Origin of the sequence: Streptomyces sp. NPDC088915, assembly GCF_044749825.1 — a bacterium.
Lineage (GTDB): Bacteria > Actinomycetota > Actinomycetes > Streptomycetales > Streptomycetaceae > Streptomyces.
Map to the genome: position 1 here is coordinate 113,983 of NZ_JBIVIR010000017.1, position 56,017 is coordinate 169,999.

The window sequence follows — 56,017 nt, forward strand, 5'->3', positions numbered from 1 at the left end:
ACCCCGACCTCACCCCGGCCCGGATCAAGACCCTGCTCATCGACACCGCGCGCAGCCGGCCGGAGGGCGGCCGCAGCGACGCCAAGGGATACGGGACGGTCGACCCGGCCGCGGCCATCGAGGCGGGCGCCCGGCTGAAGGGCGGCGACCCGAAGGACACCGCCGCCGGCTACCGGGGGCGCTACTTCGGCCCCGGCCCCACCGCCCCCGCCGAGGAGCCCCGCTCCTTCGGCCTGCTCGCCCCGCTCCTCGGCGGCCTCGGCGCCCTGCTGCTCCTCACCGCCGTCGTGCTCCGGCGCGCCCACCGCCCCGGCTGACACCCGGCGGACCGGGCGCACCGGCCCGGCGGCTAGGCTCGGGGCGTGGCGCTCAAGAACATCCCGGACCCCGGTTTCTCCGAAGACGACGGCACCGCCGACCCGCGGCTCGCCGCGGCCCTCGCGGCGTGGGCGGAGGACAGAACCGCCCACGGCCCCGTCCTCGAAGCGCTGCGGGAGGCCCGGCTGCTCGTCCCCGTGGTCGCCGTCCTCGGCGAGGTCGAGACCGACGAGAACGGCCTGCGCCGCGAGAAGACCAGCGACATGGCCGTCCCCACCCTCACGGCCGGCGACCGGCGGGCCCTGCCCGCCTTCACCTCGACCGCCTCGCTCGCCCTCTGGGACCCGCAGGCCCGGCCCGTGGCCGTCCCGCTGCACCAGGCGCTCCAGGCCCTCGCGCACGAGAAGGCGGACACGCTCGTCCTCGACCTCGCGGGCCCCGTGCCGTACCAGGTCACCGGCCCTGCCCTGCTCGCCCTCGCCGAGGGCCGCGCCGACGTCGACCCGCTCGCCGACCCCGCCGTACGGGAGGCGGTCCGGGCCGCCGTCGCCGCCGAGCCCGCCGTGCTCCGCGCCCACCTGGGCCCCGGCGCTGCCGACGGCACCCTCGCCCTGGTCCTCGCCGGGGACGCCTCCCCCGCGGAGACCGCCCAGCGCGTGGCGCGGGCCCTGGCCGCCGACGAGACACTGAGGGCCCGCCTGGTGCGGGGCCTCGACCTGGCACTCCTGCCGGCCTCGGCCACGCCTCCGGGCGAGCCCTTCTACGTACGGAACGTGTAGACGTACGGAACGTGTAGACGTACGGAACGTGCAGACGTACGAGTTCCTAGCCGTACACCGGCCCCGTGTACTTCTCGCCCGGCCCCTGGCCCGGCTCGTCCGGGATCAGGGAGGCCTCGCGGAAGGCGAGCTGGAGGGACTTCAGGCCGTCCCGCAGGGGCGCGGCGTGGAAGGAGGAGACCTCCGTCGCGCCGGCGTCGAGGAGACCCGCGAGCGCGTGCACCAGCTTGCGGGCCTCGTCGAGGTCCTTGTGCTTGTCGCCCTCCTCGGTGAGCCCGAGCTTCACCGCGGCGGCGCTCATCAGGTTGACGGCGACGGTCACGATCACCTCGACCGCCGGAACCTCGGCGATGTCGCGGGTCATGGCTTCGAAGTCGGGGGTGTCGGAGGAGTCGGGGGACTCGTTCTGGGGCGTCTCGCTCATGCCCCACACGATATGCCGGTCCCCGGTTAGCGGAGACCGCCGGGTCCTGCTAACCTTGTGTAACGACCGGCTGGACACGTGTGTGCCCGGCCCACAAGTGGAGGCTCCGTACTCCCACCCGACCACCCTCACGGGCGGCGGGTCACCGGTCAGGTGGCGCCCATCGTTCCGTACGGACGATGGAGCCGCCCGATGTGCGCCCCGCGGTTGACCGCGGCGGTGTTCCGGTATTTTCCTGGAGCCCCGCCTGTGTCCCGTCCGGGGCATTTTTCATGTACCGGCTCGGTTGGTCTCATAAACAGACGTTGCACGTCCGTCCGCCAGGCGGTCGTGTGGTGCTACCGAGGAGGATCCATCAGCGCCGAGCCCCGCATCAACGACAGGATTCGCGTTCCCGAGGTGCGACTTGTCGGACCCAGCGGCGAGCAGGTCGGGATTGTTCCGCTTGCCAAGGCCCTGGAGCTCGCACAGGAGTACGACCTCGACCTGGTCGAGGTGGCGGCGAACGCCCGTCCTCCCGTGTGCAAGCTCATGGACTACGGGAAGTTCAAGTACGAGTCGGCCATGAAGGCCCGTGAGGCGCGCAAGAACCAGGCGCACACGGTCATCAAGGAGATGAAGCTCCGGCCGAAGATCGACCCGCACGACTACGACACCAAGAAGGGTCACGTCGTCCGGTTCCTCAAGCAGGGCGACAAGGTCAAGATCACGATCATGTTCCGTGGTCGTGAGCAGTCCCGCCCCGAGCTCGGCTTCCGGCTGCTGCAGCGGCTGGCGTCGGACGTCGAGGAGCTTGGCTTCATCGAGTCCAACCCGAAGCAGGACGGCCGGAACATGATCATGGTTCTCGGCCCGCACAAGAAGAAGACCGAGGCCATGGCCGAGGCGCGTGAGGCCCAGGCCGCACGCAAGGCCGAGCGCCAGGGCGTCACCGCCGAGGAGACGTCCGAGGCCCCGGCGCCCGAGGCCGAGGCCCCGGCCACCGAGGCTCCGGCCGAGACCCCCGAGGCGTGATCCGAGGGGCTGCCATCCAGGCAGCCCCGGGTTCCGCCCGGACCCACCGAACGAAGAACTGACGCTCCCGGATGTCCGGTGCCCGCACCGGGGGGAGCGCCACTGACGAGGAGATACGGCGCGATGCCGAAGAACAAGACGCACTCCGGTGCCAAGAAGCGCTTCAAGGTCACCGGCTCCGGCAAGATCCTGCGCGAGCGCGCCGGCAAGCGCCACCTGCTCGAGCACAAGTCGTCCAAGCTGACGCGTCGCCTCACCGGCAACGCGGAGATGGCCCCGGGCGACGCGGCCAAGATCAAGAAGATGCTGGGCATCTGATCTGATCACCCGCCCTCGGCGACGAGGGCCACCGGCCAGGTCCGGGACCCATTCGTTTTTCGGGTCGTGTGAGTCCAACCACGACCCCGCTACAAGGAGTCAACAAGTGGCACGCGTCAAGCGGGCAGTCAACGCCCACAAGAAGCGCCGGGCGATCCTCGAGCAGGCCTCCGGCTACCGCGGTCAGCGTTCGCGCCTGTACCGCAAGGCCAAGGAGCAGGTCACCCACTCGCTGGTCTACAACTACAACGACCGCAAGAAGCGCAAGGGCGACTTCCGTCAGCTGTGGATCCAGCGCATCAACGCCGCTGCCCGCCTGAACGGCATGACGTACAACCGCCTCATCCAGGGTCTGAAGGCCGCCAACATCGAGGTGGACCGCAAGATCCTCGCCGAGCTGGCCGTCAACGACGCCAACGCGTTCGCCGCCCTCGTCGAGGTCGCGCAGAAGGCCCTCCCGGCCGACGTCAACGCCCCGAAGGCCGCCGCCTGATCTTCCAGGCCGCAGCACCTCCGCCCGGACCCGCAGACGCTCACGCGCCTGCGGGTCCGGGTGCGTCGGCCCCCCGAACCACCCGGCCCGCGCCGCACCCGCACCCGTGGCGCACCCGCGCCCGCACCCCGTGCCGTACCGGAGCGCGACCGCACCCGGCTTCCGCAGCCTCCCGGCCCCGAAGAGAGAACCGCCGCACGCCATGGTCACCCCCGAGCTGATCTCCCCGCGTTCCCCGCGCGTCGTCGCCGCCCGACGGCTCGCCAAGCGCAACTTCCGTGGCAAGGACCGCCTCTTCATCGCCGAGGGCCCCCAGGCCGTCCGGGAAGCCGTCGAGCACCGGGGACCCGGCGGGGAGCCCACCCTCGTCGAGCTGTTCACCACCGTCGAGGCCGCCGAGCGGTACGCCGCCATCATCGAGGCGGCCCACGCCGCCGGGGCCCGCGTCCACCACGCCTCCGACGCCGTCCTCGCCGAGGTCTCCCAGACCGTCACCCCCCAGGGGCTCGTCGGCGTCTGCCGGTTCCTCGACTCGCCGTTCGAGGAGATCGTCGCGGCCCGCCCCAAGCTGGTCGCCGTCCTCGCCCACGTCCGCGACCCCGGGAACGCCGGCACCGTGCTGCGCTGCGCCGACGCGGCCGGCGCCGACGCCGTCGTCCTCACCGACGCCTCCGTCGACCTCTACAACCCCAAGTCCGTGCGCGCCTCGGTCGGTTCGCTCTTCCACCTGCCGGTGGCCGTCGGCGTCCCCGTCGAGCAGGCCGTCGCCGGGCTCAAGGCCGCGGGCGTACGGATCCTCGCCGCCGACGGGGCCGGGCGCGACGACCTCGACGACGAGCTGGACGCCGGCACCATGGGCGGACCCACCGCCTGGATCTTCGGCAACGAGGCCTGGGGGCTGCCCGAGGAGACCCGGGCCCTCGCCGACGCCGTCGTCCGCGTCCCGATCCACGGCAAGGCCGAGAGCCTCAACCTCGCCACCGCCGCCGCGGTCTGCCTGTACGCCTCCGCGCGCGCCCAGCGCCCCCGCACCTCCGCCTGAGAGAGCCCGGAAGGACCCCGGAAGGACCCCGGAAGGACCCCGGAAGGGACCATTCCGCCCCTCCCGCCCAGTAGAGTGACGCACTCGGGGGCCCACTGCGCTACACGGAGGGGTGGGGGACGGGGATGACGGTCGGCACGGACAGTCCCGCGGAGGCACGGAGCGACGGCCCGCACGCCCCGGAACGGGCCGAGCCCGCCGGCCGTACCGACGCCGACTTCGCCGGGATGCGGCCCGACGACCTGCCCGACGGGCTGGTCGTCGCCGACGAGACCGGCCGCGTCGTCTGCTTCAACGCCGCCGCCGCCCGCATCACCGCCGTCCCCGCCGACCGGGCCCTCGGCCTCCCCCTCGACCGGGCGCTGCCCCTGGAGGACCTCAAGGGCCGCCGCTGGTGGCCCCTGACCGACCCGTACGGCGGACTCGCCACCCGCAGCGGACAGCCCGAGCGCAACCTGCTCCTCCCCGGCGGCCGCGAGGTCCTCGTCTCCGCCCGCTACGTCCGCGAGCACCCCACGGGCCCCGTCCGCCGGGTCGTCGTCTCCCTGCGCGGCACCGAGGCGCGCCGCCGCACCGAGCGCAGCCACGCCGAGCTCATCGCCACCGTCGCCCACGAGCTCCGCTCCCCGCTCACCTCCGTCAAGGGCTTCACCGCCACCCTCCTCCACAAGTGGGAGCGGTTCACCGACGAGCAGAAGCGGCTGATGCTGGAGACCGTCGACGCCGACGCCGGCCGCATCAAGCGGCTCATCGCCGAACTCCTCGACATCTCCCGGATCGACTCCGGCCGCCTGGAGGTCCGCCGCCAGCCCGTCGACATCGCGGCGGCCGTCGGCCGGCACGTCCACGCCCACACCACCGGCGGCCAGTCCCCGGACCGCTTCTTCGTCCGGATCAGGCCGCAGCTGCCCGCGCTCTGGGCCGACCCCGACAAGATCGACCAGATCCTCGGGAACCTCCTCGAAAATGCGGTGCGCCACGGCGAGGGAACCGTCACCATCGAGGTGGCACCCACCACGGCGGGCGACGACGGAGAAGAGGGGACGGAGGTCACCGTGAGCGACGAGGGCCCCGGCATCCCCGAGGAGTCCATGAGCCGCGTCTTCACCCGCTTCTGGCGGGGCAGCAAGCGCGGCGGCACCGGTCTCGGCCTCTACATCGTCAAGGGCGTCGTCGAGGCCCACGGCGGAACCATCACCGTCGGACGGGGCCCCCGCGGCGGGGCCGAGTTCCGATTTATCCTGCCCGTCGGCACCCCGGCCCACCTCCTCTGACGCCTCGCCCCGCGAGACCACGGACGATCAGGAGCCGCCCGGCCCGCCCACGGGCTCATTCGCGTCCCCCCACCCCGTTAGACTCGACCTTTGGCACGTTTGCGCCCTTGACGTCGAGCGGGGCCGCCCAGCCAAGCCAACGGAAGCACGGGAAGAGATGTCCGCACCCAATAAGTCGTACGACCCGGTTGAGGTCGAGGCACTGAAACCGGAAGAGATCGAGCGCATGCGGGACGAGGCGCTCGCCGCCTTCGCCGCCGCGGGCGACCTCGACGCGCTCGCACACGCGAAGACCGCGCACACCGGTGGCACCTCGCCGCTGGCGCTCGCCAACCGGGAGATCGGCGCCCTGCCCCCGCAGGCCAAGGCCGCCGCCGGAAAGCTCGTGGGCCAGGCCCGCGGCGCCGTCTCCAAGGCGCTCGCCGCCCGCCAGAGCGAGCTGGAGGCCGAGCGCGACGCCCGCGTCCTCGTGGAGGAGGCCGTCGACGTCACCCTGCCGTACGACCGCGTCCCGGCCGGCGCCCGCCACCCGCTGACCACCCTGATGGAGCGCGTCTCCGACGTCTTCGTCTCCATGGGGTACGAGATCGCGGAGGGCCCCGAGGTCGAGGCGGAGTGGTTCAACTTCGACGCCCTCAACTTCGTCCCGGACCACCCGGCGCGCCAGATGCAGGACACCTTCTTCGTCGAGGGAACGTCCGTCGAGGGAACAGTCACCACGGGCGACGAGTCCGGTGTCGTGCTGCGCACCCACACCTCCCCGGTGCAGGCCCGCACGCTCATCGACCGGGAGCCCCCGGTCTACGTCGTGTGCCCCGGCCGCGTCTACCGCACCGACGAGCTCGACGCCACGCACACCCCGGTCTTCCACCAGATCGAGCTGCTCGCCGTCGACGAGGGCCTCACCATGGCCGACCTCAAGGGCACCCTCGACCACATGGTCCAGGCGCTCTTCGGGCCGGACATGAAGACCCGGCTGCGCCCGAACTTCTTCCCGTTCACCGAGCCGTCCGCCGAGATGGACATGCTCTGCTACGTCTGCCGCGGCGAGTCCGTCGGCAACCCGGACCGCCCCTGCCGCACCTGCGGCAGCGAGGGCTGGATCGAGCTCGGCGGCTGCGGCATGGTCAACCCGAAGGTGCTCGTCGCCTGCGGCGTGGACCCCGAGAAGTACAGCGGATTCGCCTTCGGGTTCGGCATCGAGCGGATGCTGATGTTCCGCCACAACGTCGAAGACATGCGAGACATGGTCGAGGGTGACGTCCGGTTCACCCGGCCGTTCGGGATGGAGATCTGATGCGGGTCCCGCTTTCTTGGCTGCGGGAGTACGTCGACCTGCCGGCGACGGAGACCGGCCGAGACGTCCAGGCCAAACTCGTTTCGGCAGGCCTGGAGGTCGAGACCGTCGAGCGGCTCGGCGCCGGCCTGTCCGGGCCGCTGGTGGTCGGCAGGGTCCTCACCATCGAGGAGCTGACGGAGTTCAAGAAGCCCATCCGCTTCTGCACCGTCGACGTCGGGCAGGCCAACGGCACCGGCGAGCCCCAGGAGATCATCTGCGGCGCCCGGAACTTCGCCGAGGGCGACAAGGTCGTCGTGGCCCTGCCCGGCGCCGTGCTCCCCGGCGACTTCCGGATCGCCGAGCGCAAGACGTACGGCCGCGTCTCCCGGGGCATGATCTGCTCCGGCGACGAGCTCGGCATGGGCGACGACGGAACGCACGGCATCATCGTGCTGCCGCCGGAGCACGAGGTCGGCACCGACGCCACGGTCCTCCTGGAGCTGTTCGACGAGGTCCTCGACATCGCCGTCACCCCGGACCGCGGCTACTGCCTCTCGATGCGCGGCGTCGCCCGCGAGACGGCCACCGCCTACGGCCTGCCGCTGCGCGACCCGGCGCTGCTCGACGTGCCCGCGCCGAACTCGTACGGCTACCCGGTCCAGATCACCGACCCGATCGGCTGCGACCGCTTCACCGCGCGCACCGTCGTCGGCCTGGCGCCCGAGGCCCGCTCCCCGATCTGGCTGCAGCGCCGCCTCCAGAAGGCCGGCATGCGCCCGATCTCGCTGGCCGTGGACGTCACCAACTACGTGATGCTGGAGCTCGGCCAGCCGCTGCACGCCTACGACCGCACCCGGCTCGACGGCCCCATCGGGGTCCGCCGCGCCGAGGCCGGCGAGAAGATCACCACCCTCGACGGCACCGTGCGCGTCCTGGACGCCGCGGACCTGGTCATCACCGACAACCGCGGCCCGATCGGCATCGCGGGCGTCATGGGCGGCGCCAACACGGAGATCGCCGACCCGGCCACCGACCCGGAGACCGGCGTCGTCACCGGCACCTCCGAGGTCGTCATCGAGGCCGCGCACTTCGACCCGATCTCGATCGCCCGCACGGCCCGCCGCCACAAGCTGGCCTCCGAGGCGTCCAAGCGCTTCGAGCGCGGCGTCGACCCGCAGGCCGCCGCCGCTGCCGCGCAGCGCACCGTCGACCTGCTCGTGCTGCTCGCGGGCGGCACGGCCGAGGCCGGCGTCACCGAGGTCGTCGCCCCGTCCGCGCCCCGGACGATCGTCGTCCCGGCGGACCACCCGGACAAGGTCGCGGGCGTCGCCTACGGCCGCGAGACCGTCGTCCGCCGCCTCCAGGAGGTCGGCTGCGACGTCTACGGGCAGGACGAGCTGGTCGTCACCGTCCCCTCGTGGCGGCCCGACCTCAACGAGCCGAACGACCTCGCCGAAGAGGTCATCCGCCTGGAGGGCTACGAGAACCTGCCCTCCACGCTGCCCAGGCCCCCGGCCGGCCGCGGGCTCACCGAGCGCCAGCGCGTCCACCGCCGCGTGGGCCGCGCCCTGGCCGGCGCCGGCTACGTCGAGGCGCTGAACTACCCGTTCATCGGCGAGCAGGCCCTCGACCAGCTCGGCCTGGACGCGGACGACGCCTCCCGCCGGGTGGTGAAGCTGGTCAACCCGCTCTCCGACGAGGAGCCCGCGCTCCGTACGACGCTGCTCCCGGGCCTGCTCGGGGCGCTGCGCCGCAACGACAGCCGCGGCGGCCACGACCTGGCGCTCTTCGAGACCGGCCTGGTCTTCCGGGCCGGCGAGCGGCCCGGCGTCGCCGTCCGCCTCGGCGTCGACCGGCGTCCCACGGACGAGGAGATCGCCCAGGTCAACGCGGCCCTGCCCGCGCAGCCCCGGCACGCCGCCGTCGTCCTCGCCGGGGCGCGCGAGCAGGCCGGCTGGTGGGGCAAGGGCCGTCCGTCCGACTGGGCGGACGCAATCGAGGCCGCCCGCACGGTCGCCCGCGAGGCCGGCGCCGAACTGATCGTGCGCCAGGGCCAGTACGGCCCGTGGCACCCGGGCCGCTGCGCCGAGCTGCTCGTCGTCGTCGACGGCGAGGAGCGCACGGCGGGCCACGCGGGCGAGCTGCACCCGCGCGTGGTGAAGTCCTTCGGCCTGCCGGCCCGGACCAGCGCCATGGAGCTCGACCTCGACCTGGTCGAGGCGGCGTCCGAGGGCCCCCTCAAGGCCCCCCGGATCTCCTCCTTCCCGGTCGCCACCCAGGACGTCGCCCTGGTCGTCGCCACCGGCGTCCCGGCCGCCGGGGTCGAGGCCGCCCTGCGCGAGGGCGCGGGTGAACTCCTGGAGTCCATCCGGCTGTTCGACGTCTACACCGGCGACCAGCTCGGCGAGGGCACCAAGTCCCTCGCCTACGCCCTGAAGTTCCGCGCCCCGGACCGCACCCTGACGGTCGACGAGGCCACGGCGGCCCGCGACGCGGCCGTCGCCCTGGCCTCCGAGCGCACCGGCGCCGTCCTGCGCGGCGCCTGACCTCGCGGCGGTACCCAGGAGGGCCGTCCCGGAGAAGATCTCCGGGGCGGCCCTCCGTCGTTTCCGGGGGGCCACGGCGCGTACACCCTTACGGGAATGGCGCGTCCGTGCCGATGGCGCGCCCCTGGCGCGAGGCGGCGCGCCGGGGGCGCTCACTCCTTCGGGTGAGATCGTCCGGGGGTGTTCCGCGAGGGCGGGCGCGGTCGGGAGAATCGACGCGGCCGCAGGGGCGGACCTGCGTGCCGCGGTGCCTTCGGGCGCCGTCGGGGCTCGGGAAGGGCCGTGCATGATCCGTACGAGGTCGCTGGACTCCGATGGCTCCCGGCTCCGCCGGCTGGCCCCGTTCGCTCTTCCCGCCGCCTGGGGCGCGACGGCCGTGGCGTGGAGGTTCGCCTGTCCGCCGGCCAGGGAGCCGGGGCTACCGATGCGGATCGCCGCCGGCGTCGTCTTCCTCTCCGTCGGCATCGGTCTCGTCCTCGGCGTCCGGCGCGGGCTCATACGCGAGCTGGCCCGGGCGCGGGCCGTCGCGGCCGCCACCCAGCAGGTGCTGCTGCGGCCGCCGCCGGGCCGCCTCGAAGGGCTGGCCCTGGCCGCCGGGCAGCTCTCCGCCTCCCGGGGCGCCTCCGTCGGCGGGGACCTGTACGAGGCGGTGGCCACCCCCTACGGGGTGCGGATCGTCCTCGGGGACGTCCGGGGCCACGGGCTCGCCGCGCTCGGCGCCGTGGTCGCGGTGCTCGGCAGCTTCCGCGAGGCCGCCCACGACGAGCCCGAACTCGCCGGAGTACTGCGGCGGTTGGAGCGGGCCCTGGAGCGGCACCTGCGGGAGCGGGCCCGGGACGAGCACCCGGCGCGGGCCGGGACGGACCCCGAACACCCGGCGGCGGAGGAGTTCGTGACCCTGCTGCTCCTGGAGATCGGGCCCGACGGGCGGCTCGCCGTGTTCAACTGCGGTCACCCCGCCCCGTACCGCCTCGGCCGGAAGCCGGAGCGGCTCCCCGTGGGAGATCCGCTGCCCCCGCTCGGGGTGCTGCCGCTGCCCGCCGGCCTCGCGCCGTACACGGCGGCCCGGCTGCTGCCCGGCGAGACCCTCGTCCTGCACACCGACGGCGCGGAGGAGGCCCGGGACCACCGGGGCCGGTTCTTCGCGCTCGACGCCGCCCTGGCCGGGCCGCCCGGCGAGGCGCCCGCGGCGCTGGTCCGCCGGGTCCACGCGGAGCTGCTGCACCACACCGGCGGCCGGCTCGCCGACGACGTCGCGCTCCTCGTCGTGCGGAACGACCGCGCCAGGGTCCCGGCGCAGCCCGCCGAACCCGGGCTGCGCCGGCCCCGGCCCGCCCCCTCCTCCCACTGCTGAGAGGAGGGGGCGGGTACCGGCGCCGCCCGCCCCGCCACGGAGTGTCGGGCAGATCGGCGGGGCGGGCGGCGCGGACCGGGCGGCCGCACTGTACGAGGGGGAGCCGGCGGCCCGGTCGTCGCCTTGCGGCGAGAAGCACAGTCAACCGGGCCCGGGCCGGGCGCGGCAGAGCGCGCGGACCGGAAGAACGGGTGCTCCGTTCACACCCCGTGCGAAACCCCGGTCCGGAACCCCCGCATGAAGCTCCGGTGCGGAATCCCTGCGGGGGTCTCCGCGCCCCTCCGCGCGTACACCCCGTGCACCTGATTCCCCTCGTACGGGCCACTCCCCGCCACTTCGCCCCGTACGAAATCGGCCACCGCTACGCTGAGTTCACCGAGCGACCGGAGCGGCCATGCAGCCCAACACCTTGCTCGACGCCCTGCTCGACGAAGCGGGCGTCTCGCACGCCGGCCTCGCCACCCGGGTGAACCGGGCCGGCCGGGCCAGGGGACTCACCCTGCGGTACGAACACACCGCCGTGGCGCGCTGGTTGAAGGGCCAGCGGCCGCGCGGCCAGGTGCCGGACCTGATCTGCGAGGTGCTGGCCGCCCGGCTGGACCGGCAGGTGACCCTGGACGACATCGGCCTCGGGGTCCCGGGCGGCCCGGCCCAGGCGCCCGGTTCGCCGCTCTCCGGCTTCGTGGACCGGGCGGCCGCCCTCTGGCGCTCCGACGAGCAGCAGCGGCCGTACGTCGTCTCCGCGCCGGCCCTGACCGGCACCCCCGCGGTGATGCCCGTGTGGGAGTGGGAGAACCCGCCGGAGGACGTGGACGTCTCCCGTACCGGCCGGACCGCGGTCTCGGCCGCCGACATCGCCGTCCTGGTCGCCGCCCGGTCCCACTACGAGCAGATGTACCGCAAGGCCGGGGGCGTCGCGACCCGGGCCCGGATCGTCGGCTTCCTGACCGCCGAGACGGCGCCGCTGCTCCGGGGCACGTACGGCGACGTCCTCGGGCGGGAGCTGCACCGCGCCGCCGGCGGTCTGGTGGCGGTGGCCGGGATCTGCGCCTACGACGCCGACGCGCACGGCCTGGCCCAGCGCTACTTCCACCAGGCGCTGCGGCTCGCGAAGGCCAGCGGGGACCGGGGGCTCGGCGCGTACGTGGTCGCCCTCCTCGTCAACCAGTCGCTGTTCACGGGGGAGCACCGGCAGGCGGTGGCGTTCGCGGAGGCGGCGCTGCGGTCGGCGGGGCGGCGGATCACCCCGGCGCTCGCCGCCGACCTGACGGCGATGCAGGCGAAGGCGTACGCGCACCTGGGCGACCGGGCGACCGCGCTCGCCTGCATCCGGCGGGCCGAGGAGGCGGCGGAGCGGATCAGCCCGGGCGAGGAGCCGGCCGAGACGGGCTACGTGCAGCCGGGGCTCGTCAACGTGCAGATCGCGGAGGCCCTCCTCGGCCTGGGCGACCTCCCGGCGGCCCACGAGCACGCCGTGGCGGCGGTCGGGGCGCCCTCGCACGACCGGGGGCGGGTGCACCGCCTCGCCATGCTGTGCCGGGTCCAGCTGCGGCAGGGGGAGGCCGACGGGGCGGCGCGCACGGCGGTGGAGATGACCGAGCGGGCGCGCGGGATGGAGTCGCGGAGGCTGCGGGACCGGCTGCGGGAGGTGCGGGAGCACCTCCTCGCGAGCGACGCGGCGGACGCGCGGGAGGCGGCGGCCCTCATCGACGGGGCCCTGCGCGTTCCCCTCTGACCCTCTGACCCTCTGGCCCCCTGATCCCCTGATCCCCTGATCCCTTGACCTCTCTGGCCTGCTCCGGTCGTTTCCGGCCGTCTCCGACCTTCTCCGCTCTCCTGTGATCCCCTTCGGTCTCCGGCTGCTGCGATATTGCCACCAAACAAGCTCCGATCAGTCGGAAGGTGGCAAGAACGTGCAGTGGACGAAGTTGAGCGAACGCTCTGTCTATGAGAACCGTTGGTTCCGAGTGAACCTCGCGGACGTCGAACTCCCGGACGGCCGCCACCTGGACCACTATCTGATCCGGCTCCGTCCGGTCGCCGTCGCGACCGCCGTCAACGAGGCCGACGAAGTCCTGATGCTCTGGCGCCACCGCTTCATCACCGACAGCTGGGGCTGGGAACTGGCCGCCGGCGTGGTCGAGGACGGCGAGGACGTCGAGTCCGCCGCCGCCCGCGAGATGGAGGAGGAGACCGGCTGGCGGCCGGGACCGCTGCGCCACCTCCTCACCGTCGAGCCCTCCAACGGCCTCACCGACGCCCGCCACCACCTCTACTGGGCGGACCGGGCCACGTACACCGGACCGCCCGAGGACGCCTTCGAGTCCTCGCGGCGGGCCTGGGTCCCGCTGAAACAGGTCCCCGACATGATCGCCCGGGGCGAGGTCCCGGCCGCGAACACGGCCGCCGGGCTGCTGATGCTCCACCACCTGCGCCTCGGCTGAGCCGGGAAAGGCCGGACGGCCCGTACCTGTGCGGGAGTACGGGCCGTCCGGGTGGTGCGGAGAGTGGTCTGTGAAGGGGCCCCAGGAGCGAGGACCCCAGGAGCGAGGACCCCAGAAGCAAGGGCCTCAGGAGTACGGGTAGAAGCCCGAGCCCGTCTTCCGGCCGAGCCGGCCCGCGTCCACCATGCGCTGGAGCAGCGGGGGAGCGGCGTACAGCGGCTCCTTGAACTCCGAGTACATCGAGTCGGCGATCGAGGCGATCGTGTCCAGGCCGATCAGGTCGGACAGCTTCAGCGGGCCCATCGGGTGGGCGCAGCCGAACTCCATGCCGTTGTCGATGTCCTCGCGGCTCGCGATGCCCGACTCGAACATCCGGATCGCGGAGAGCAGGTACGGCACGAGCAGCGCGTTCACCACGAAGCCGGAGCGGTCCTGGGCGCGGATCGCGTGCTTGCCCAGCGCCTTCTCGGCGAAGGCCTGGGCCCGGCTGATCGTGCCCTCGGAGGTGGTGAGGGCCGGGATCAGCTCGACGAGCTTCTGCACCGGGGCCGGGTTGAAGAAGTGGATGCCGATGACCTGGTCGGGACGGGAGGTCGCCACGGCCAGCTTCACCAGCGGGATGGAGGAGGTGTTCGAGGCCAGGATGGCGTCCGGGCGGGTGATCACCTGGTCGAGGACCTGGAAGATCTCGGTCTTGACCTGCTCGTTCTCCACCACGGCCTCGATCACGAGGTCGCGGTCGGCGAACTCGCCCAGGTCGGTGGTGAAGCTGAGGCGCGCGAGCGTCGCGTCCCGCTCCTCCTCCCTGATCTTGCCGCGCTCGGCGGCCTTCGCCAGCGAGTTGTAGAGCCGGGTGCGACCGATCTCCAGCGCCTCGCCGGTGGTCTCGGCGACCCTCACGTCGAGGCCGCTCCGGGCACACACCTCCGCGATGCCCGCGCCCATCTGGCCGCAGCCCACCACTCCGACGCGCTCAATGTCGGCCATGGAGTCCGTCACCTCGTGCCTTTCGCTCTCTGCCGGCGGCGGGCCCGTGTGATTCCGGTGCGTCCGCCTCGATCCCCCGACGTTACCGCTCATTAACCGATGATCGATCGCCCGGGGCGTGGGCATGCTCTCCCGGTGAGTGTGACGTATCCGACAGAGGAGGGGTACAAGTGCGGCCTATCGGGAGAAGAGGGTTCGTGCTCGGCACCACGGGAGCGGCGCTCGCCGTGACGGGAACGACAGGGACGGCGGCGGCGGATGAGACGGCTCGCGGGATCACGGAAGCGGGCGCGGCGCCCGAGGTGAGGAGCCAGGCGCGGGGGAGGCCGTACCGCCGCCGGGAGTTCCGGGGCGTGTGGCTGGCGACGGTGAGCAACATCGACTGGCCCTCCAAGCCCGGCCTGACCGCCGGGCAGCAGCGCGCCGAGCTCCTCGTCCACCTCGACACGGCGGCCGAGCGGCGCCTCAACGCCGTGGTCCTCCAGGTCCGGCCGACCGCCGACGCCCTGTGGCCCTCGCCGTACGAGCCGTGGGCGGCGTGCCTCACCGGCACCCAGGGCCGCGACCCCGGCTGGGACCCGCTGGGCACGGCCGTCGCCGAGGCCCACGCGCGGGACCTCCAGCTGCACGCCTGGTTCAACCCGTACCGGGTGGCGAACCACACCGATCCGGCCCGGCTCGTCGCCTCCCACCCGGCGCGGCGGCACCCGGAGTGGGTCCTGCCCTACGGCGGGAAGCTGTACTACGACCCCGGCCTCCCCGAGGTCCGGCGCTTCGTCCAGGACGCGATGCTGGACGCGGTGCGCCGCTATGACGTCGACGCCGTGCACTGGGACGACTACTTCTACCCGTACCCGGTCGCCGGGCAGGTCTTCGGCGACGACGGGACGTACGCGCGCCACGGCGGCGACTTCCCCGACCGGGCGTCCTGGCGGCGGCACAACACCGACCTGCTGGTCTCCGAGATGTCCGCCCGGATCAAGGAGGCCAAGCCGGACGTGGCCTTCGGCGTGAGCCCCTTCGGGGTCTGGCGGAACGCCGCCACCGACCCGGAGGGCTCGGACACCGCCGCCGGCGTCCAGACGTACGACGACCTGTACGCCGACACCCGCAAGTGGGTGCGGGAGGGCTGGCTCGACCACATCGTGCCCCAGCTGTACTGGCACATCGGCCTGGCCGCCGCCGACTACGCCGAGCTGCTGCCCTGGTGGGACGAGACGGTACGGGGCACCGGCGTCGGCCTCTACGTCGGCGAGGCGCTCCACAAGGCGGGCGACCCCGCCCAGCCCGCCGCCTGGCAGGACCCGGGGGAACTCTCGCGCCACCTGGACCTCGCCAAGGGGTACGCCGGGGTCGGCGGCCACTGCTTCTTCTCGGCGAAGGAGGTCGCGCGGGACCGGATCGGGGCGATGGCCAGGGTGGTGGCCGATCACTACCCGACCAGGGTCCGCCCGCCGGGGTGACGGCCCTTCAGCCGGTCCCCGCCTCCGGGTGGTGACGCACGACGGTGTCGGGGCCGGGCGACATCAGGGCCTCGTGTCCGTCGTCGAACCTTACGCGGTACGGGGGAGTGCCGTTCTCCCCCAGTACCTGAAGGACCTCGGCCGTACGGTCGTGATGGCCGACGGTCCGTCCGTGCACCAGCAGTGTGTCGCCCACGCTCGCCTGCATCGGGGTGACCTCCTCGCGACCGGACGCGTGCCGGTCCTCCGCTCTTCGGGGCCTCTGCTTGTCATTGTGACCCTTTTCGTCCGGTTCCGTCGCGCCGGACTCCCTGGTCGCCCCGCCGCCCCGTCACCCCTCGCCCCGTCACCCGGTCACGACTTCGACCGCTGGGTGACCGCGATGCAGACCAGGACCGCGACCGCCGCCACGGGGGCGGTCGGCGACAGGTCCTCGCCGAGCAGGGAGACCGACCAGACGAGGGTGAGGAGCGGCTGGGCGAGCTGGAGCTGGCTGGCCTTCGGGATGCCGATCGCCGCCATGCCCCGGTACCAGACGTACAGGCCGAAGAAGGTCGAACCGGCGGCGACCCACACCAGACCGGCGATGCCGTGGGCGTTCAGGTGGACCGGTTCCAGGGACAGGGCGACGGCCGAGGCGACCAGCATCAGCGGCAGGCAGAGGACCAGGGCCCAGCCGATCACCTGCCAGCCCGGCATCAGGGCGGCGAGCCGGCCGCCCTCGGTGTAGCCGGCCGCGCACACCAGCAGCGCCCCGAAGAGGTACAGGTCGCCGGTGGAGAGCGCCCCGCCGCTCTCCGCGAGCGTGAAGCCGAGCACCACCACGGCGCCGGAGACGGCCGCGATCCAGAAGGTGCGGGAGGGGCGCCGGCCCGTCCGCAGGGCGGCGAAGGTCGCCGTGGTGAGCGGCAGGAGGCCCACCACCACGGCGGCGTGGGAGGTGGTGGAGGTCTGCAGGGCCAGGCTGGTCAGGAGCGGGAAGCCGACGACGACCCCGCCGGCGACCACCGCGAGCCCCGCCCAGTGGCGCCGCTCCGGCAGCGGCACCCGGCCGGCGAGCAGGAAGACGCCGGCGAGGAGGGCGGCGAGCGTGGACCGCACGGCCACGAGGGACCAGGGGCCGAAGCTCTCCAGGCCCCAGACGGTCGACGGGAAGGTGAGCGAGAACGCGACGACGCCGAGCCCGGCGAGCAGGGTGCCCCGGGCCCGGGGGTCGGACACGGGGGTACGGGAGGCAGCCGCGGGGGTACGGGAGCCGGTCGCGGGTGCCGAAGCGCCGGACGGCCCGGTGGCGGGGGAGGCGGCTCCGGAGGCCGAGGGGTCGGACGGCCCGGTGGCGGGGGAGGCGGCTCCGGAGGCCGAGGGGCCGGACGACCCGGTGGCGCGGGAAGCACCTCCGGTCCCGGTGGCCGAAGCGCCCGACGGCCCGGCCGTGCGGGGCTCCGGGGCGGTGACCGCTATCGCGGTGGAGGCAGTAGCGCTATCGTGTGCTCTCATGCATGAGCGTAGCAGTGTCGCGGAACTGGTGAAATCCCTGAAGAGTGAGCTCGACCGCTACTCTCCCGGTGGAAAGCTGCCGTCGAGTCGCGCACTCGTCGAGCGCTACCGCGTCTCCCCGGTCACCGTCACCCGCGCCCTCGCCCAGCTCGCCGCCGAAGGACTCGTCGTCACCCGGCCCGGCGCCGGCGCCTTCCGCGCGGAACCCCGCGCCTCCGCCCCGGCCACCGGGGACACCTCCTGGCAGGAGGTCGCCCTCAGCGCCGACACCGCCACCGAGCTCGTGCCCCGGGCCGTCGACGCCTCCGGCGTCCTCGTCACCCTCTCCGCGCCGCCGCCCGGCGTGATCGAGTTCAACGGCGGCTACCTCCACCCGGCCCTCCAGCCCGAGCGGGCCCTCGCCGCCGCCCTCGCCCGGGCCGGCCGCCGCCCCGGCGCCTGGGGCAGGCCGCCCGTCGACGGCCTGCCCGAGCTGCGCGAGTGGTTCGCCCGCGAGATCGGCGGCACCGTCACCGCCGCCGAGGTCCTCATCACCGCCGGGGGCCAGTCCGCGATCACCACCGCCCTGCGCGCCCTCGCCCCGCCCGGCACCCCCGTCCTCGTCGAGTCGCCGACCTACCCGGGCATGCTCGCCGTCGCCCGCGCCTCCGGACTCCGCCCGGTCCCCGTGCCCACCGACGCCGGGGGAGTCCGCCCCGAGCTCCTCGAAGCCGCCTTCCGCGCCACCGGGGCCCGCGTCCTCGTCTGCCAGCCGCTCTTCCAGAACCCGACGGGCGCCGTCCTCGGACCGGAGCGGCGCCGGGAGGTCGTCCGGATCGCCCGCGCCGCCGGGGCCTTCGTCGTCGAGGACGACTTCGCCCGCCGCCTCGTCCACGAGGACGCCCCGCCGCTCCCCGAACCCCTCGTCGCCGAGGACCCGGACGGCGTCGTCGTCCACGTCCGCTCCCTCACCAAGCCCGCCTCGGCCAGCCTCCGCGTCGGCGCCCTCGCCGCCCGGGGACCCGTCCTGGAACGGCTGCGCGCCATCCAGGTCGTCGACAGCTTCTTCGTCCCCCGGCCCCTCCAGGAGGCCGCGCTCGAACTCGTCGGCTCCCCGGCCTGGCCCCGGCACCTCCGCGCCGTCTCGCAGGAGCTCAAGGCCCGCCGGGACGCCATGGCCGGCGCCCTCGCCCACCACCTCCCCGAACTCGCCCTGCCCCACGTCCCCTCCGGCGGCTACCACCTCTGGCCGCGCCTCCCCGACGCCCTGCCCGAGGCCTCCCTCCACGCCACCGCCCTGCGCACCGGGGTCGCCGTGGCCCCCGGCCGCCCCTACTTCTGCGCCGAACCGCCCGCCGGTCACATCCGGCTGAGTTTCGCGGGTGTCGCGGGCCTCGCGGAGATCGCGGAGGGGGTGCGCCGCCTGCGGACGGCGATGGACGAGCTCACCGGCTGACCACCCGGGCCGGGCGGCGCGAGCGCTCCGCCCGGTTCCGGCCCCGCAAGGTCCCCGGTCACATGCGCCCGACAAGCCCCCGCGCTCCCGGAAGCCTCCGCCCTCAAGGACAGCCCCCTTCCGGAGGGCCCCCGTCATGCACGGGGCGTACGAGATCTCGTCCGGCCCCGCCCGGATCGACGCCGCCCGCGTCCACCACCGGATCCCCACCGACACCCACCGGACCCACGGCCGACCTCGGGAGAAGCGGGACCGGGCCGTCGCGGGCCCGCTCGGCCCCGGCACCCACCACCACGAGACCGGCGGGACGAACGCCCACGCGCGCGTCGTCACCGACTACGCCACCTCCGCCCGGCTCCGCGACGTCCACGGCGACCGCCCCGCCCGGGGCGCGCCGGCCTCGGCACCGCGCCCGTCACCGCCGTCCGGGACCTCCTGGAGCCGTACGGGCCGGGCCGCGTCGCACTCGCCACCGCCGGCCCGTACGGCGTGTACGAGGAGGTGGGTTTCGCGCCACTGCGAAATCCGGACAAGTGGATGGCTCTCGGGCGGCGGTGCACCCGGCCCCCTCCGTCCCCCGAAGCGACCCCTTGACCAGCGGCGCCACCGGCCTCACGATCGCGGCCATGGGTCTTCGAGTGACGTTCGTCACGGCGGCACGCAGCTCCTCCCTGCTCGCCGAACGCTTCGACGACGACCGGCCGATGGACGAGGCCGGCTGGTACGAGGTGCAGCAGGCCGCGCCCGTGCTCATCCCGCTCGGCGCGGCCGAACTGCGCTACTGCTCCCCGACCCCGCGCAGCCGCGCCACCGGCACCGCCCTCGGCTACGCGCCCCTCGTCCAGCCCGCCCTGCGCGACTGCGACATGGGCCGCTGGCGCGGCCTGACCCTCGCCGAGGTCGCCGCCCTCGAACCGGCCGCCGTCGACGCCTGGCTCACCGACGCCCGCACGGCCCCGCACGGCGGCGAACCGCTCCTCGCCTTCATCACCCGGATAGGGAACTGGCTCGACACCCGGCCCGCCGAGGACTGCGACATCGTTGCCGTCGCCGAGCCCTCCGTCGTACGGGCCGCCCTCGTGTACGCCCTGAAGGCGCCGCCCGCCACGTACTGGAACGTCGACGTCCGCCCCCTCTCCACCGTCACCCTCACCGGCCGCCCCGGCCTCTGGCACCTCCAGCTCGACGCGGCCCTGCGCTGACCGGTCCGCGCCGACGGGACCGGGGCCGGGACCGGGGCGGAGCCGTACGGCGGAGAAGGGCGGCCCGGCCCCGCGACCGGCTAGCCTGAACCCACGATGAACCGTTTGAGCACGTCATGGGGCGCCTTCACGCTGACCCGCCACCCCGAGGACCCGCGCGACCCGCTGCGCGCCTGGGACGCGTCCGACGAGTACCTCCTGGGGCACCTGGCCGACACCGGCACCGACCTCTCCGGCACCGTCGTCGTCCTCGGCGACCGCTGGGGAGCCCTCGTCACCGCGCTCCGGGCGACGGGACCCGGCGAACTGGTCCAGATCACCGACTCGTACCTCGGCGGAGAGGCGACCCGGACCAACCTCGCGCGCGCCGGCGCCGGCCCGGACGCCGTCCGGCTGCTCACCACCCAGGACCCGCCGCCCGAGCGGATCGACGTGCTCCTCGTCCGCGTCCCCAAGAGCCTCGCGCTCCTGGAGGACCAGCTCCACCGTCTCGCCCCCGCCGTCCACGAGGGCACCGTCGTCGTCGGCACCGGCATGGTCAAGGAGATCCACACCTCCACGCTGAAGCTCTTCGAGCGGATCCTCGGCCCCACCCGCACCTCCCTCGCGGTGAAGAAGGCCCGGCTGATCCACACCACCCCCGGCCCCGCCGCCCCGGGCCCGAACCCCTGGCCGTACCGCTACGACCTGCCCGCCGACACCCCCGCGCCCGGCCTCCCCGGGCGGACCGTCACCAACCACGCCGGCGTCTTCTGCGCCGACCGCCTCGACATCGGCACCCGCTTCCTCCTCGCCCACCTGCCCCGCGGCCTCGGCCGGGCCCGCGTCGCGGACCTCGGCTGCGGCAACGGCGTGGTGGGCCTCGCGGTCGCCCTCGCCGAGCCCGAGGCCGAACTGGTCTTCACCGACGAGTCGTACCAGGCCGTCGCCTCGGCCCGGGAGAACTTCCGCGCCCACGCGGGCGACGGGCGCGCGGCCGAGTTCCTCGTCGGCGACGGGCTCGCGGACCTGGCCCCCGGCTCGGTGGACCTGGTCCTCAACAACCCGCCGTTCCACAGCCACCAGGCCACCACCGACCGCACCGCCCGCCGCATGTTCGCCGACGCCCGGCGCGCCCTGCGCCCCGGCGGCGAACTGTGGGTCGTCGGCAACCGGCACCTCGGCCACCACGTCACCCTCCGCCGAATCTTCGGCAACGCCGAACTGGTCGCGAGCGACCCGAAGTTCGTGATCCTGCGCGCGGTCCGCCGCTAGGATCCACGGCGGAGGACGGGCGGCATGCGGATCGGTGACGCGGCGGGGACCACGCCCAGGGCCCTGCGCCTGTCCGAGCAGCGGGGTCTCCTCCCGCCGCCCGTCCGCACCCCGTCCGGCCGGCGGGAGCACGGCCCGGACGACGTGGCACGCGTGCGCGTGGTGCGCGAACTCCTCGCCCTCGGCCTGACGATCGAGGACGTCCGCGCCTGCGTGGACCGCCGCCCGGAGGAGCGGACCGCCCCGCCCGGGAACGCCGGGACGCGAGAAGGCCGGCCCGGCACCGAGGGTGCCGAACCGGCCTTCCGTGGCTGACAGGACGCCGATCACACGGACCGTAAGAACAGGCTGCACGAACCGGACCGCACGAACCGGACCGTACGAACGGGCCCTACGAACCGGGCCGTCGCCCGGTGTCCGCGCGTCAGTCCGTGCCGGACTCCATCGCGGCCCGGTCGAGCAGCTCGTCCTCGTCCGAGGACTCGCCGCGCGAGGCGATGGCCTCGGCCCCGCCCTCCGGCATGCTGCCGATCAGCCCGGTCGCGGCGGCCTGGGCCGCGCCGATGGCCGGGCCGGCGGTGCCGATCAGGCCGAGGCCCGCGTACTGCTCCAGCTTGGCGCGGGAGTCGGCGATGTCGAGGTTCCGCATGGTGAGCTGGCCGATCCGGTCCGCCGGGCCGAAGGCGGAGTCCTCGGTGCGCTCCATGGACAGCTTGTCCGGGTGGTAGCTGAACGCCGGGCCCGTGGTGTCGAGGATCGAGTAGTCCTCGCCGCGCCGCAGCCGCAGGGTCACCTCGCCGGTGACGGCCGCGCCGACCCAGCGCTGGAGCGACTCGCGGACCATGAGGGCCTGCGGGTCCAGCCACCGGCCCTCGTACATGAGCCGGCCGAGGCGCCGGCCCTCGTTGTGGTACTGGGCGAGGGTGTCCTCGTTGTGGATCGCGTTGACCAGGCGCTCGTACGCCGCGTGCAGCAGGGCCATGCCGGGGGCCTCGTAGATGCCCCGGCTCTTGGCCTCGATGATCCGGTTCTCGATCTGGTCCGACATGCCCATGCCGTGGCGGCCGCCGATGGCGTTGGCCTCCATGACGAGGTCGACGGCGGAGGAGAACTCCTTGCCGTTGACGGTGACCGGACGGCCCTGGTCGAAGCCGATCGTCACGTCCTCGGCGGCGATCTCGACCGACGGGTCCCAGAACCGGACGCCCATGATGGGCTCCACGGTCTCGACGCCCGTGTCCAGGTGCTCCAGGGTCTTGGCCTCGTGGGTGGCGCCCCAGATGTTGGCGTCGGTGGAGTACGCCTTCTCCGTGCTGTCCCGGTAGGGGAGGTCGTGGGCGAGGAGCCACTCCGACATCTCCTTGCGGCCGCCCAGCTCGGTCACGAAGTCCGTGTCCAGCCAGGGCTTGTAGATCCGCAGGTGGGGGTTGGCGAGCAGGCCGTAGCGGTAGAACCGCTCGATGTCGTTGCCCTTGAAGGTCGATCCGTCGCCCCAGATCTGGACGTCGTCCTCCAGCATCGCCCGGACCAGCAGGGTGCCGGTGACGGCACGGCCCAGGGGCGTGGTGTTGAAGTAGGCGCGGCCGCCCGAGCGGATGTGGAACGCGCCGCAGGTGAGCGCGGCGAGGCCCTCCTCGACCAGCGCCGCCCGGCAGTCGACCAGGCGCGCGATCTCGGCACCGTAGGTCTTCGCGCGGCCGGGCACCGAGGCGATGTCGGGCTCGTCGTACTGGCCGATGTCGGCGGTGTAGGTGCAGGGGATGGCGCCCTTGTCGCGCATCCATGCGACGGCGACGGAGGTGTCGAGGCCGCCGGAGAAGGCGATGCCGACGCGCTCGCCGGCGGGCAGGGAGGTGAGGACCTTGGACATGGGAAGAGTATGCATCATCTCGCATGGTCATGCAAAGAGGGCGGGGTGGAGTCCCTGACGGGGGTCGCGAGGGGAGGCCGGTGGAACTCGTGGTGGAACCCCGGCGGGGCCGCCCCCGGGAAGCTCGTTGCATAAAACTGCGGCTACACGTATAGTCATGCCATCCATGAGGAGGGTTTCGATGACGGTACGAGTAGCAGTGGCGGGTGCGAGCGGATACGCGGGCGGAGAGCTCCTGCGTCTGCTCCTGGCGCACCCCCACGTCGAGATCGGGGCCCTGACCGGCCACTCCAACGCCGGTCAGCGACTCGGGGCCCTCCAGCCCCACCTGCTCCCGCTCGCCGACCGCGTCCTCGTGCCCACCGCCGCCGAGGAGCTCGCCGGGCACGACGTCGTCTTCCTCGCGCTGCCGCACGGCCAGTCCGCCGCCGTCGCCGAGCAGCTCGGCCCGGACGTCCTCGTCGTCGACATGGGCGCCGACTTCCGGCTGCAGGACCCCGCCGACTGGGAGACGTACTACGGCTCCCCGCACGCCGGGACCTGGCCCTACGGCCTCCCCGAACTGCCGGGCGCCCGCGCCGCACTGGAAGGGTCCAAGCGCGTCGCGGTGCCCGGCTGCTACCCCACCGCCGTCTCGCTCGCGCTCTTCCCGGCGTACGCGGACGGCCTCGCCGAGCCCGAGGCCGTGATCGTCGCCGCCTCCGGGACCTCCGGCGCGGGCAAGGCGGCCAAGCCGCACCTGCTCGGCAGCGAGGTCATGGGCAGCATGTCCCCGTACGGCGTCGGCGGCGGCCACCGCCACACCCCCGAGATGATCCAGAACCTCAGCGGACCGGCGGGGGAGCGGGTCACCGTCTCCTTCACCCCCACCCTGGCCCCGATGCCCCGCGGCATCCTCGCCACCTGCACGGCCGCCGCGAAGCCGGGCGTCACCGCCGAGGCCGTACGGACCGCGTACGAGAAGGCCTTCGCGGACGAGCCGTTCGTCCACCTGCTCCCCGAGGGGCAGTGGCCGGCGACCGCGTCCGTCTACGGCTCCAACGCCGTCCAGGTCCAGGTCGCGTACGACCCCGGCGCCCGCCGGATCATCGCGATCAGCGCCATCGACAACCTCACCAAGGGCACCGCCGGCGGCGCGGTGCAGAGCATGAACATCGCCCTCGGGCTCCCTGAGGACACCGGACTTTCCACGATTGGAGTCGCTCCGTGAGCGACGCACGCGCAGCCACCGGTCTGCAGACGACGACGAAGCCCGCACCTCTGCGCTGCGCGGGCGGAGAAGCGAACGGAGAAGCACAGTGAGCGTCACCGCAGCGAAGGGATTCACGGCGGCGGGCATCGCCGCCGGGATCAAGCAGAACGGCAACCCGGACCTGGCCCTCGTGGTCAACACCGGGCCCCGCCGCGCCGCCGCGGGAGTCTTCACCTCCAACCGCGTCAAGGCCGCCCCCGTCGTCTGGTCCCAGCAGGTCCTCGCCGACGGCGAGTTGACCGCCGTCGTCCTCAACTCCGGCGGCGCCAACGCCTGCACCGGTCCCCAGGGCTTCCAGGACACCCACGCCACCGCCGAGAAGGTCGCGGAGGTCCTCTCCGGACACGGCGAGGAGGTCGGCGCCGGTGAGGTCGCCGTCGCCTCCACCGGCCTCATCGGCGTCCTGCTCCCCATGGACAAGCTCCTCCCCGGCGTCGAGAAGGCCGCGGCCGAACTCTCCGAGCACGGCGGCGAGAAGGCCGCCATCGCCATCAAGACCACCGACACCGTCCACAAGACCGCCGTCGTCACCAAGGACGGCTGGACGGTCGGCGGCATGGCCAAGGGCGCCGGCATGCTCGCCCCCGGCCTCGCCACCATGCTCGTCGTCCTCACCACCGACGCCGACGTGGACGCCGAGGGCCTCGACGACGCTCTCCGGGGCGCCACCCGCGTCACCTTCGACCGGGTCGACTCCGACGGCTGCATGTCCACCAACGACACCGTCCTGCTCCTCGCCTCCGGAGCCTCCGGGACCACCCCCGACCGGGCCGAGTTCGCCGGAGCCGTACGGGCCGTCTGCGACGACCTCGCCCGCCAGCTCATCGGCGACGCCGAGGGCGCCAGCAAGGACATCCGCATCGAGGTGGTCAACGCCGCGACCGAGGACGACGCCGTCGAGGTGGGCCGCTCCATCGCCCGCAACAACCTCCTCAAGTGCGCCCTCCACGGCGAGGACCCCAACTGGGGCCGGGTGCTCTCCGCCATCGGCACCACGTCCGCCGCCTTCGAGCCCGACGAACTCAACGTGGCCATCAACGGCGTCTGGGTCTGCCGGAACGGCTCCGTCGGCGAGGACCGCGACCTCGTCGACATGCGCTACCGGGAGGTCACGATCACCGCCGACCTCGCCGCCGGCTCCGAGTCCGCCGTCATCTGGGCCAACGACCTCACCGCGGACTACGTCCACGAGAACAGCGCGTACTCGTCGTGACCGGCGCCACGCGGAAGCACACCGCGCTCCCCAAGGCCCAGATCCTCATCGAGGCCCTGCCCTGGCTCACCCGCCACCACGGCAAGACCGTCGTCGTCAAGTTCGGCGGCAACGCCATGATCGACGAGGAGCTCAAGGCCGCCTTCGCGCAGGACGTCGTCTTCCTGCGCCACGCGGGCCTGCGGCCGGTCGTGGTGCACGGCGGCGGCCCCCAGATCAACGCCGCCCTCGACCGGCACGGCCTGGTCAGCGAGTTCAAGGCCGGCCTCCGGGTCACCACCCCCGAGGCGATGGACGTCGTACGGATGGTGCTCGCCGGACAGGTCCAGCGCGAGCTGGTCGGGCTGCTCAACCAGCACGGCCCGTTCGCCGTCGGCATGACCGGCGAGGACGCCCGCACGATCACCGCCACCCAGCACCGGCCGGTCATCGAGGGCGAGCAGGTCGACATCGGCCGGGTCGGCGAGATCACCGCCATCGAGACCGGCGCCATCGAAGCCCTCCTGGAGGACGGCCGGATCCCGGTCATCTCCTCCATCGCACGCTCCCAGGACGACGGACATGTCTACAACGTCAATGCTGATACGGCGGCTGCGGCACTCGCTGCGGCGCTGGGTGCCGAGACCCTGATGGTCCTGACCGACGTCGAGGGCCTCTACGAGGACTGGCCCCACAGCGACGAGGTCATCAGCCGGCTCACCGCGAGCCAGCTGGAGAAGCTGCTGCCCGAGCTCTCCAGCGGCATGGTCCCCAAGATGGAGGGCTGCCTGCACGCCGTGCGGAACGGGGTCACCACGGCCCGCGTGATCGACGGCCGCGTGCAGCACGCCATCCTCCTGGAGATCTTCACCGACGAGGGCGTCGGCACGATGGTCGTCCCGGACGACCGGAACGGACGGGAACACTGATGACGGGGGAACCGATGACCGGCACCGGCACCGGCAACACGGAGCTGACCCGGCGGTGGCAGGGCTCGCTCATGAACAACTACGGCACGCCCCGGCTGCCCCTCGTCCGCGGCGAGGGCGTCCGCGTCCGGGACGCCGACGGCAAGGAGTACCTGGACTTCGTCGGCGGCATCGCCGTCAACGCCCTCGGCCACGCCCACCCGGCGGTCGTCGAGGCCGTCACCCGGCAGATCGGCACCCTCGGCCACGTCTCCAACCTCTTCGTCGCCGAACCGCCCGTCGCCCTCGCCGAGCGGCTCCTCGGCCTCTTCGGCCGGCCCGGCAAGGTCTTCTTCTGCAACTCGGGCGCCGAGGCCGTCGAGGGCGCCTTCAAGCTCGGCCGGCTCACCGGCCGCCCCCACATGGTCGCCACGCACGGCGGCTTCCACGGCCGGACCATGGGCTCCCTCGCCCTCACCGGCCAGCCCGCCAAGCAGACCCCCTTCCTGCCGCTGCCCGGTGACGTCACCCACGTGCCGTACGGCGACGCCGAGGCGCTGCGGGCCGCGGTCACCGAGGACACCGCCCTGGTGATCATCGAGCCGATCCAGGGCGAGAACGGCGTCGTCGTCCCGCCCCCCGGCTACCTCAAGGCGGCCCGGGAGATCACCCGCGCCACCGGCACCCTGCTCGTCCTCGACGAGGTCCAGACCGGCATCGGCCGCTGCGGCCACTGGTTCGCGGCCCAGGCGGAGGGCGTCGAGGCGGACGTCGTGACCCTCGCCAAGGGCCTCGGCGGCGGCCTCCCGATCGGCGCGACCGTCGCCTTCGGCCCGGCCGCGGACCTCTTCGGCCCCGGCCACCACGGCACCACCTTCGGCGGCAACCCGGTCGCCTGCGCCGCCGGACTCGCGGTCCTGGACACCCTCGCCGCCGACGCGGCCCTCGACCACGTGAAGGCGGTCGGGGAGCGGCTGCGGCAGGGAATCGAGGCCCTGGGCCACCCGCTGGTCTCCCACGTCCGCGGCGCGGGCCTCCTGCTGGGTATCGTGCTCACGGAGTCCCTCGCGCCCCAGGTGCAGCAGGCGGCTCAGGACGCCGGCCTCCTGGTGAACGCGCCCGCCCCCGATGTCGTACGGATCATGCCTTCGCTGCTCCTCACCGACGCCGAGGCGGACGCCTTCGTCCGGGCGCTGCCCGGGGTCCTCGACGTGGTGAACGGGCAAGGACGAAGCGGAGAATGAGACGACGATGACCGACGCGCAGGAGAACGAGCACGGAGGGCCGTCCGTTCCGCAGACCCGCACCGCACGCCACCGCAGGATCGTCGACATCCTCAACCGGCAGCCGGTGCGCTCGCAGAGCCAGCTCGCCAAGCTCCTCGCGGACGACGGCCTGAGCGTCACGCAGGCGACGCTCTCCCGCGACCTCGACGAGCTGGGCGCGGTGAAGATCCGCAACACCGGCGGGGAGCTGATCTACGCGGTCCCCAGCGAGGGCGGCTTCCGCACCCCGCAGGCCCCGCTCGGCGAGTCCGCCAAGGAGGAGCGCATGCGGCGCCTCTCCGGCGAACTGCTGATCTCCGCCGAGGCCTCCGCGAACCTGGTGGTCCTGCGGACCCCGCCGGGCGCCGCCCAGTTCCTCGCGTCGGCCATCGACCAGGCCGAACTGCACGCCATCCTCGGCACGATCGCGGGTGACGACACCCTCCTGCTGATCAGCCGCGACCCGGTGGGCGGCCAGGCCCTGGCGGACCACCTCCTGAAGCTGGCCCAGAAGTGAGTCCGGGGGCTCAGTAGCGCGTGATCGCCGTCGGACCGCCCCGCGTTCCGACGGCGATGTGCGGCCGCCGGGCCGGATCGGCCCAGGCGAGGACCGCGCGCATGGCGTCCGCCGGCACGGAGACGCAGCCGGCCGTCGCCCCGGCCCCGTTCACGTGCAGGAAGATCCCTGCCCCGCGCCCGCGCACCGGGCGCCGGTAGTTGAAGCCGATCACGAGGGCGTGCGCGTACTGCGCGCGGTACGAGGCGAGGTGCTCGGCCTCGTCGGCCCGGCAGTCGTCGGGCAGCCCCTCCACCCAGCGGTTGTACGCGCGGGAGTCGTTGTCCTGGCACCACCAGGAGTCCTCGGTGACCCGGGCGTACCGGTAGGCGGTCCCGGGCGGCGGGGGCTCGTTCCCGAAGGCGTACGGAAGCCGGTGGAGCCCGGTGGGGGTGGTGTTCGTGCCCTGCCGCCGCTCGTCCCCCTCGACGAGGCCGCCGGCGCCGAACCGCGCGGGCGCGGACCCTGCCCGCACCCACCGCCCGTCCCGCCGGTCCCACCAGGTGAGCGTGCCCGTGGTGGCACCGGTGTCGGCGGCCTCGGCGGTGATCAGCTGCGAGCCGCCCCCGGTGTCGGCCATCAGCGCGGGCAGCGGTACGGAGGCGGAGGCGGGCGCCGGGGGCGCGGCGGCGCCCAGGGAGAGCAGGGCGGCGCCGAGGACCAGAAGGGTGCGCATGGGCGCGACGCTAGGCCCGCGACCCGGACCGCGCCCGCCGGAGAACCCGTACGGGTCTACCCGGCCGCGCCGGCGGGCATCGGCGGCAGCGGCAGCGGGAGCGCGGGCAGCCCGTCCAGGCTGTTCGCGATGTGCTCCTTGCCCTCGCAGTACGCGTTGAACTCCTCGTCCGTCTTCCGGTTGAAGTACTCGGCGTGCAGGGTCCGTTCCTCCCGGTACTCCATCAGCGGGACGGCGAACCCGCAGGCGTCCCTGATCAGCCGCGCCCGCACCACGACGATCGCCCGGGCGCTGCCCTGGCCCTCCACGGCCTCGGCCGGGAACCGGGCGAACAGCTCGCCCCAGCGGGGATCGTCCCGGAACACCGCCTCCCCGGTCCCGTGCACCCGCACCACCGTCGGCGGCCCCGAGAACGCGGTCCACATCAGGGTGATCCGCCCGTTGCCCGGCTCCCGCAGGTGCGCGATCGTCTCGGCGCCGCTGCCGCCGAAGTCCACGTAGGCGAGGGTCAGTTCGTCGAGCACCACGAGGGTGCCGCGCCGGCCCTTGGGGGAGAGGTTGACGTGCCCGTCACCGGTCAGGGGAGCGGTCGCGGTGAAGAACACCGGCTGCTCCTCGATGAAGGTGCGCAGCCGTCCGTCGATGCGTTCGTATGTCTTTCCCATGATCCGCATTCTCCTCACTCCGCTCACTCGGAGCGATCCTTTGGCACGTCCCTTGCGAAAGAAGGCGCTTCTCCCCACCCCTCTCCCCAACCCCGGCGCGCCCGTGCCCGAACCGCCGGGTCCGGGTCGTCGACGAGCACCCGGACGGCCTCCCGGAACGGCGCGCCCCCGGTCTCGGCGAGCAGCCGCAGCGCACCCCGCCGGACGTGCGGGGCGGGGGAGGTGGTCGCGCGCCGCAGGAGCCCGTCGGCGGGAAGCCGGTCGGCCCACGGCAGCAGGGCCGTCACGGCCTCCCGCACGACCCGCGCCGAACCGTCGTCGAGCAGGGGGACGAGGGGCTCGACCCGTACGGCGTCGAGTCGGCGCAGTCCCGCCACGGCGCTCGCCCGCACACGGGGCCGCCCGTGTTCCGCGAGCGCCCACAGGGCCGGGGCGTCGGCGGCCCGGTCGCCGCACTCGGCGAGTCCGAGCGGCGCGTCGTCGGGCACCCCGGCCCCGGCCGCGCAGACCGCCCGGTAGAGCGGCAGCGGATCCGTGCCCGTCTGCCGCAGCACCCAGCGGGCGCAGGCGCGCACCAGCGCGGAGCGGTCGTACAGGAACGGCTCGGCCTCGGCGGCCCGCCCCGTCCGGCGCAGGCCCGTGACCCCGGCGGCCCGCACCCGCCCCTGCCGGGAGCGCAGGAGCGGAGCGAGAAGGGCCTCGCCGTCCTGGCCGTCCTGGCCGTCCTCGCCGTCCTGGCCGTCCCCGCCGTCCTGGCCGTCCCCGACCGCCGCGAGCACCGCGTTCGCGCACAGGTCCTGGACGACCACGTCGGGGTCGGTGGCGGCGGTCTCCGCCAGCCGGGCGGGGGAGAGGAGGCCGCGCTCCACGCCGACCCGGTGGGCGAGCCGCCGGACCACCCGGTCCCCGCTCGCGAACAGGGCGGTCACCCGGTCCCCGGGCCCCTCGCGGAGGGCCCCGGTCAGCAGGTCTCGCGCGGCGTCCCCGCGCAGCCGGCCCGCGATCCGCAGGGCGACCGCCAGGAGGCCGCCGAACGCCCCGGGCGACAGCCCCGGCAGCTCCGCGCGCAGCACGGCCCGCGCCCGTTCCCGTACGGGCCCGGCCCAGTCGGCGCACCGGACGACGACCAGGGGGAGGAGCTCGGGGAAGCCGCGCACGGCGAAGAGGGCGGCCCCCCGCACCCGCCCGTCCGGACCGCACAGGGCGACGGCCGTCTCGGTGACGGTGGGCCGCCGGTCCGGGGCGCCGGGGAACCAGGTGTGGGCGGGCGGGACGAGCGCGCCCCACCACAGTACGGCCCGCGCGTTCTCGTCGAAGTCGGTCCACGCGCCCGCGTCGGCCCCCGTCAGGGCCCGGTCGAGCTGAGCGGCGAGGTCGTCGAAAGCGCTGGTCGGCATGGGCGGAGCCTAGATCCGGAGAAGCCGGGGCGCCGCTGAATATCGGGCCCGAGGCACACCTGCCGCCGTGCGTTGACAAAACATACGGAGAACCGCATAGTTATGCCATCGTCTTCTCCTGTCCCGTCGCGAGGTCCGGGGCCGGGAAGGCGGCGGTACACCCACCCTCCCGAGGAGCAGCAGCTGTGAGCAGCAACAACGGTGACGTACGGCTCTGGGGCGGACGGTTCGCCGACGGTCCCGCCGAGGCCCTGGCGAAGCTGTCCGCGTCGGTCCACTTCGACTGGCGTCTCGCCCCGTACGACATCGCCGGATCCCGCGCCCACGCGCGCGTGCTGCACACGGCGGGCCTGCTCACCCAGGACGAGCTGACCCGCATGCTGGCCGGGCTCGACCGGCTGGAGGCGGACGTCGCCGACGGCTCCTTCGTCGGCACGATCGCCGACGAGGACGTCCACACCGCCCTGGAGCGGGGCCTCCTGGAGCGCCTCGGCCCGGACCTCGGCGGCAAGCTGCGCGCCGGCCGGTCCCGGAACGACCAGGTCGCCACCCTCTTCCGGATGTACCTGCGCGACCACGCCCGGATCATCGGCGGTCTCCTCGCCGAGCTCCAGGACGCCCTCGTCGGCCTCGCCGAGGCGCACGCGGACGTCGCCATGCCCGGCCGCACCCACCTCCAGCACGCCCAGCCGGTGCTCTTCGCCCACCACGTCCTGGCCCACGTCCAGTCCCTCTCCCGGGACGCCGAGCGGCTGCGCCAGTGGGACACCCGGACGGCGGTCTCCCCGTACGGCTCCGGCGCCCTCGCCGGCTCCTCCCTCGGCCTCGACCCGGAGGCGGTCGCGAAGGACCTCGGCTTCGAGAAGGGCAGCGCGGGCAACTCGATCGACGGCACGGCCTCCCGGGACTTCGTCGCCGAGTTCGCCTTCATCACCGCGATGATCGGGGTGAACCTCTCCCGGATCGCGGAGGAGGTCATCATCTGGAACACGAAGGAGTTCTCCTTCGTGACCCTCCACGACGCCTTCTCCACCGGCTCGTCGATCATGCCGCAGAAGAAGAACCCCGACATCGCGGAGCTCGCCCGGGGCAAGTCCGGCCGTCTCATCGGCAACCTCACCGGCCTGATGGCCACCCTCAAGGCGCTCCCGCTCGCCTACAACCGGGATCTCCAGGAGGACAAGGAGCCCGTCTTCGACTCCTGCGACCAGCTGGAGGTCCTGCTGCCCGCCTTCACCGGCATGATGGCCACGCTCACCGTCCACCGGGAGCGCATGGAGGCCCTCGCCCCGGCCGGCTTCTCGCTGGCGACGGACATCGCGGAGTGGCTGGTCAAGCAGGGCGTGCCGTTCCGGGTGGCGCACGAGGTGGCCGGCGAGTGCGTGAAGGTCGCCGAGTCCGAGGACAAGGAGCTGGACGAGCTGACGGACGAGCAGTTCGCCAAGATCTCCGAGCACCTCACCCCCGAGGTCCGCACGGTCCTCGACGTTCCCGGCGCCCTCGCCTCCCGTGACGGCCGGGGCGGCACCGCCCCCTCCGCCGTCGCCGTCCAGCTCGTCGAGGTCAAGGCGGACCTGGTGATCCAGCACGCCTGGGCCACCGCGAAGCAGTAGGACCCCGGAGGATCACAGCGCCGCCGCCCACTCCGCGAGCGCGTCGAAGTCCGGCCGGATCAGCCCGATCCGCTCGTCGACACGCGGGAGCAGGGCGGCGGCGAGGTGGTTCCGCTCCACGTACTCGCGGTCGCACGGCGTGACATCGTCATCGCCCGCAGCGCCCCTGATGAGGCATCGCGTTATTGAATGAGACACGAATGTCTCATGCGGTGTACTCTCGTCTCATGTCAGTCGATCGCACCCAGGTGCTCCGCGCCGCCGCCGCCCTGCTCACCCGCAAGGCGACCGCCACCATGGACGAGGTCGCCCGCGCCGCCGGGATCGGCCGCGCCACGCTGCACCGGCAGTTCGCCGGGCGCGACGCCCTGGTGCGGGCCCTCGAAGAGCTCGGCCTCCAGGAACTGGAGGCGGCCCTCGACGCGGCCGCGATCGACGGGGGACCCGAGGACGAGGCCGTACGCCGTCTCGTCGCCGCGGTCGAGCCCGTCGCCCCCCTGCTCTCGTTCCTCGTCACTGAGAACCAGCTCTTCGAGGGCGACCAGCAGAACGAGGGCTGGGCGCGCATCGACGCCCGGATCTCCGCGCTCTTCCGGCGCGGCCAGGAGCACGGCGTCTTCCGGATCGACCTGACCCCCGCCTGGCTCACCGAGGCCCTCTACGGGCTCGTCGGCTCTGGCGCCTGGGCCGTGCAGGACGGCCGGGTCGCCCCCAAGGACTTCCAGTACATGATCGTCGAGCTGCTGCTCGGCGGAGCGCGCAGGAGCGTGGAGAAGTGACCACCCGTACCCTCAGGACCACGGCGCATACCGAGGGCGCGCACCGCCCCGGCCGGTGGCTCGCCCTCTCCGTCCTCGTCCTGGCCGTGCTGCTCGTGGCGGTCGACGCCACGGTGCTCGGCCTCGCCACCCCCTTCCTCTCCGAGGACCTCGAACCCACCGGCACCCAGCTGCTCTGGATCGGTGACGTCTACTCCTTCGTCATCGCCGGACTCCTGGTCTCCATGGGCAGCCTCGGCGACCGCATCGGCCGCAAGAAGCTGCTGCTGCTCGGCGCCACCGCCTTCGGCGCCGTCTCGGTGCTCAACGCCTACGCGACCAGCCCCGGGGCGATGATCGTCGCCCGCGCGCTCCTCGGCGTCGCCGGCGCGACCCTGATGCCGTCCACCCTGGCGCTCATCCGCAACCTCTTCCACGACCCGCGCGAGCGCAGCCTCGCCATCGGCATCTGGGGCGCCATGGCCTCGGCCGGCGCGGCCGTCGGACCGGTCGTCGGCGGCTTCCTCCTGGAGCACTTCTGGTGGGGCTCGGTCTTCCTCATCAACCTGCCCGTCATGGCCGTCCTCGTCCTCGTCGGCATCAAGCTGATCCCCGAGTCGAAGAACCCGGACCCGGGCCCCTGGGACCTGCCCAGCGTCGCGCTCTCCCTCGTCGGCATGATCGGCGTCGTCTACGCGATCAAGGAGCTGGCCTCGCACGGCCCCTCCCTCGACGCGGGGCTCGCCGCCCTCGCCGGCGCCGGCGCGCTCACCTGGTTCGTCCGCAGGCAGCTCACCCTGCCCGCGCCCCTCCTCGACATGCGCCTCTTCCGCCACCGCGGCTTCTCCGGCGCCGTCCTGGCGGACCTGCTGACCATCCTGGGCCTCTCCGGCCTGGTGTTCTTCCTGTCCCAGTTCTTCCAGCTGGTCCAGGGCCGCCAGCCCCTGGAGGCCGGGCTCGCCGAACTGCCCGCCGCGGTCGGCGCGGTCACCGCCGGTCTGGTCGCGGGCGTCGTGGCCCGCCGCTTCTCCGTGCGGTCCGTGGTGTCCGGCGGCCTCGCGGCGGTCGGCCTCGCCCTCGCCGTCCTGACCGGCCTCGGCCAGCACACCGGCTACCCGCTGCTCGGCTCCGCCCTGCTCGTCGTCGGCGTCGGCGCCGGCTTCTCCTTCACCGTCACCGCCGACGTGATCCTCTCCAGCGTCCCCAAGGAGCAGGCCGGTTCCGCGTCCGCCGTCTCCGAGACCGCGTACGAACTGGGCGCCGCGCTCGGCATCGCCGTCCTCGGCTCCATCGTGACCGGCGTCTACCGGGGCTTCCCCGTCCCGGCCGGCGTCCCCTCGGACGTCGCGTCGGCCGCCCACGAGTCCCTCGGCGGCGCCGTCGAGGTCTCCGGCGCCCTCGCCCCGCAGACGGCGACGGCCCTCGTCTCGGCCGGCCAGGAGGCCTTCGTCGACGGCCTGCGGATCGCGGCCGGCGTCGGCGCGGCGGTCCTCCTCGCGACGGCGGTCGCGGCCTGGTTCCTGCTCAGGGGCCAGAAGCTGGAGGACGGCGTCGGGCACTGACGCGCCGACCCGTACACGAAAGCGCCCCCCGTACGGCCCAGGCCGTACGGGGGGCGCTTCCACACGCGCAAGAGACCTACGCGGCCTTCGCCTTGGTGGCGTACATGTCCACGTACTCCTGCCCGGAGAGCCGCATCACCTCGGCCATCACCGAGTCCGTCACCGCCCGCAGGACGTAGCGGTCGCGGTCCATCCCCTCGTACCGCGAGAACTCCATCGCCTCGCCGAAGCGGACCGTCACCCGGCCCGGACGCGGGAAGCCCGCCCCGCCCGGCTGGATCTTGTCGGTGCCGATCATCGCGAACGGCACCACCGGCGCGCCCGTCATCAGGGTCAGCCGCGCGATGCCCGTACGGCCCCGGTACAGCCGGCCGTCGGGGGAGCGGGTGCCCTCCGGGTAGATCGAGAAGGCCTTGCCCTCCTCCAGGACCCGGCGGCCCGTCATCAGCGCCGCCACACCGCCCCGGCCGCCGTCCCGGTCCACCGGGATCATGCCGACGCTGGTGAAGAACCAGGCCATCGCCCGGCCCTTGAGGCCCTTGCCCGTCACGTACTCGTCCTTGCCGATGAAGTAGACCGGACGGTCCAGGCAGATCGGCATGATCATCGAGTCGATGAAGGTCAGGTGGTTCCCCGCGAGGATCACGGGACCCGTCCCCGGGATGTTCTCGGCGCCCTCCACGCGGGGGCGGAACATCAGGCGCATGACCGGCCCGAGCACTGCCTTGATGATCGCGAGACGGGACAACGTTTCCTCCGGTGGGAAGCGGGTCGGGCGAAGGCGGCCGCACCGACGGTGCACCCGGCGACGATACTCGCGGGTCACCACCGCGCGCACATCGGGTTCACCGAGTGGATACACAGTGTTGACGCGTGTTTCCGCCACGTTCGGCGCAGGTCTGCCGCCCGTAGGGGCTCCGTGCCTAGCGTCGGGGGCACCGCCGACAGGTGCGGGACATCACACCACGGTCCACTCAGGAGGATCCCTCATGACCCAGGGCGAACGCCGGACCCCGGCACGGCGGACGGTTCTCGGCGCGGCGGGCGCCACCGTCCTCGGCGCCTCCACGGCCCTCACCGCCGGCACCGCGCAGGCCGCCGCCCCGGCGAACGGCGGGCACGGCCGCGGCTACCGCTCCCTCCCCGTCCCCACCGTCATCGGCCACCGCGGCGCGAGCGGCTACCGCCCCGAACACACCCTGGGCTCCTATCAGCTGGCCCTCGACCTGGGCGCCCACGTGATCGAGCAGGACCTCGTCCCCACCCGGGACGGCCACCTGGTCTGCCGCCACGAGAACGACATCACCGGCACCACCGACGTCGCCGACCACCCCGAGTTCGCCTCCCGGAAGACCACCAGGACCGTCGACGGCACCGAGCTCACCGGCTGGTTCACCGAGGACTTCACGCTCGCCGAGCTCAAGACCCTGCGCGCCGAGGAGCGGATCCCCGGCAACCGGCAGGAGAACACCCTCTACGACGGACGCTGGACGGTCCCCACCTTCGAGGAGGTGCTGCGCTGGGCCGACGAGGAGGGCCGCCGCCGGGGCCGCGAGGTCTGGCTGTACGTCGAGACCAAGCACCCCAGCTACTTCCGCGCCCTCGGCCTCGGCCCGGAGGAGCGGCTCGCCCGGCTGCTGCGCCGGTACGGACGCCACCGCGCGCACTCCCCGGTCCTCCTCCAGTCCTTCGAGCCGAGCAGCATCCAGCGCCTGGCGAAGCTGGTCGACGCCCCCGGCGTGGTCCTGCTCTCCGGCGCGGGCAGCCGCCCCTGGGACTTCACCGAGGCCGGGGACCCGCGCACGGTCGCGGACCTGATCACCCCCAAGGGCCTGCGGTGGATCTCCTCGTACGCGAAGGGCATCGGGCCCACGCTCGACCTGGTGGTCCCCCGGGACGCGGACGGCCGGCTCGGCGCCCCCACCACCCTGGTCCGCGACGCGCACGCGGCCGGGCTCGTCCTCCACCCGTACACGCACCGCAACGAGAACGCCTTCCTGCCCGCCGAGTTCCGCCGGGGCACCGACCCGAACGCCTACGGCGACTCCTTCGGCGCCCTGAGGAAGTACCTGGAGACGGGCATCGACGGCATCTTCTCCGACAACCCGGACACGGCCCTGCTCGCCGCCGCGGACCTCACCACCCGCCGCTGACGTCCCCGCGGGCCCGGCCTCCCGGGCCCGCACGACCCCCTCCCGGGTGGTTTACGCCCCGTACCGCAACCACGGGCGCGTGCCCCGGCATCGTGCGGGGCATGACCACCCCCGACACCCTCGCCGCACCGGTGCCGGCACCGGCACCCGTATCCGCGCCCACACCCACACCCGCGTCTCCCGCCCCCCTCGCCGACGCGTCCGCCCGCCTCCTCGACGAGCTCGCCCCGCTCCTCGCCGCCGAGTCGGACGCCGAGGCACCGGCCGCCGGCGTCGACCCCGGGGACCTGGAACAGGCCGTCTGGCTCCGCCTCCTGGAGCGCCTCCGGGAGACCGGCGCCCCCGAGCGGCCCGCCGAGTGGCTGCGCCGGGCCGTCCGGGCCGAAGCCCGCCGCGCCCGCAGGACCAGTGACCGGGAGCGCCCCTACCGGGACGAACCCGCGCACGAGCCGGGCGGCGCCGAGCCCCACGGCTCCCCGGAGCACTCCCTGCTCGCCGCCGAGGGCCGCCGCGCCCTGCGCGCCGCCGTCACCCGCACTCCCGGCCGCTGCCCCGGTGTCCTCACCGCGATGCTCGACCCGCAGGACCCCACCTACCTCGAAATCGCAGGAGAGTTGGGTATCTCACAGGGGAGTCTGGGGCCGACACGTTCCCGTTGCCTGGGATGCCTGCGCAGAATGCTGGCTGCAGAGGTTCCCGCCCCCGGCCGTCGGGGAAGGGTGTGTTGAACCGATGATCGACAGATGAGCGGGAGGCGTGCACACATGGGCCTGAGTGTGACCATCTCAGCGGCGGACGCGCGGGACGCGGAGCACATCCTGAAGCTGCAGTACCTCTGCTACCAGAGCGAGGCGGAGCTCTACGGGGACTGGTCCATCGAACCGCTCACCCAGTCGCTCGACGCCCTGCGCGCCGAACTGGAGGAGGGGCACGGGCTCGTGGCCCGTCTCGGCGACGAGGTCGTCGCCTCCGTGCGGGCCCGCGTCGACGAGGACGGCACCGTACGGATCGCCAAGCTCATCGTCCACCCGCGGATGCGGCGGCACGGCCTCGGCGGCCGGCTCCTGGACGCGATCGAACGCCACTTCGCCACCGGGGCCGCGACCACGACCGCGACCGAGGGCGGCGCCGCGCCCGAGCCCGCCCCGCCCGTCAAGCGCTTCCAGCTCTTCACCGGCCACCGCAGCGAGGTCAACCTGCGCCTCTACCGCAGCAAGGGGTACGCGCAGGTCGCCACCCGGGAGCTCGGCCCCCGGCTCACCCTGGTGACCCTGGAGAAGGCCGCCTAGGGGACGGCCCACCAGGCGGGCTTCAGGCCGTCCTGGACCGCCGCAGCCACCAGATCCCGGTCAGCGGCAGCAGCACCGGGATGAAGACGTAGCCGTAGCCGAAGTCCGACCAGACCGTCGCGTCCGGGAAGGCGGACGGCTCGACCAGCGTCCAGGTCCCCACGACCAGCACGCCCGCGAGCTCGGCGGCGCAGCACACCAGCGCCGCCCTGCGGGCCCTCTCCCCGCCCCGTACCAGCGTGTACGTGATGAAGACGTAGACGACGGCCGCCACCGCCGACAGGGAGTACGCGAGCGGCGCCCGGTCGAACTCGGTGGCGATCTGGTAGATCGAGCGGGAGACCGCGCCGACCGACATCACGCCGTACAGCCAGACGAGCAGCATGCCCGGCCCCTTGACCAGGCGGGTCGTTCCCTCGGTCGCGGTCATGGTCAGCCCACCGTCCAGATGTCGTAGAGACGCACTTCGAGCACGGCCAGGACGACCGCGCCGGCCGCCACCGTCGCCGAACCCCACCGGCTGCGCTCCGCGAGCGACATGAACCCGGCGATCGGCACCGCGCACAGCGCGCCGAGCAGATAGGCGACGAAGATCGTCGTCCCCTCCTCGGCCTTCTCGCCCCGCGTGAGCTGCACGATGCCGACGATCAACTGGACCAGGACCAGGAAGGTCACCACGGCCATGCCGATGAAGTGCCAGTCCTTGGTCGGCCGGTCGCGGAAGGCGGCGAAGCCGCACCAGGCGGCGAGGGCGAGCGCGGCCACGGAGACCGCGACCGTCAGGGCGTCGAGCATGCGCCCGAGGGTATTACGGTCCGAATGGCCCGATGCGCGCGGCCCTCCCCGTCGCCTCCCGCGGCCTTCCCCGTCGCCTCCCACCGCCCTCCCCGCCGCCCCCCGCCCGCCCTCCGCGTCCACGTGGCCTTGGCCACAGAAGGGCCCCCGGCAGGTCCCCGCCCGCTTCCGCCGACCGCCCCGTCCCCGCAGGCCGCGCAAGGGAAAAGAAGCGGAAGGCGAGCCTCCGGGGCTGTCCGAATACCGTCTCAACGGCGTCCGCTATTCGGACAGCCCCCTTTCGTCCACGACCGTGCGTGCTTTACTTGCAGGCATGACCACGACGAGCAGCCGCACCCTTGCGACCGAGGCGATCACGACGCCCGGTGCTCGTTGTACGTGTCGAATGTGCGCCATCTGAGGGCCCCCGCCGATTTTCGCGCCCCGAAGCGAGACCGACGGCCGCGCCGGTCCCCCGCCCCACGGCGGCGGACCGTGCCCGCCCCGCGCACCTGCCGACGCCCGGCCACCCGCCGGACCGGTCCCGTGCGCCTGACTGTCCGATGACGAATGCCCCGTGCGTGACGGACCCCGCGTCGCGCACTCGACAGTGACGGAAACCCCTGTGATCACCACTTCGGGCCTGACCAAGGTCTACGAGTCGCGCGGCCGCCAGGTCACCGCTCTGGACGGCGTCGACCTCCACGTCCGCGAGGGCGAGGTGTTCGGCGTGATCGGCCAGAGCGGCGCCGGCAAGTCCTCCCTCATCCGCTGCGTCAACCTCCTGGAGCGCCCCACCTCCGGCACGGTGACCGTCGACGGCGTCGACCTCACCGCCCTCGCCGGAAAGGGCCGCCGCGCGGGCAGGGACCTGCGCCGGGCGCGCAGCAGCATCGGCATGGTCTTCCAGCACTTCAACCTGCTGTCCTCCCGCACGGTCAAGGACAACATCGAACTCCCCCTGGAGATCCTCGGCATATCGGGGGCCGAGCGCTCCCGCCGCGCCCTGGAACTCCTCGACCTCGTCGGCCTCGCCGACAAGGCCAAGGCGTACCCCGCCCAGCTCTCCGGCGGCCAGAAGCAGCGCGTCGGCATCGCCCGCGCCCTCGCCGGCAAGCCCAAGGTCCTCCTCTCCGACGAGGCCACCAGCGCCCTCGACCCGGAGACCACCCGCTCCATCCTCCAGCTCCTGCGCGACCTCAACCAGCAGCTCGGCCTCACCGTCCTGCTCATCACGCACGAGATGGACGTCGTCAAGACCATCTGCGACTCCGCCGCCCTCATGCAGCACGGGCGCGTCGTCGAGTCCGGCACCGTCGGCGAACTGCTCGCCACCCCCGGCTCCCAGCTGGCCGCCGAGCTCTTCCCGGTCAGCGGCGCCCCCACCGGCCCCGACCGCACGGTCGTCGACGTCACCTTCCACGGCGAGGCCGCGACCCGGCCGGTCATCTCCCAGCTCTCCCGCACGTACAACATCGACATCTCGATCCTCGGGGCGGCGATGGACACCGTCGGCGGCAAGCAGATCGGCCGGATGCGGATCGAACTGCCCGGACGGTACGAGGAGAACGTCGTCCCGGTCGGCTTCCTGCGCGAGCAGGGCCTCCAGGTCGAGGTCGTGGAAGAAGTCGAGACCGCCGAAGAAACGACTGACCGGGAATCGGCGTCCGACGCGGCGACCGTGCTGGTGAAGGAAGGTGCCAAGTGACCTGGTCCGAGATGCAGCCCCTGCTGGAGCAGGGGACCGTCGACACCCTCTACATGGTCCTGTGGGCCACGTTCGTCACCGTCCTCGGCGGCCTGCCGCTCGGCATCCTCCTCGTCCTCACGGACAAGGGCGGACTGCTCCAGAACCGGCCGGTGAACAAGATCGTCGGCGCGATCGTGAACGTGGGGCGCTCGCTGCCCTTCATCATCCTGCTGATCGCCCTGATCCCCTTCACCACCTTCGTCGTCGGCACCTTCATCGGCCCGACCGCCATGATCGTGCCGCTCGCCATCGGCGCCATCCCCTTCTTCGCGCGCCTCGTCGAGACCGCGATCCGCGAGGTCGACCACGGACTCGTCGAAGCCGTCCAGGCCATGGGCGGCGGCATCCCCACCATCGTCCGCAAGGTCCTGCTCCCGCAGGCCCTGCCCTCCCTGGTCTCGGGCGTCACCACCACCGTGATCGTGCTCATCGGCTACTCCGCGATGGCCGGCGCGGTCGGCGGCGAAGGCCTCGGCTCCAAGGCAGTCACCTACGGCTACCAGCGCTTCGACACCACCTTCATGCTCGTCACGGTGGTCGTCCTGGTCGTGATCGTGACCGTCGTCCAGCTCATCGGCGACGGAGTCGTCCGACTCCTCGCCCGCCGGGGCCGCACGGCCTGAGGCCGTCCCGCCCCGCCCCCCGACTTCGTCCTTCGAAGAACAGTCCGGACTTGTTGTCCAGACGACTACCACTCCACCTGAAAGAGGCACTCTTCGTGCGCAAGAACATCAAGCTCACCGCCGGCGTCGCCGCCACCGCAGCCCTCGCCCTCGGCCTGAGCGCCTGCGGCACCTCCTCCGACCCGTCCTCCTCCAAGGACTCGGCCGGCGCCGCCGACAAGCCCCTCGTCGTCGCCGCGTCCCCGACGCCGCACGCCGACATCCTCAACTACGTCAAGGACAACCTGGCCGAGAAGGCGGGCCTGAAGCTGGAGGTGAAGGAGTTCACGGACTACGTCCTGCCGAACACCGCCACCCAGTCCGGCCAGGTCGACGCCAACTTCTTCCAGCACAAGCCGTACCTCGACGACTTCAACCAGAAGAACAAGACCACCATCGTCCCCGTGGTCAACGTCCACCTGGAGCCCCTCGGCCTCTACTCCAAGAAGCTCAAGTCGCTGAAGGACGTCAAGCCCGGCCAGACCGTCGCCGTCCCCAACGACACCACCAACGGCGGCCGCGCGCTCCAGCTCCTCGCCGAGAACGGCCTGATCACCCTCAAGGACGGCGTCGGCACCAACGCCAAGCTCTCCGACATCACCGATAAGAAGGGCCTGGAGTTCAAGGAGCTGGAGGCCGCCACCGTGCCCCGCGCCCTGAACGACGTGGACGCCGCCGTCATCAACGGCAACTACGCCCTCGAGGCCAAGCTGGAGCCCGCGAAGGACGCCATCGCCCTGGAGAAGGCCGAGGGCAACCCGTACGCCAACTTCCTCGCCGTCAAGAAGGGCAACGAGAAGGACGCCCGCGTGCAGAAGCTCGCCGAGCTCCTCAACTCGCCCGAGGTGAAGAAGTACATCGAGGACACCTACAAGGGCTCGGTCATCCCGGCCTTCGGCGCCCCCAAGGAGTAAGCGCCGTCCGAGGGGCCGTCAGACCGGTTCCCCCGTACGCTCCTTGAACGGAAGGCCCCCGCACCCCGTCCGGTGCGCGGGGCCTTCCGCCGTACCCGACCCGGCCATGCGCACCGGCGGTGGCATGCTGCATGCTGTGCGTTCACGGTCGATTCGGACGGTCCACGGCATGGAGCTGCGCATGACTACCACCTTTCCGGACATCTCCATCAACACGGACCGGTTGGTGCTGCGCGCGCTCGAGGAGGCGGACGCCCCCGCCCTCGCCGAGATGATGAACGACGAACTCGTCGGCGCCTGGACCGCCGTGCCCCAGCCCTTCACCGAGGCCGCCGCCCGCGAGTGGATCACCGGATACGCGCCCGCCGAGCGCGCCGCCGGCCGCGGACTCGACCTCGCCGTCACCGAGTTCCTCACCCAGCGCCTCGTCGGCGTCGTCCAACTGGCCAACACCGACTGGCGCGTCCGCTCCACCGAACTCTCCTACATCGTCGCCCCCTGGGCCCGCGGCGAGGGCTACGCCTCCGAAGCCGCCCTCGCCACCGCCCGGTGGCTCTTCAACGACCGGAAGTTCGAACGCCTGGAACTGCGCACCGCCGCCGACAACACCGCCTCCCAGCAGGTCGCCCAGAAGATCGGCTGCATCAGCGAGGGCGTCCTGCGCAACGCCTGCATAGCCCGCACCCGCACCGAGGACGGCGGCTGGACCGAGCTGCGCACCGACTTCATCCTCTGGGGCCTCCTCCCCGAGGACCTCGACGACGTCGCCGACCAGATGGCCGAAGCCGGATACTCCTCGTACACCGACTGGAACTGATTCCAGAGGTTCCCGAGGGCCTTCCCGGGGTACGCTCGGCACGCCCCCGACCTGCGACAACACCACAGGGAGACAGACGACGATGGCCGACCGCGTCACGGTGATCGGCTGGGACGGCTCGCCCCTTTCCCCGGCGGCCCGCTCCGCGCTCTCCGCCGCCACCCTGGTGGCCGGAGCCGCCCACCACCTGGCCCGGCCCGAGGTGCCCCCCGCCGCCGAGCGCATCCGCCTCGGCAGCGTCGACCTCGCCGCCCGCCGCATCGCCGGCCACCGCGGCACCGCCGTCGTCCTCGCCGACGGCGACCCCGGCTTCTTCGGCGTCGTCCGCACCCTGCGCGCCCCCGAGCACGGCCTGGAGGTCGAGGTCGTCCCCGCCGTCTCCTCCGTCGCCGCCGCCTTCGCCCGGGCCGGCATGCCCTGGGAGGACGCCCGGATCGTCGTCGCCCACCAGCGCACCCTGCGCCGCGCCGTCAACGTCTGCCGCGCCCACCCCAAGGTCGCCGTCCTCACCTCGCCGGGCGCCGGCCCCGCCGAACTCGCCCTCCTCCTCGACGGGGTCCACCGCACCTTCGTCGTCTGCGAGCAGCTCGGCACCGACCGCGAACGGGTCTCCGTCCTCACCTCCGACAAGGCCGCCGACCACACCTGGAGCGACCCGAACGTCGTCCTCGTCATCGGCGGGGGCGGCGGCACCCCGACCGCCCCCTGGCTGGCGGGCCAGGACCCGTCCGTCCGCCCCGTCCGGGGCTGGGGCCTCCCCACGGAGGAGTACGACTCCGAGGGGCACGGCCCCGGGCCCGATCAGGCCCGCCCGAAGGCGGGCGAGGACCCCGCCCTCCGAGCCGCCCAACTCGCCCGTCTCGGGCCCCGCACCGGCGACCTCGTCTGGGACATCGGCTGCGCGGGCGGCGCCTTCTCCGTCGAGGCCGCCCGCTTCGGCGCCGCCGTCATCGCCGTCGACCTCGACCCGGCCGCCTGCGCCCGCACCGAGGCCGCCGCCCGCCGCCACGGCGTCCCCCTCCAGACCGTCCGGGGCCGCGCCCCGCACGTCCTGGAGAGCCTGCCCGAACCCGACGTCGTACGGATCGCGGCCGGCGGCGTCCAGGTCGTCACCGCCTGTGCCGACCGGCGCCCGGAGCGCATCGTCGCCCACGCCTCCACCCGCGACGAGGCCGAGGCCGTCGGGGCCGCCCTCACCGCCGCCGGCGGCTACGCCGTCGAGATCCTCCTCCTCCAGACCGTCGGACTCGACCCGGACACCTGGTCGGAACGCGATCGTTCGGCCGTCTTCCTGCTCTCCGGACGCAGGATCGAACGCGCCCCCTGACCCGGCCGCCCCACCGGGCGGGGTAGGCTGGCCGATTGTTGTACCGCGTCCGGACGCTCGTCGCTTCGTGTGCCGATGTCCTGAATTGGTGGCCCTTCGGAGCCGCCGCCGTGGTACGCGACAAGGGGGGACCGCGCGACGTGGCGCAGTCCACAGCGCACCGTGGCGAATCTTCCTGCCACGGAGGCCGAGGACCGGGACAATGTGCAGGTGTCCGCGTCCTTCGTGCCGCGCGGCGCGCACGCTCGTTCTTGTCGACGGGCGAAGGTCTGAAGGAGCACAAGCGATGGGCGAGGGGTACGCATGACGGACACCGGCCAGGTCCCGGGCGAGGGACTGCCGGAGAACGCAGGCATGGTCGAGCAGCCGGGCATCCCCGCACCGGGCGCGTACACCTTCCTGGACCCCTCCGAGCAGACCGCCGAAGACGACGAGCTCCTTCTGATGCCGGGCGCCCAGGGAGCCTGGAGCGAGCACCCGCCGGGCGTCGTGCCCGCGCCGCCGGTCGCCGTGCCGCCCCCGGCGCCGATGGGCGACCCGCTGACGGACCCCCTGCCGGACCCGCTCACGGACCCGCTCCCCGAGCCCGTCGCCCTCGGCGACGTCCTGACCGCCCCGCAGGGCCGGACCCCGCCGCAGGGCGTTCCGCTCGACCCGTACACCGGCACCCCGGCGCACGGCGTCCCGGCGGGCACGCCCGCGCACGGCGTCCCCGTCGCCCCGTACGAGCCGGTCGTCACCGACCACGGCTACGAGCCCGGCATCCTCGACACCGGCGCGCACGGGATCACCGGCCACGAATCGGGCTCCGTCGACCTCGGCGGCCTCCCCGTGCCCCCGCAGGCCGCGGCGCCGACCCCGCCGCCCGCCCGCCGCCCGCTGCACATGGGCCCGCCCGTGCCCGAGGGCACCGGCGGAGTCGTGCGCTCGCTCGCCGACCGGGGCCCGGCCACCGCGCCCGCCCCGGCCCCGCAGCCCGCTCCGGAGCCCCTCGTGGCCACCGGCCCCGCCCCCGTGCCGGTCCGGACCCCGGGCCCGCCGACCACGGGCCCCGAGTACTTCGAGATCGCGCAGGAGCAGCAGCTCGCGCCGCAGGGCGCCGAGCCGTGGACCGTGCAGGAGCCGGTGGCGCAGCCCACCGCAGAAACGGTCGTCCCGCAGCCGGACCACTCCGGCCAGTTCGTCCAGGTCGAGGGCACCGTCCCGACGGCCCCGCACCTGGCCCCGACGCCGACCGCCGAGCCGGAGCCGACGCCCGAGGCCGCCCCGGAGATCTGGGAGGAGCCGACCGGCCCCGAGGCGGTCGTCGTGCCCGCGCCGCGCGAGCCGGAGCCCGTCGCGGCCGCCGCTCCCGCTCCCGCGCCGGAGGAGACCGAGCAGGCCCAGGAGCCCGCCGAGCCCGCCGCCGAGCCCGAGGCCCCGGCGGAGCGGACCCCCGCCGAGCCGATCGCGGAGGCCGCCCCCGAACAGCCGCAGGAGCAGGAGACCCCCGAGGCCCCGGAACCGGTCGCGACGGCGGAAACCGTCCCGACTCCGGAACCGGCCCAGGCCCAGGAACCGATCCCGGCGGAGGAGCAGATCCCGGCCGAGGAGCAGATCCGGGCCCAGGAGCAGATCCGGGCCCAGGAACAGGCGCCCGCCCAGGAGGCCACCCCTGCTCCGCAGCCGATCCCCACCCCGGAACCGATCTCCATCCCGGAGCCGACCCCCCTCCCGGAGACCGTTCCCGCTCCGGAACCGGCGCCCGCCCCTACCCCTGCCCCGGAGATCGTTCCCGTCCCGGAAACAGTCCCTGTCCCGGAAGCAGTCCCTGTCCCGGAAGTAGTCCCTGTCCCGGAGGCCGTTCCCCTCCCGGAACCGGCCCCCGCCCCGGAGGTCCCTTCCCTCCCGGAACCGGCCCCCGTCGAAGAGCCCGCCCCCGCTCCGGAGCCGGCGCCCACCGAGGAGCCGGCCCCGGAAACGGTCCCGGAGACCGCTCCCGCCCCGGCTCCCGGCTACGACGACGCCGAGCGCGAGGCCGTGCTCCGCGTGATGCGCGAGCGCCGCGACATCCGCAACGGCTTCCGCTCCGACCCGATCCCGCACGAGGTGCTGCTCCGCGTCCTGGAGGCCGCGCACACGGCCCCCAGCGTCGGTCACTCCCAGCCCTGGGACTTCGTCGTCATCCGCTCCGCCGAGACCCGGCAGACGATGCACGAGCTGGCCCAGCGGCAGCGCGAGGCGTACGCCAAGTCGCTGCCGAAGGCCCGGGCGAAGCAGTTCAAGGAACTGAAGATCGAGGCCATCCTCGACACCCCGGTCAACATCGTGGTGACCGCCGACCCCACCCGGGGCGGCCGCCACACGCTCGGCCGCTACACGCAGCCGCAGATGGCCCCGTACTCCTCCGCGCTCGCGGTCGAGAACCTCTGGCTCGCGGCCCGCGCCGAGGGCCTCGGCGTCGGCTGGGTCAGCTTCTTCGACGAGCGCGAGATGGTCCGCGCCCTCGGCCTTCCGGAGCACCTCGAAGTGGTCGCGTACCTCTGCGTGGGCTACGTGGACGAGTTCCCCGAGGAGCCGGAGCTGATGCAGGCGGGCTGGTCCAAGCGCCGCCCGCTGGCCTGGGTCGTGCACGAGGAGACGTACGGCCGCCGCGCCCTGCCCGGCGAGGAGCCGCACGACCTCCTCCAGGAGACCGTCGCGAACATCCGCCCGCTGGACGCCAAGGCGCTCGGCGAGGCCTGGGAGCGCCAGAAGCGCATGACCAAGCCGGCCGGAGCACTCGGCATGCTGGAGATCATCTCCGCCCAGCTCGCGGGCCTCTCCCGGATGTGCCCGCCGCCGATCCCGGAACCCGCGGCCGTCGCGATCTTCGCGGGCGACCACGGCGTCCACGCCCAGGGCGTCACCCCCTGGCCGCAGGAGGTCACCGGCCAGATGGTGGCCAACTTCCTCGGCGGGGGAGCGGTCTGCAACGCGTTCGCCCACCAGGTCGGCGCCGAGGTCTGCGTCGTCGACGTCGGCGTGGCCTCGGAACTCCCGGCCACCCCGGGCCTCCTCCCCCGCAAGGTCCGCCCCGGCACCGCCGACTTCACCACGGGTCCCGCCATGACCCGCGAAGAGGTCCTGGCCGCGATCGAGGTGGGCGTCGAGACGGCCCGCGACCTCGTGGCGGCCGGCAACAAGGCCCTGCTCACGGGCGAGATGGGCATCGCCAACACCACGGCGTCCGCCGCCCTGATCTCGGTCTTCACCGACGTGGACCCGGCCGAGGTCACGGGCCGGGGGACCGGCATCAACGACGAGACCCACGCCCGCAAGGTGGACGTGGTCCGCCGCGCCCTCGCCCTGCACACCCCGGACCCGGAGGACCCGATCGGCGCCCTCGCGGCGGTCGGCGGCCTGGAGCACGCGGCCCTCGTGGGCCTGATCCTGGGCGCGGCCTCGCTGCGTACCCCGGTCGTCCTCGACGGCGTCTCCACCGGGGCGGCGGCCCTCGTGGCCCGGGCGATCGCGCCCGAGTCGCTCGCCGCCTGCATCGCGGGCCACCGCAGCGCCGAGCCGGGCCACGTGGCGGCCCTGAACAAGCTGGGCCTGCGCCCCCTGGTCGACCTGGACCTCCGCCTCGGCGAGGGCACGGGCGCCCTGCTCGCGCTCCCGCTGGTGCAGAGCGCGGCCCGCGCGATGCACGAGGTGGCCACGTTCGACTCGGCGGGAGTCACCGAGAAGTAGCACCACGGCGCGGCTCCCACCCACTTAGGCGAGCGGGGGCCGCGCAGGGGTCGCGTTCGGGACGTAAAGCGTGAGGTGTGGCGCGACCGGCGGGTCCACCTTTCAAGGGCCCGGGGCGCCGTGAACCATGCAGTCCCGAATGCGATCCCGGAGCGGCCCCCACGTCACGCTCCACGGCGGGGAGATCCGTCACAGGGTGACACCCCGGGGCCACCGATATCGTGGGACCCGAAACAGCGTCCCACCAGCCGCTCCACCGCCGCAGCGGCCGCACCTGCCACGCCCCGAGGAGCCGCTCACCCATGGCCGAGCACGTCGATCCCACCGCGCACGCCGAGAAGGCGACGATCCCCGCCTACCCGGTGGGCCTCCGCCTCGCCGGCCGCCGCGTGGTCGTCCTCGGCGGCGGCCAGGTCGCCCAGCGCCGTCTCCCCGCCCTGATAGCCGCGGGCGCCGACGTCACCCTGATCTCCCCCTCCGCGACCCCGTCCGTGGACGTGATGGCGGAGACGGGCGAGATCACCTGGATCAAGCGCCGGTACGAGGACGGCGACCTCGCCGACGCCTGGTACGTCCTGGTCGCCACCACCGACCCCGCCACGAACGCCGCCGCCTCCGCCGAGGCCGAGCGGACCCGGACCTGGTGCGTGCGCTCGGACGACGCCGAGGCGGCCACCGCCTGGACCCCGGCCACCGGCCGCGGCGACGGCGTCACCGTGGCGGTGCTCACCGGCCACGACCCGCGCCGCTCGGCTGCCGTGCGGGACGCGATCGTGGAGGGCCTGCGGGACGGTTCGATCGCGGCGCCCCAGCACCGCGCCCGCACCCCGTTCGTGGCCCTGGTCGGTGGCGGCCCCGGCGACCCGGACCTCATCACGGTGCGCGGCCGCCGCCTGCTGGCGGAGGCGGACGTGGTGATCGCGGACCGCCTCGGCCCCCGGGACCTCCTGGACGAGCTGCCCCCGCACGTCGAGGTGATCGACGCGGCGAAGATCCCGTACGGCCGGTTCATGGCGCAGGAGGCCATCAACAACGCGCTGATCGAGCACGCGAAGGCGGGCAGGTCGGTGGTCCGCCTGAAGGGCGGCGACCCGTTCGTCTTCGGCCGGGGCATGGAGGAGGCGCAGGCGCTCGCCGCCGAGGGCATCGCCTGCACGGTCGTCCCCGGCATCTCCAGCTCGATCTCGGTGCCCGGAGCGGCCGGCATCCCGGTCACGCACCGGGGGGTGGCCCACGAGTTCACGGTGGTCAGCGGGCACGTGGCCCCCGACGACCCGCGCTCCCTCGTCGACTGGGCCTCGCTCGCCAAGCTGACGGGCACGCTGGTGATCCTCATGGGCGTCGACAAGATCGGGAAGATCGCGGAGGCGCTCATCGCCCACGGCAAGGCTCCGGAAACCCCCCTGGCCCTGGTCCAGGAGGGCACCACGGCGGCCCAGCGCAGGGTGGACGCGACGCTCGCGACGGTCGCGGAGACGGTCAGGACGCAGGAGGTCCGCCCGCCGGCGGTGATCGTCATAGGCGACGTGGTGACGGAAGGCCCGAACAAGCCGACGGCATAAGAAAAACCCCACCCCACCCCCCACCCCCCTCCCACCCCGAACGAGGCAGCAGCACCCCGTGGCCGAACTGATCACGATCGACGCCCCCGACGACCCGCGCCTGCGCGACTACACCGGCCTGACCGACGTCGAGCTCCGCCGCAGACGGGAGCCGGCCGAGGGCCTGTTCATCGCGGAGGGCGAGAAGGTCATCCGCAGGGCGGGGCAGGCCGGGTACGCGATGCGGTCGATGCTGCTCTCGGCCAAGTGGGTCGACGCCATGCGGGACGTCATCGACGGGTCCGAGGCGCCGGTGTACGTGATCGACCCGGACCTGGCGGAGCGGGTCACGGGCTACCACGTGCACCGGGGCGCCCTCGCGTCCATGCAGCGCAAGGAGCTCCCGGAGGCGTCCGAACTGCTTGCGGGCGCCCGCCGCGTGGTGGTCATGGAGTCGGTCAACGACCACACCAACATCGGCGCGATCTTCCGCAGCGCCGCGGCCCTCGGCATGGACGCGGTCCTGCTCTCGCCGGACTGCGCGGACCCGCTCTACCGGCGCTCCGTGAAGGTGTCCATGGGCGCGGTCTTCTCCGTCCCGTACGCCCGCCTGGAGGGCTGGCCGCGGGGCCTGGAGGCGGTGAAGGAGGCGGGCTTCAAGCTGCTCGCGCTCACCCCGGCGGAGCGGGCGGTCTCCATCGACGAGGCCGCCCCGCACAAGCTGGACCGGGTGGCGCTGATGCTGGGCGCGGAGGGCGAGGGACTGTCGCAGAAGGCCCTGCGGGCCGCCGACGAGTGGGTCCGCATCCCGATGGCCCACGGCGTGGACTCGCTCAACGTGGGAGCGGCGGCGGCCGTGGCGTTCTACGCGGTGGCGACGGGCCGCCCGGAGTCGTAGCGAGCCCGCTCGGCTCAGCCCTGGAGGGCCTGCGCGGCGGCGATGCCGAGGGCGACGACCAGGGTCACGACGACGAAGACGAAGAGCCGCTGCCGCAGCAGCCGGGGGTTGGCGGGGCGGCGGCCGGTCGAGGTGGAGCGGACGCCGGGCCTGGTGCCGGGACGGGACTGCGGGGGCCGCGAGCCCCCGGTCCGCGGCCCGGCGACGGAGGACCGCGAGGAGGCTCCCCGCCCCTGACCCCGCTCCCGCTCGGAACCACGATCGGAACCGCGGTCGGAGCCACGCTCGGGACCGCGCTCGCCCGCCCGCTCGGGCCCACGCCCGCGCGTGTCCCGTTCGGTGTACTCGGTGTACCGCTCCGTCGGCCGGACGGTGTTGCGCTCCTCGGACCGCTCCCGCTGCACGGGCGGCCGGGAGACGGGCAGCCCCTGCGCCTCGCGCGCCGCGATCTCCTTGAGCCGCATCGACAGCTGAAGGGTGCTGGGCCGGTCCTCGGGGTCCTTCGCGAGACAGGCCCTGACCAGTGGCGCCAGCGCGTCGGGCACGCCGTGCAGCTGCGGCTCCTCGTGCACGACCCGGTAGAGCATGACCTCGGAACTGCCGTGCCCGAAGGGGGAGTCGGCCATCGCCGCGTACGCCAGGGTGGCGCCGAGCGAGAACACGTCGGTGGCGGGGGTGACGGCGGCGCCGCGCACCTGCTCGGGGGCGAGGAAGCCGGGCGACCCGACGGCGGTCCCCACGTGGGTGAGGGTGCTGGCGCCGGTGGCCCAGGCGATGCCGAAGTCGATGATCCTGGGGCCCTTGGGGGAGAGCAGGATGTTGGACGGCTTGAGGTCCCGGTGCACGACGCCGGCCTCGTGGACGGCGACCAGGCCCTCCGAGAGCGCGGCCCCGATGGTGGCCACGTCGGCGGCGCGCAGCGGACCCTCCTCGGCGACCCGGTCGTGCAGGGAGGGGCCGGGGACGTACTGGGTGGCGAACCAGGGGCGGTCGGCCTCCAGGTCGGCGGCGACGAGCCGGGCCGTGCAGCCGCCGCGGATCCGCCGGGCCGCCGACACCTCGCGGGCGAACCGCGAGCGGAACTCCTGGTCCTCGGCGAGGTCGGGCCGGATGACCTTCAGGGCCACCCGCTGGCCGCGCCGGTCGGACCCCAGGTACACGACGCCCATTCCGCCGGCCCCCAGCCTGCGGTGGAGCCGGAACGACCCGACGATCCGCGGATCCTCGCGTCGGAGCCGCATCATCGCCATGTCCGTCCCCTCGTCCGTTCGACGTGGCACAGCTTACGTAGTGGCGCCCGCACGCGCTCATAGGCCGCGCCCTCGCACCGGGATCGATTGTCAGTGCTGTGGAAGGCCCCCGCGTACCGCCGACCCCCGGCGGGCACCAACCCCCGCCCCCTCCCGCCCACTTGACGGGGCACTCGGAACCGTCCCGCCCGCCTCCGGAGGGAGGGTGCCCCGGCCCCGGAGCCCCGGGCGCACCGCCGACGATCAAGGAAGTGAGCGATGTCACGCCGTCCCCCTCCGTCCTCCGCCCGTACACCTCCCTGACGCAACCCCTCGGGGATGACCCGGGGTTGTGCGCCCCCGTCTCCACCCAGGGGAGTACGCCGTGCGGGCGGCCGTCATCCTCCGGGAGGCCCGCAAGTCGGTACGCGGGCATGACGCCCCGGCGCTTCCCGCTTCCTAAGGTTGTTGTCACGCGGCGGGTGCAGCACTCGTCCCCCGAGGTCACGCACCCGCCGCGCCACACGACGGGAGAGGAACCATGGCCTACACGGCACCGCGGACGACCAGCCGGCCTTCGGGCCGCCGTCACCCCCTGGTGGCCACCGCCATGGTTCTTCCTCTCGCGGCCCTGCTCGTGGTCGTCTTCGGCGGCTGGGAAGCGGTGGTCACACAGGCGTCGTCCGTGGGCGTGATGCTGGGGCGCTGAGCGGCGCCCCGGACCCGGGAGAGCGGCCCGGGTCGGGACATCCGGCCATCAGCCCCGTGGGGACGGGGGTGCGACGGACGGCAGCGTTGGGGCCGGTCGGCCGGGGAGCCGACCGGCCCTCGCGCGTCCCCGGCACCCCCGCACCGTTCCCGGCCCCGCCTCCGCCCCGGCGCCCCGCACTGTCCCCGGCCCCGCCTCCGCCCCGGCACCCCCGCACCGTTCCCGGCCCCGCCCCCACCCCGTACGCTCCCCGCGTGACTCCCACCCGCCCCACGCCCGCTCGCTCCGCGCCCGTCCCGGGCGCCCCGCTCGACCGTCTCGCCGCCCTGGCCCGTGCCGCCGCCCATCCGCCCGGCGGCGCCCCCTGCGGCTGCGCGGGGGAGGGGCTGGTCGGGGTGCTCGCGGACCGGGAGGACGGGACCGTCGTACGCCACGGGGCGCTCGTCGTGAAGGCGCACGCCCCCGACACCGACCCCGAGGCGCACCGCGCGCGGCTCGTGCTGGCGGCCCGCCCGGACGTCGCCGGAGTCCTCCTGCCGCCCCTCCCGCTGCCGCCGGCGGCTCCGGAGGAGCTCGGCGGACGTCCGGTCAGCGTCTGGCCGTACGGAGTGCCCGTCGACCCGGGGGATCCCGACGCCGCTCCGTGGGAGGAGGCGGCGCGGCTCCTCGCCCTGCTCCACCGCACCCCGCTCCCGCCCGGGGCCGTGGACGGCCTTCCGGCGATGCGGGCCCCGCTCAAGGCGGCCCTCGCCGTGGACCGGATGCGCCGGGCGGCGCCGGACCACCCGGCCGCGGCCACCGTCCTCGCCGCCCGGCGGACGGTCCCCGGGGTCCCCGCGAACGCCCCCCGGCTGCTCTGCCACGGCGACTTCCACCTGGGGCAACTCGTCCGGCCCGCCCCGGCCCCATCGGCCCCGGCCCCGTCCGCCCCTCCGGCCTGGCGGCTCATCGACGTCGACGACCTCGGCACGGGGGACCCGGCCTGGGACCTGGCCCGCCCGGCCGCCTGGTTCGCCGCCGGCATCCTGCCCCCGGAGGTCTGGTCCCGCTTCCTCGGCGCGTACCGGGAGGCGGGCGGCCCGGCGGTGGGCGACGACCCCTGGACCGAACTGGACGTGCCGGCCCGTGCCCTGACGGTGCAGACCGCCGCCCTGGCCGTCGCGAAGTCCACGGCCGAGGGACGGCCGCTGGACGAGGTCGAGGAGGTGATGATCGACACCTGCGCCCGCATCGCCGGACGCCGAACCGGGTAGGCGCTTCCGGCGTCCACATAAAGTGAGGCCACCATTCGAACGGCAATGTCAGGGAGTTGAGCCGAGCATGCAGTGTCCCAAGTGTCATGCGGCCATGCACACGTACAACCGCAACGGCGTCCAGATCGAGCAGTGCAGCGGCTGCCGGGGCATATTCCTGGACTACGGCGAGCTGGAGGCCCTGACCCGCCTGGAGTCCCAGTGGGTCCAGCAGGCCCCGCCCGCGCCGCCGGCCCCCCAGGGCTACCCGGCGCAGCACGCGCCCGCCGCACCCGCCTGGGGCGCCCCCCAGCACGGCGGTCACCACGGCGGCGGCCACTACCGCCAGCGCGGCTTCGGACGGATGCTCTTCTCCTCCTGAGGCACCGGAGACACCCGAGGCACCGGCCGGGTCCCCTCCCGGGGACACCGGCCCGGGCGCCGACACGAAGAAGCCCCCGGCCGCGAGGTGCGGCCGGGGGCTTCTTGCTGTGGTGCGCGATACTGGGATTGAACCAGTGACCTCTTCCGTGTCAGGGAAGCGCTCTCCCGCTGAGCTAATCGCGCGGGGTGGTGCACAACCTACCCGAAGGCGGGCCGTACTGCGTGCGCGATACTGGGATTGAACCAGTGACCTCTTCCGTGTCAGGGAAGCGCTCTCCCGCTGAGCTAATCGCGCGGGGGATCCGGAGATCCAGGACCCGAAGGTCCAGTGGACGATACTGGGATTGAACCAGTGACCTCTTCCGTGTCAGGGAAGCGCTCTCCCGCTGAGCTAATCGTCCTTGGAGGTGGAGACGGGATTTGAACCCGTGTAGACGGCTTTGCAGGCCGTTGCCTCGCCTCTCGGCCACTCCACCAGGAGTGAATACGGGGGTTCGGGAAGATCCCCCACATCGAGCGGACGACGAGATTCGAACTCGCGACCCTCACCTTGGCAAGGTGATGCTCTACCAACTGAGCCACGTCCGCTTGTCGTTTCCGTTCCGCTTGCGCGTCCCGGCGACGTGTTGAACTCTAGCGGATTCCCGGGCCAGTACAAAAACGCGTTTCCGCAGCGTGCTGACCTGCGGACCGACCGGGACGCCGGTGCCCACCCCCCGACGGGGCTCCCGGAGGGTTCGCCCGGCGTTCACTCGCCGTGTTCCCCGGGTCGCGCGCGGCCCCCGGCGCACACGACCCGGTGCCCCCGCTCCGCCCGACCTAGACTCGACGCGTGTACGACCTCGCTCCCCTGGCCCGTTTCGGCGGCCTCGTCGCCACCGACCTCCGGGACGTCACCCACGACCCCGAGGCCCTGGACTCCACCGGCTTCTGGGCCGTCTGCGCGGACTTCGAGGGGCGCCTGACCTGCGCCCGCTTCGGGGACGTGCGGCCGGACCCGGTGCCCCCGCCCGTACCGGGCGCCTGGCGCGGCCCCGCCGCCGGCTCCTGGACGTCCTCCCTCGACCGCGCCGCGTACACCGCCGGCGTGCGGCGCGTGCGGGAGCACATCGCGCGCGGCGAGGTCTACCAGGCGAACCTCTGCCGGGTGCTGACCGCGCCGCTGCCGGACCCGGCCGCCGCCGACGTGGACGCCCTGACCGCGCTGCTCGCCCGGGGCAACCCCGCCCCGTACGCCGGAACGATCCGCCTGCCCGCCCACGGCGTGGAGATCGCCACCGCGTCCCCCGAGCTCTATCTGCGCAGGGAGGGGGCCCTGGTCTCCTCGGGGCCCATCAAGGGCACCGGCCGCACCGCCGCCGACCTCCTCCCCAAGGACCACGCGGAGAACGTGATGATCGTCGACCTGGTCCGCAACGACCTGGGACGCGTCAGCGAGACCGGCTCCGTCGCCGTCCCCGCCCTCTGCGCGGTCGAGGAGCACCCCGGCCTGGTCCACCTCGTCTCCACCGTCAGCGGCGTGCTGCGCGAGGACGCCGGCTGGCCCGGACTGCTCGCCGCCACCTTCCCGCCCGGCTCGGTCACGGGCGCCCCCAAGTCCAGCGCGCTGCGGATCATCGAGGCCCTGGAGACCGCGCCCCGCGGCCCCTACTGCGGGGGCGTCGGCTGGGTCGACGCGGACGCGGGCACCGGCGAGCTCGCCGTCGGCATACGCACCTTCTGGATCGACCGCCCCGAGGGCGTGCTGCGCTTCGGCACCGGCGCCGGGATCACCTGGGGCTCCGACCCGG

At 73.7% G+C, this 56,017-nt stretch carries 52 protein-coding genes and 5 tRNA genes (2 of these 57 running past the window's edge); 40 read left to right on the plus strand and 17 right to left on the minus strand.

Annotation, left to right across the window (positions count from 1 at the left end; all coding sequences use genetic code 11):
* On the plus strand, nt 1-317 hold the final stretch of the coding sequence (gene mycP, locus ACIP5O_RS28275) for a type VII secretion-associated serine protease mycosin (protein ID WP_401298021.1). The gene continues 865 nt to the left of window position 1, outside the view; only the last 317 of its 1,182 coding nucleotides appear in the window; the start codon falls outside the window, past its left edge; it ends in the stop codon at nt 315-317.
* A 45-nt stretch (nt 318-362) separates the two neighbouring features.
* Nucleotides 363-1,097 carry an SseB family protein gene (locus ACIP5O_RS28280; RefSeq protein WP_401298023.1) on the plus strand — a complete coding sequence of 245 codons (735 nt, stop codon included), beginning with the start codon at nt 363-365 and terminating at the stop codon, nt 1,095-1,097.
* A 46-nt stretch (nt 1,098-1,143) separates the two neighbouring features.
* On the opposite strand, the gene ACIP5O_RS28285 is transcribed toward ACIP5O_RS28280, so the two are convergent.
* Nucleotides 1,144-1,521 carry a DUF1844 domain-containing protein gene (locus tag ACIP5O_RS28285; protein WP_030214668.1) on the minus strand — a complete coding sequence of 126 codons (378 nt, stop codon included), beginning with the start codon at nt 1,519-1,521 and terminating at the stop codon, nt 1,144-1,146.
* Between the two features lie 330 nt (nt 1,522-1,851).
* Here ACIP5O_RS28285 and infC point away from each other — a divergent pair, with 330 nt between their 5' ends.
* The 10 genes from infC (at nt 1,852) to ACIP5O_RS28335 (ending at nt 13,285) form a co-directional block, all read left to right on the plus strand.
* Nucleotides 1,852-2,535 carry a translation initiation factor IF-3 gene (gene infC, locus ACIP5O_RS28290; protein WP_365539967.1) on the plus strand — a complete coding sequence of 228 codons (684 nt, stop codon included), beginning with the start codon at nt 1,852-1,854 and terminating at the stop codon, nt 2,533-2,535.
* Between the two features lie 123 nt (nt 2,536-2,658).
* Nucleotides 2,659-2,853, plus strand: a complete 195-nt coding sequence (gene rpmI / locus ACIP5O_RS28295) for a 50S ribosomal protein L35 (protein WP_015032399.1) — start codon at nt 2,659-2,661, stop codon at nt 2,851-2,853.
* A gap of 106 nt (nt 2,854-2,959) precedes the next feature.
* A complete protein-coding gene (gene rplT, locus ACIP5O_RS28300) occupies nt 2,960-3,346 on the plus strand; it encodes a 50S ribosomal protein L20 (RefSeq protein ID WP_019884941.1) in 387 nt (128 codons plus the stop codon).
* A 202-nt stretch (nt 3,347-3,548) separates the two neighbouring features.
* Nucleotides 3,549-4,388 carry a TrmH family RNA methyltransferase gene (locus ACIP5O_RS28305; protein WP_388663667.1) on the plus strand — a complete coding sequence of 280 codons (840 nt, stop codon included), beginning with the start codon at nt 3,549-3,551 and terminating at the stop codon, nt 4,386-4,388.
* Between the two features lie 125 nt (nt 4,389-4,513).
* On the plus strand, nt 4,514-5,662 hold the full coding sequence (locus ACIP5O_RS28310; RefSeq protein WP_401298028.1) for an ATP-binding protein: 1,149 nt from the start codon (nt 4,514-4,516) through the stop codon (nt 5,660-5,662).
* A 157-nt stretch (nt 5,663-5,819) separates the two neighbouring features.
* The gene (gene pheS, locus ACIP5O_RS28315; protein ID WP_125663453.1) at nt 5,820-6,959 is read left to right on the plus strand and encodes a phenylalanine--tRNA ligase subunit alpha; all 1,140 of its coding nucleotides are present in this window, start codon (nt 5,820-5,822) and stop codon (nt 6,957-6,959) included.
* Entirely contained in the window at nt 6,959-9,487 is a 2,529-nt protein-coding gene (pheT, locus tag ACIP5O_RS28320) for a phenylalanine--tRNA ligase subunit beta (RefSeq protein WP_401298030.1), read from the plus strand. The genes pheS and pheT overlap by 1 nt, the downstream gene beginning before the upstream one ends.
* Before the next feature lie 286 nt (nt 9,488-9,773).
* Nucleotides 9,774-10,841, plus strand: coding sequence for a PP2C family protein-serine/threonine phosphatase (locus ACIP5O_RS28325; protein WP_401298033.1), 1,068 nt, complete (start codon nt 9,774-9,776; stop codon nt 10,839-10,841).
* Between the two features lie 394 nt (nt 10,842-11,235).
* Nucleotides 11,236-12,576, plus strand: coding sequence for a transcriptional regulator (locus ACIP5O_RS28330; protein ID WP_401298035.1), 1,341 nt, complete (start codon nt 11,236-11,238; stop codon nt 12,574-12,576).
* Between the two features lie 178 nt (nt 12,577-12,754).
* On the plus strand, nt 12,755-13,285 hold the full coding sequence (locus ACIP5O_RS28335; protein ID WP_383446068.1) for an NUDIX hydrolase: 531 nt from the start codon (nt 12,755-12,757) through the stop codon (nt 13,283-13,285).
* A 126-nt stretch (nt 13,286-13,411) separates the two neighbouring features.
* On the opposite strand, the gene ACIP5O_RS28340 is transcribed toward ACIP5O_RS28335, so the two are convergent.
* Nucleotides 13,412-14,272, minus strand: coding sequence for a 3-hydroxybutyryl-CoA dehydrogenase (locus ACIP5O_RS28340; protein ID WP_401298039.1), 861 nt, complete (start codon nt 14,270-14,272; stop codon nt 13,412-13,414).
* 197 nt (nt 14,273-14,469) lie between these two features.
* On the opposite strand from ACIP5O_RS28340, the gene ACIP5O_RS28345 reads away from it, so the two are divergent.
* Entirely contained in the window at nt 14,470-15,735 is a 1,266-nt protein-coding gene (locus tag ACIP5O_RS28345; protein WP_401298041.1) for a glycoside hydrolase family 10 protein, read from the plus strand.
* Between the two features lie 7 nt (nt 15,736-15,742).
* Here the strand turns inward: ACIP5O_RS28345 and ACIP5O_RS28350 are convergent, their stop codons facing one another.
* Both ACIP5O_RS28350 and ACIP5O_RS28355 read right to left on the minus strand, forming a co-directional pair.
* Nucleotides 15,743-15,943: a DUF1918 domain-containing protein gene (locus tag ACIP5O_RS28350; protein ID WP_401298044.1), complete on the minus strand. Its 201-nt coding sequence runs from the start codon at nt 15,941-15,943 to the stop codon at nt 15,743-15,745.
* Nucleotides 15,944-16,089: 146 nt separating this feature from the next.
* Nucleotides 16,090-16,956, minus strand: coding sequence for a DMT family transporter (locus ACIP5O_RS28355; RefSeq protein WP_401298047.1), 867 nt, complete (start codon nt 16,954-16,956; stop codon nt 16,090-16,092).
* A 274-nt stretch (nt 16,957-17,230) separates the two neighbouring features.
* Here ACIP5O_RS28355 and ACIP5O_RS28360 point away from each other — a divergent pair, with 274 nt between their 5' ends.
* The 4 genes from ACIP5O_RS28360 to ACIP5O_RS28375 all read left to right on the plus strand — a co-directional run bounded on the left by ACIP5O_RS28360 (nt 17,231) and on the right by ACIP5O_RS28375 (nt 21,438).
* On the plus strand, nt 17,231-18,667 hold the full coding sequence (locus tag ACIP5O_RS28360; protein WP_401298049.1) for a PLP-dependent aminotransferase family protein: 1,437 nt from the start codon (nt 17,231-17,233) through the stop codon (nt 18,665-18,667).
* 626 nt (nt 18,668-19,293) lie between these two features.
* Nucleotides 19,294-19,869, plus strand: coding sequence for a histidine phosphatase family protein (locus ACIP5O_RS28365; protein WP_401298052.1), 576 nt, complete (start codon nt 19,294-19,296; stop codon nt 19,867-19,869).
* Between the two features lie 96 nt (nt 19,870-19,965).
* Nucleotides 19,966-21,123: a methyltransferase gene (locus ACIP5O_RS28370; RefSeq protein WP_401298055.1), complete on the plus strand. Its 1,158-nt coding sequence runs from the start codon at nt 19,966-19,968 to the stop codon at nt 21,121-21,123.
* Nucleotides 21,124-21,147: 24 nt separating this feature from the next.
* Nucleotides 21,148-21,438, plus strand: coding sequence for a MerR family transcriptional regulator (locus tag ACIP5O_RS28375; RefSeq protein WP_401298058.1), 291 nt, complete (start codon nt 21,148-21,150; stop codon nt 21,436-21,438).
* Nucleotides 21,439-21,547: 109 nt separating this feature from the next.
* Here the strand turns inward: ACIP5O_RS28375 and argG are convergent, their stop codons facing one another.
* Nucleotides 21,548-22,993, minus strand: coding sequence for an argininosuccinate synthase (gene argG / locus ACIP5O_RS28380; RefSeq protein WP_401298061.1), 1,446 nt, complete (start codon nt 22,991-22,993; stop codon nt 21,548-21,550).
* 181 nt (nt 22,994-23,174) lie between these two features.
* On the opposite strand from argG, the gene argC reads away from it, so the two are divergent.
* From argC to ACIP5O_RS28405, 5 genes are all read left to right on the plus strand, one after another.
* On the plus strand, nt 23,175-24,203 hold the full coding sequence (gene argC, locus ACIP5O_RS28385; RefSeq protein WP_401298064.1) for an N-acetyl-gamma-glutamyl-phosphate reductase: 1,029 nt from the start codon (nt 23,175-23,177) through the stop codon (nt 24,201-24,203).
* 88 nt (nt 24,204-24,291) lie between these two features.
* On the plus strand, nt 24,292-25,458 hold the full coding sequence (argJ, locus tag ACIP5O_RS28390) for a bifunctional glutamate N-acetyltransferase/amino-acid acetyltransferase ArgJ (RefSeq protein ID WP_401298067.1): 1,167 nt from the start codon (nt 24,292-24,294) through the stop codon (nt 25,456-25,458).
* Entirely contained in the window at nt 25,455-26,366 is a 912-nt protein-coding gene (gene argB, locus ACIP5O_RS28395) for an acetylglutamate kinase (protein WP_401298070.1), read from the plus strand. Before argJ ends, argB begins: the two co-directional genes overlap by 4 nt.
* A gap of 14 nt (nt 26,367-26,380) precedes the next feature.
* Nucleotides 26,381-27,589: an acetylornithine transaminase gene (locus tag ACIP5O_RS28400; protein ID WP_401298268.1), complete on the plus strand. Its 1,209-nt coding sequence runs from the start codon at nt 26,381-26,383 to the stop codon at nt 27,587-27,589.
* 7 nt (nt 27,590-27,596) lie between these two features.
* Nucleotides 27,597-28,127, plus strand: a complete 531-nt coding sequence (locus tag ACIP5O_RS28405) for an arginine repressor (protein WP_030214728.1) — start codon at nt 27,597-27,599, stop codon at nt 28,125-28,127.
* Between the two features lie 10 nt (nt 28,128-28,137).
* On the opposite strand, the gene ACIP5O_RS28410 is transcribed toward ACIP5O_RS28405, so the two are convergent.
* The 3 genes from ACIP5O_RS28410 to ACIP5O_RS28420 are packed head-to-tail and all read right to left on the minus strand — an operon-like array spanning nt 28,138 to nt 30,904.
* Nucleotides 28,138-28,842, minus strand: coding sequence for a L,D-transpeptidase (locus tag ACIP5O_RS28410; protein ID WP_401298073.1), 705 nt, complete (start codon nt 28,840-28,842; stop codon nt 28,138-28,140).
* Between the two features lie 56 nt (nt 28,843-28,898).
* Nucleotides 28,899-29,507 carry a pyridoxamine 5'-phosphate oxidase family protein gene (locus ACIP5O_RS28415; protein ID WP_401298076.1) on the minus strand — a complete coding sequence of 203 codons (609 nt, stop codon included), beginning with the start codon at nt 29,505-29,507 and terminating at the stop codon, nt 28,899-28,901.
* 23 nt (nt 29,508-29,530) lie between these two features.
* Nucleotides 29,531-30,904 carry a hypothetical protein gene (locus ACIP5O_RS28420; RefSeq protein WP_401298078.1) on the minus strand — a complete coding sequence of 458 codons (1,374 nt, stop codon included), beginning with the start codon at nt 30,902-30,904 and terminating at the stop codon, nt 29,531-29,533.
* A gap of 185 nt (nt 30,905-31,089) precedes the next feature.
* Here ACIP5O_RS28420 and argH point away from each other — a divergent pair, with 185 nt between their 5' ends.
* The 3 genes from argH to ACIP5O_RS28435 all read left to right on the plus strand — a co-directional run bounded on the left by argH (nt 31,090) and on the right by ACIP5O_RS28435 (nt 34,837).
* Entirely contained in the window at nt 31,090-32,517 is a 1,428-nt protein-coding gene (argH, locus tag ACIP5O_RS28425) for an argininosuccinate lyase (protein WP_401298081.1), read from the plus strand.
* Nucleotides 32,518-32,744: 227 nt separating this feature from the next.
* Entirely contained in the window at nt 32,745-33,296 is a 552-nt protein-coding gene (locus ACIP5O_RS28430) for a TetR/AcrR family transcriptional regulator (protein ID WP_401298084.1), read from the plus strand.
* Nucleotides 33,293-34,837, plus strand: a complete 1,545-nt coding sequence (locus ACIP5O_RS28435; protein ID WP_401298087.1) for an MFS transporter — start codon at nt 33,293-33,295, stop codon at nt 34,835-34,837. The genes ACIP5O_RS28430 and ACIP5O_RS28435 overlap by 4 nt, the downstream gene beginning before the upstream one ends.
* A gap of 76 nt (nt 34,838-34,913) precedes the next feature.
* On the opposite strand, the gene ACIP5O_RS28440 is transcribed toward ACIP5O_RS28435, so the two are convergent.
* Entirely contained in the window at nt 34,914-35,585 is a 672-nt protein-coding gene (locus tag ACIP5O_RS28440; RefSeq protein ID WP_401298089.1) for a lysophospholipid acyltransferase family protein, read from the minus strand.
* A gap of 241 nt (nt 35,586-35,826) precedes the next feature.
* Between ACIP5O_RS28440 and ACIP5O_RS28445 the strand changes: the two genes are divergently transcribed.
* From ACIP5O_RS28445 to ACIP5O_RS28455, 3 genes are all read left to right on the plus strand, one after another.
* Nucleotides 35,827-36,990: a glycerophosphodiester phosphodiesterase gene (locus ACIP5O_RS28445; protein ID WP_401298092.1), complete on the plus strand. Its 1,164-nt coding sequence runs from the start codon at nt 35,827-35,829 to the stop codon at nt 36,988-36,990.
* Nucleotides 36,991-37,091: 101 nt separating this feature from the next.
* Nucleotides 37,092-37,718, plus strand: coding sequence for a sigma-70 family RNA polymerase sigma factor (locus ACIP5O_RS28450; protein ID WP_401298095.1), 627 nt, complete (start codon nt 37,092-37,094; stop codon nt 37,716-37,718).
* A gap of 36 nt (nt 37,719-37,754) precedes the next feature.
* Nucleotides 37,755-38,279, plus strand: a complete 525-nt coding sequence (locus tag ACIP5O_RS28455; protein ID WP_401298097.1) for a GNAT family N-acetyltransferase — start codon at nt 37,755-37,757, stop codon at nt 38,277-38,279.
* Nucleotides 38,280-38,301: 22 nt separating this feature from the next.
* On the opposite strand, the gene ACIP5O_RS28460 is transcribed toward ACIP5O_RS28455, so the two are convergent.
* Nucleotides 38,302-38,709: a hypothetical protein gene (locus tag ACIP5O_RS28460; protein WP_383439501.1), complete on the minus strand. Its 408-nt coding sequence runs from the start codon at nt 38,707-38,709 to the stop codon at nt 38,302-38,304.
* A gap of 2 nt (nt 38,710-38,711) precedes the next feature.
* Nucleotides 38,712-39,074, minus strand: a complete 363-nt coding sequence (locus ACIP5O_RS28465; RefSeq protein WP_356548429.1) for a hypothetical protein — start codon at nt 39,072-39,074, stop codon at nt 38,712-38,714.
* A 604-nt stretch (nt 39,075-39,678) separates the two neighbouring features.
* Between ACIP5O_RS28465 and ACIP5O_RS28470 the strand changes: the two genes are divergently transcribed.
* The 8 genes from ACIP5O_RS28470 (at nt 39,679) to ACIP5O_RS28505 (ending at nt 50,673) form a co-directional block, all read left to right on the plus strand.
* Nucleotides 39,679-40,761 carry a methionine ABC transporter ATP-binding protein gene (locus ACIP5O_RS28470; RefSeq protein WP_401298102.1) on the plus strand — a complete coding sequence of 361 codons (1,083 nt, stop codon included), beginning with the start codon at nt 39,679-39,681 and terminating at the stop codon, nt 40,759-40,761.
* Complete coding sequence (locus ACIP5O_RS28475) at nt 40,758-41,426, plus strand: methionine ABC transporter permease (protein ID WP_356548427.1); 669 nt, start codon at nt 40,758-40,760, stop codon at nt 41,424-41,426. The genes ACIP5O_RS28470 and ACIP5O_RS28475 overlap by 4 nt, the downstream gene beginning before the upstream one ends.
* A gap of 95 nt (nt 41,427-41,521) precedes the next feature.
* Entirely contained in the window at nt 41,522-42,379 is an 858-nt protein-coding gene (locus ACIP5O_RS28480) for a MetQ/NlpA family ABC transporter substrate-binding protein (protein WP_356548426.1), read from the plus strand.
* A gap of 181 nt (nt 42,380-42,560) precedes the next feature.
* Nucleotides 42,561-43,196 (plus strand): GNAT family N-acetyltransferase, encoded by a 636-nt coding sequence (locus ACIP5O_RS28485; protein ID WP_401298107.1) that lies wholly within the window; start codon nt 42,561-42,563, stop codon nt 43,194-43,196.
* 82 nt (nt 43,197-43,278) lie between these two features.
* The gene (cbiE, locus tag ACIP5O_RS28490; RefSeq protein WP_401298110.1) at nt 43,279-44,523 is read left to right on the plus strand and encodes a precorrin-6y C5,15-methyltransferase (decarboxylating) subunit CbiE; all 1,245 of its coding nucleotides are present in this window, start codon (nt 43,279-43,281) and stop codon (nt 44,521-44,523) included.
* A 303-nt stretch (nt 44,524-44,826) separates the two neighbouring features.
* On the plus strand, nt 44,827-48,234 hold the full coding sequence (gene cobT / locus ACIP5O_RS28495; RefSeq protein ID WP_401298113.1) for a nicotinate-nucleotide--dimethylbenzimidazole phosphoribosyltransferase: 3,408 nt from the start codon (nt 44,827-44,829) through the stop codon (nt 48,232-48,234).
* Nucleotides 48,235-48,536: 302 nt separating this feature from the next.
* Nucleotides 48,537-49,796, plus strand: coding sequence for a uroporphyrinogen-III C-methyltransferase (gene cobA / locus ACIP5O_RS28500; protein WP_356548422.1), 1,260 nt, complete (start codon nt 48,537-48,539; stop codon nt 49,794-49,796).
* Between the two features lie 58 nt (nt 49,797-49,854).
* On the plus strand, nt 49,855-50,673 hold the full coding sequence (locus ACIP5O_RS28505; RefSeq protein WP_401298116.1) for a TrmH family RNA methyltransferase: 819 nt from the start codon (nt 49,855-49,857) through the stop codon (nt 50,671-50,673).
* Between the two features lie 14 nt (nt 50,674-50,687).
* On the opposite strand, the gene ACIP5O_RS28510 is transcribed toward ACIP5O_RS28505, so the two are convergent.
* On the minus strand, nt 50,688-51,923 hold the full coding sequence (locus ACIP5O_RS28510) for a protein kinase (RefSeq protein WP_401298119.1): 1,236 nt from the start codon (nt 51,921-51,923) through the stop codon (nt 50,688-50,690).
* Nucleotides 51,924-52,443: 520 nt separating this feature from the next.
* On the opposite strand from ACIP5O_RS28510, the gene ACIP5O_RS28515 reads away from it, so the two are divergent.
* From ACIP5O_RS28515 to ACIP5O_RS28525, 3 genes are all read left to right on the plus strand, one after another.
* On the plus strand, nt 52,444-52,611 hold the full coding sequence (locus tag ACIP5O_RS28515; RefSeq protein WP_365539931.1) for a hypothetical protein: 168 nt from the start codon (nt 52,444-52,446) through the stop codon (nt 52,609-52,611).
* A gap of 326 nt (nt 52,612-52,937) precedes the next feature.
* Nucleotides 52,938-53,864 carry a phosphotransferase gene (locus ACIP5O_RS28520; RefSeq protein WP_401298271.1) on the plus strand — a complete coding sequence of 309 codons (927 nt, stop codon included), beginning with the start codon at nt 52,938-52,940 and terminating at the stop codon, nt 53,862-53,864.
* A 67-nt stretch (nt 53,865-53,931) separates the two neighbouring features.
* The gene (locus ACIP5O_RS28525; RefSeq protein WP_401298122.1) at nt 53,932-54,225 is read left to right on the plus strand and encodes a zf-TFIIB domain-containing protein; all 294 of its coding nucleotides are present in this window, start codon (nt 53,932-53,934) and stop codon (nt 54,223-54,225) included.
* 110 nt (nt 54,226-54,335) lie between these two features.
* Here the strand turns inward: ACIP5O_RS28525 and ACIP5O_RS28530 are convergent.
* The 5 genes from ACIP5O_RS28530 to ACIP5O_RS28550 form a co-directional block, all read right to left on the minus strand.
* A tRNA-Val gene (locus tag ACIP5O_RS28530) sits at nt 54,336-54,410 on the minus strand.
* Nucleotides 54,411-54,450: 40 nt separating this feature from the next.
* Nucleotides 54,451-54,522: transfer RNA gene (locus ACIP5O_RS28535), tRNA-Val, on the minus strand.
* A gap of 34 nt (nt 54,523-54,556) precedes the next feature.
* A tRNA-Val gene (locus ACIP5O_RS28540) sits at nt 54,557-54,628 on the minus strand.
* A gap of 1 nt (nt 54,629) precedes the next feature.
* Nucleotides 54,630-54,703 (minus strand) — tRNA-Cys (locus ACIP5O_RS28545).
* A 39-nt stretch (nt 54,704-54,742) separates the two neighbouring features.
* Nucleotides 54,743-54,815: transfer RNA gene (locus ACIP5O_RS28550), tRNA-Gly, on the minus strand.
* A 244-nt stretch (nt 54,816-55,059) separates the two neighbouring features.
* On the opposite strand from ACIP5O_RS28550, the gene ACIP5O_RS28555 reads away from it, so the two are divergent.
* Nucleotides 55,060-56,017, plus strand: partial view of a chorismate-binding protein gene (locus ACIP5O_RS28555; protein ID WP_356548417.1) — the 5' portion only. 110 nt of this gene lie beyond the right edge of the window; only the first 958 of its 1,068 coding nucleotides appear in the window; it begins with the start codon at nt 55,060-55,062; its stop codon lies off the right edge, out of view.

Bases quoted from the DNA above. Each gene is read 5' to 3' on its own strand.
- ACIP5O_RS28485 (WP_401298107.1), top strand. From the start codon at position 42,561: ATGACTACCACCTTTCCGGACATCTCCATCAACACGGACCGGTTGGTG.
- rpmI (WP_015032399.1), top strand. From the start codon at position 2,659: ATGCCGAAGAACAAGACGCACTCCGGTGCCAAGAAGCGCTTCAAGGTC.
- pheT (WP_401298030.1), top strand. From the start codon at position 6,959: ATGCGGGTCCCGCTTTCTTGGCTGCGGGAGTACGTCGACCTGCCGGCG.
- ACIP5O_RS28285 (WP_030214668.1), bottom strand. From the start codon at position 1,521: ATGAGCGAGACGCCCCAGAACGAGTCCCCCGACTCCTCCGACACCCCC.
- ACIP5O_RS28415 (WP_401298076.1), bottom strand. From the start codon at position 29,507: ATGGGAAAGACATACGAACGCATCGACGGACGGCTGCGCACCTTCATC.
- ACIP5O_RS28370 (WP_401298055.1), top strand. From the start codon at position 19,966: ATGAACCGTTTGAGCACGTCATGGGGCGCCTTCACGCTGACCCGCCAC.
- ACIP5O_RS28455 (WP_401298097.1), top strand. From the start codon at position 37,755: ATGGGCCTGAGTGTGACCATCTCAGCGGCGGACGCGCGGGACGCGGAG.
- ACIP5O_RS28445 (WP_401298092.1), top strand. From the start codon at position 35,827: ATGACCCAGGGCGAACGCCGGACCCCGGCACGGCGGACGGTTCTCGGC.
- ACIP5O_RS28325 (WP_401298033.1), top strand. From the start codon at position 9,774: ATGATCCGTACGAGGTCGCTGGACTCCGATGGCTCCCGGCTCCGCCGG.
- ACIP5O_RS28340 (WP_401298039.1), bottom strand. From the start codon at position 14,272: ATGGCCGACATTGAGCGCGTCGGAGTGGTGGGCTGCGGCCAGATGGGC.
- ACIP5O_RS28365 (WP_401298052.1), top strand. From the start codon at position 19,294: ATGGGTCTTCGAGTGACGTTCGTCACGGCGGCACGCAGCTCCTCCCTG.
- ACIP5O_RS28510 (WP_401298119.1), bottom strand. From the start codon at position 51,923: ATGGCGATGATGCGGCTCCGACGCGAGGATCCGCGGATCGTCGGGTCG.
- ACIP5O_RS28420 (WP_401298078.1), bottom strand. From the start codon at position 30,904: ATGCCGACCAGCGCTTTCGACGACCTCGCCGCTCAGCTCGACCGGGCC.
- pheS (WP_125663453.1), top strand. From the start codon at position 5,820: ATGTCCGCACCCAATAAGTCGTACGACCCGGTTGAGGTCGAGGCACTG.
- argC (WP_401298064.1), top strand. From the start codon at position 23,175: ATGACGGTACGAGTAGCAGTGGCGGGTGCGAGCGGATACGCGGGCGGA.
- ACIP5O_RS28450 (WP_401298095.1), top strand. From the start codon at position 37,092: ATGACCACCCCCGACACCCTCGCCGCACCGGTGCCGGCACCGGCACCC.
- argG (WP_401298061.1), bottom strand. From the start codon at position 22,993: ATGTCCAAGGTCCTCACCTCCCTGCCCGCCGGCGAGCGCGTCGGCATC.
- ACIP5O_RS28400 (WP_401298268.1), top strand. From the start codon at position 26,381: ATGACCGGCACCGGCACCGGCAACACGGAGCTGACCCGGCGGTGGCAG.
- ACIP5O_RS28465 (WP_356548429.1), bottom strand. From the start codon at position 39,074: ATGCTCGACGCCCTGACGGTCGCGGTCTCCGTGGCCGCGCTCGCCCTC.
- cbiE (WP_401298110.1), top strand. From the start codon at position 43,279: ATGGCCGACCGCGTCACGGTGATCGGCTGGGACGGCTCGCCCCTTTCC.
- cobT (WP_401298113.1), top strand. From the start codon at position 44,827: ATGACGGACACCGGCCAGGTCCCGGGCGAGGGACTGCCGGAGAACGCA.
- ACIP5O_RS28460 (WP_383439501.1), bottom strand. From the start codon at position 38,709: ATGACCGCGACCGAGGGAACGACCCGCCTGGTCAAGGGGCCGGGCATG.
- ACIP5O_RS28350 (WP_401298044.1), bottom strand. From the start codon at position 15,943: ATGCAGGCGAGCGTGGGCGACACACTGCTGGTGCACGGACGGACCGTC.
- ACIP5O_RS28410 (WP_401298073.1), bottom strand. From the start codon at position 28,842: ATGCGCACCCTTCTGGTCCTCGGCGCCGCCCTGCTCTCCCTGGGCGCC.
- ACIP5O_RS28305 (WP_388663667.1), top strand. From the start codon at position 3,549: ATGGTCACCCCCGAGCTGATCTCCCCGCGTTCCCCGCGCGTCGTCGCC.
- ACIP5O_RS28405 (WP_030214728.1), top strand. From the start codon at position 27,597: ATGACCGACGCGCAGGAGAACGAGCACGGAGGGCCGTCCGTTCCGCAG.
- ACIP5O_RS28310 (WP_401298028.1), top strand. From the start codon at position 4,514: ATGACGGTCGGCACGGACAGTCCCGCGGAGGCACGGAGCGACGGCCCG.
- ACIP5O_RS28430 (WP_401298084.1), top strand. From the start codon at position 32,745: ATGTCAGTCGATCGCACCCAGGTGCTCCGCGCCGCCGCCGCCCTGCTC.
- ACIP5O_RS28525 (WP_401298122.1), top strand. From the start codon at position 53,932: ATGCAGTGTCCCAAGTGTCATGCGGCCATGCACACGTACAACCGCAAC.
- ACIP5O_RS28515 (WP_365539931.1), top strand. From the start codon at position 52,444: ATGGCCTACACGGCACCGCGGACGACCAGCCGGCCTTCGGGCCGCCGT.
- cobA (WP_356548422.1), top strand. From the start codon at position 48,537: ATGGCCGAGCACGTCGATCCCACCGCGCACGCCGAGAAGGCGACGATC.
- ACIP5O_RS28330 (WP_401298035.1), top strand. From the start codon at position 11,236: ATGCAGCCCAACACCTTGCTCGACGCCCTGCTCGACGAAGCGGGCGTC.
- ACIP5O_RS28360 (WP_401298049.1), top strand. From the start codon at position 17,231: ATGCATGAGCGTAGCAGTGTCGCGGAACTGGTGAAATCCCTGAAGAGT.
- ACIP5O_RS28375 (WP_401298058.1), top strand. From the start codon at position 21,148: ATGCGGATCGGTGACGCGGCGGGGACCACGCCCAGGGCCCTGCGCCTG.